39 protein-coding genes, 1 pseudogene and 1 riboswitch are annotated in these 41,556 nt (G+C 60.9%); of the genes and pseudogenes, 9 read left to right on the top strand and 31 right to left on the bottom strand.

Features of this window, described 5'->3' with window-relative positions:
* The 13 genes from murC to HMPREF3104_RS11385 form a co-directional block, all read right to left on the bottom strand.
* Positions 1 to 704, bottom strand: a 704-nt coding sequence (murC, locus tag HMPREF3104_RS12840) for a UDP-N-acetylmuramate--L-alanine ligase (protein WP_246816428.1), incomplete at its 3' end; no start/stop codon positions are given.
* 22 nt (positions 705 to 726) lie between these two features.
* Positions 727 to 1,821, bottom strand: coding sequence for a UDP-N-acetylglucosamine--N-acetylmuramyl-(pentapeptide) pyrophosphoryl-undecaprenol N-acetylglucosamine transferase (locus HMPREF3104_RS11440; protein ID WP_070496016.1), 1,095 nt, complete (start codon positions 1,819 to 1,821; stop codon positions 727 to 729).
* A 21-nt stretch (positions 1,822 to 1,842) separates the two neighbouring features.
* On the bottom strand, positions 1,843 to 3,351 hold the full coding sequence (locus HMPREF3104_RS11435; protein ID WP_083279108.1) for an FtsW/RodA/SpoVE family cell cycle protein: 1,509 nt from the start codon (positions 3,349 to 3,351) through the stop codon (positions 1,843 to 1,845).
* A gap of 40 nt (positions 3,352 to 3,391) precedes the next feature.
* On the bottom strand, positions 3,392 to 4,795 hold the full coding sequence (gene murD, locus HMPREF3104_RS11430) for a UDP-N-acetylmuramoyl-L-alanine--D-glutamate ligase (protein ID WP_083279107.1): 1,404 nt from the start codon (positions 4,793 to 4,795) through the stop codon (positions 3,392 to 3,394).
* A complete protein-coding gene (mraY, locus tag HMPREF3104_RS11425; protein ID WP_070496015.1) occupies positions 4,765 to 5,871 on the bottom strand; it encodes a phospho-N-acetylmuramoyl-pentapeptide-transferase in 1,107 nt (368 codons plus the stop codon). The genes murD and mraY overlap by 31 nt, the downstream gene beginning before the upstream one ends.
* A gap of 15 nt (positions 5,872 to 5,886) precedes the next feature.
* Positions 5,887 to 7,428: a UDP-N-acetylmuramoyl-tripeptide--D-alanyl-D-alanine ligase gene (gene murF, locus HMPREF3104_RS11420; RefSeq protein ID WP_070496013.1), complete on the bottom strand. Its 1,542-nt coding sequence runs from the start codon at positions 7,426 to 7,428 to the stop codon at positions 5,887 to 5,889.
* The gene (locus HMPREF3104_RS11415) at positions 7,429 to 8,952 is read right to left on the bottom strand and encodes a UDP-N-acetylmuramoyl-L-alanyl-D-glutamate--2,6-diaminopimelate ligase (protein WP_070496012.1); all 1,524 of its coding nucleotides are present in this window, start codon (positions 8,950 to 8,952) and stop codon (positions 7,429 to 7,431) included.
* Between the two features lie 15 nt (positions 8,953 to 8,967).
* The gene (locus HMPREF3104_RS11410) at positions 8,968 to 10,899 is read right to left on the bottom strand and encodes a peptidoglycan D,D-transpeptidase FtsI family protein (RefSeq protein WP_083279105.1); all 1,932 of its coding nucleotides are present in this window, start codon (positions 10,897 to 10,899) and stop codon (positions 8,968 to 8,970) included.
* An 81-nt stretch (positions 10,900 to 10,980) separates the two neighbouring features.
* On the bottom strand, positions 10,981 to 11,679 hold the full coding sequence (locus HMPREF3104_RS11405; RefSeq protein WP_052203629.1) for a cell division protein FtsL: 699 nt from the start codon (positions 11,677 to 11,679) through the stop codon (positions 10,981 to 10,983).
* Positions 11,680 to 11,683: 4 nt separating this feature from the next.
* Complete coding sequence (gene rsmH / locus HMPREF3104_RS11400; protein ID WP_070496010.1) at positions 11,684 to 12,697, bottom strand: 16S rRNA (cytosine(1402)-N(4))-methyltransferase RsmH; 1,014 nt, start codon at positions 12,695 to 12,697, stop codon at positions 11,684 to 11,686.
* 195 nt (positions 12,698 to 12,892) lie between these two features.
* Positions 12,893 to 13,327, bottom strand: a complete 435-nt coding sequence (gene mraZ / locus HMPREF3104_RS11395; RefSeq protein WP_052203625.1) for a division/cell wall cluster transcriptional repressor MraZ — start codon at positions 13,325 to 13,327, stop codon at positions 12,893 to 12,895.
* A 710-nt stretch (positions 13,328 to 14,037) separates the two neighbouring features.
* The gene (locus tag HMPREF3104_RS11390; protein WP_070496008.1) at positions 14,038 to 14,433 is read right to left on the bottom strand and encodes a DUF3040 domain-containing protein; all 396 of its coding nucleotides are present in this window, start codon (positions 14,431 to 14,433) and stop codon (positions 14,038 to 14,040) included.
* Between the two features lie 121 nt (positions 14,434 to 14,554).
* Positions 14,555 to 14,992, bottom strand: coding sequence for an SAV_6107 family HEPN domain-containing protein (locus HMPREF3104_RS11385; RefSeq protein ID WP_070496007.1), 438 nt, complete (start codon positions 14,990 to 14,992; stop codon positions 14,555 to 14,557).
* Positions 14,993 to 15,138: 146 nt separating this feature from the next.
* Here HMPREF3104_RS11385 and HMPREF3104_RS11380 point away from each other — a divergent pair, with 146 nt between their 5' ends.
* Both HMPREF3104_RS11380 and HMPREF3104_RS11375 read left to right on the top strand, forming a co-directional pair.
* Complete coding sequence (locus tag HMPREF3104_RS11380; protein ID WP_052203618.1) at positions 15,139 to 15,699, top strand: GNAT family N-acetyltransferase; 561 nt, start codon at positions 15,139 to 15,141, stop codon at positions 15,697 to 15,699.
* An 11-nt stretch (positions 15,700 to 15,710) separates the two neighbouring features.
* Positions 15,711 to 16,814, top strand: a complete 1,104-nt coding sequence (locus HMPREF3104_RS11375; RefSeq protein WP_070496005.1) for a polyprenyl synthetase family protein — start codon at positions 15,711 to 15,713, stop codon at positions 16,812 to 16,814.
* 21 nt (positions 16,815 to 16,835) lie between these two features.
* Here the strand turns inward: HMPREF3104_RS11375 and HMPREF3104_RS11370 are convergent, their stop codons facing one another.
* On the bottom strand, positions 16,836 to 17,240 hold the full coding sequence (locus tag HMPREF3104_RS11370) for an Rv2175c family DNA-binding protein (protein WP_070496003.1): 405 nt from the start codon (positions 17,238 to 17,240) through the stop codon (positions 16,836 to 16,838).
* Between the two features lie 9 nt (positions 17,241 to 17,249).
* Between HMPREF3104_RS11370 and HMPREF3104_RS11365 the strand changes: the two are divergent.
* Positions 17,250 to 18,467 (top strand): annotated as a pseudogene (locus tag HMPREF3104_RS11365) (protein kinase); the annotation flags it as partial.
* A gap of 43 nt (positions 18,468 to 18,510) precedes the next feature.
* Here HMPREF3104_RS11365 and HMPREF3104_RS11360 read toward each other — a convergent pair.
* From HMPREF3104_RS11360 to HMPREF3104_RS11295, 14 genes are all read right to left on the bottom strand, one after another.
* Positions 18,511 to 19,899, bottom strand: a complete 1,389-nt coding sequence (locus HMPREF3104_RS11360) for a class II 3-deoxy-7-phosphoheptulonate synthase (protein ID WP_052203612.1) — start codon at positions 19,897 to 19,899, stop codon at positions 18,511 to 18,513.
* Positions 19,900 to 19,941: 42 nt separating this feature from the next.
* Entirely contained in the window at positions 19,942 to 20,457 is a 516-nt protein-coding gene (locus tag HMPREF3104_RS11355; protein WP_070495999.1) for a polyadenylate-specific 3'-exoribonuclease AS, read from the bottom strand.
* Complete coding sequence (locus HMPREF3104_RS11350) at positions 20,454 to 20,642, bottom strand: hypothetical protein (RefSeq protein WP_052203610.1); 189 nt, start codon at positions 20,640 to 20,642, stop codon at positions 20,454 to 20,456. The genes HMPREF3104_RS11355 and HMPREF3104_RS11350 overlap by 4 nt, the downstream gene beginning before the upstream one ends.
* Positions 20,635 to 21,390, bottom strand: coding sequence for a lysophospholipid acyltransferase family protein (locus HMPREF3104_RS11345; RefSeq protein WP_070495997.1), 756 nt, complete (start codon positions 21,388 to 21,390; stop codon positions 20,635 to 20,637). The genes HMPREF3104_RS11350 and HMPREF3104_RS11345 overlap by 8 nt, the downstream gene beginning before the upstream one ends.
* 13 nt (positions 21,391 to 21,403) lie before the next feature.
* Positions 21,404 to 22,363: an ROK family protein gene (locus HMPREF3104_RS11340; protein WP_052203606.1), complete on the bottom strand. Its 960-nt coding sequence runs from the start codon at positions 22,361 to 22,363 to the stop codon at positions 21,404 to 21,406.
* Positions 22,364 to 22,402: 39 nt separating this feature from the next.
* Complete coding sequence (locus HMPREF3104_RS11335) at positions 22,403 to 23,518, bottom strand: glycosyltransferase family 4 protein (protein ID WP_070495995.1); 1,116 nt, start codon at positions 23,516 to 23,518, stop codon at positions 22,403 to 22,405.
* A gap of 5 nt (positions 23,519 to 23,523) precedes the next feature.
* Entirely contained in the window at positions 23,524 to 24,552 is a 1,029-nt protein-coding gene (locus HMPREF3104_RS11330; RefSeq protein WP_070495993.1) for a C40 family peptidase, read from the bottom strand.
* Between the two features lie 239 nt (positions 24,553 to 24,791).
* Positions 24,792 to 25,469 carry a C40 family peptidase gene (locus tag HMPREF3104_RS11325; RefSeq protein WP_052206317.1) on the bottom strand — a complete coding sequence of 226 codons (678 nt, stop codon included), beginning with the start codon at positions 25,467 to 25,469 and terminating at the stop codon, positions 24,792 to 24,794.
* A 13-nt stretch (positions 25,470 to 25,482) separates the two neighbouring features.
* A riboswitch (cyclic di-AMP (ydaO/yuaA leader) is annotated at positions 25,483 to 25,682 on the bottom strand.
* A gap of 352 nt (positions 25,683 to 26,034) precedes the next feature.
* The gene (locus tag HMPREF3104_RS11320) at positions 26,035 to 27,660 is read right to left on the bottom strand and encodes a cytochrome bc1 complex cytochrome b subunit (protein ID WP_070495991.1); all 1,626 of its coding nucleotides are present in this window, start codon (positions 27,658 to 27,660) and stop codon (positions 26,035 to 26,037) included.
* Complete coding sequence (locus tag HMPREF3104_RS11315) at positions 27,660 to 28,880, bottom strand: cytochrome bc1 complex Rieske iron-sulfur subunit (protein WP_070495989.1); 1,221 nt, start codon at positions 28,878 to 28,880, stop codon at positions 27,660 to 27,662. The genes HMPREF3104_RS11320 and HMPREF3104_RS11315 overlap by 1 nt, the downstream gene beginning before the upstream one ends.
* Positions 28,877 to 29,725, bottom strand: a complete 849-nt coding sequence (locus HMPREF3104_RS11310; RefSeq protein WP_052203600.1) for a cytochrome bc1 complex diheme cytochrome c subunit — start codon at positions 29,723 to 29,725, stop codon at positions 28,877 to 28,879. Before HMPREF3104_RS11310 ends, HMPREF3104_RS11315 begins: the two co-directional genes overlap by 4 nt.
* A gap of 48 nt (positions 29,726 to 29,773) precedes the next feature.
* Positions 29,774 to 30,394, bottom strand: coding sequence for an aa3-type cytochrome oxidase subunit III (locus HMPREF3104_RS11305; protein ID WP_210386508.1), 621 nt, complete (start codon positions 30,392 to 30,394; stop codon positions 29,774 to 29,776).
* A gap of 422 nt (positions 30,395 to 30,816) precedes the next feature.
* The gene (locus tag HMPREF3104_RS11300) at positions 30,817 to 31,248 is read right to left on the bottom strand and encodes an aa3-type cytochrome oxidase subunit IV (RefSeq protein WP_052203599.1); all 432 of its coding nucleotides are present in this window, start codon (positions 31,246 to 31,248) and stop codon (positions 30,817 to 30,819) included.
* 16 nt (positions 31,249 to 31,264) lie between these two features.
* Complete coding sequence (locus HMPREF3104_RS11295) at positions 31,265 to 32,359, bottom strand: aa3-type cytochrome oxidase subunit II (RefSeq protein ID WP_052203597.1); 1,095 nt, start codon at positions 32,357 to 32,359, stop codon at positions 31,265 to 31,267.
* A 395-nt stretch (positions 32,360 to 32,754) separates the two neighbouring features.
* On the opposite strand from HMPREF3104_RS11295, the gene asnB reads away from it, so the two are divergent.
* Entirely contained in the window at positions 32,755 to 34,677 is a 1,923-nt protein-coding gene (gene asnB, locus HMPREF3104_RS11290; RefSeq protein WP_070495987.1) for an asparagine synthase (glutamine-hydrolyzing), read from the top strand.
* Positions 34,678 to 34,690: 13 nt separating this feature from the next.
* Positions 34,691 to 35,683: a S41 family peptidase gene (locus HMPREF3104_RS11285; RefSeq protein WP_210386507.1), complete on the top strand. Its 993-nt coding sequence runs from the start codon at positions 34,691 to 34,693 to the stop codon at positions 35,681 to 35,683.
* Positions 35,684 to 35,759: 76 nt separating this feature from the next.
* Here the strand turns inward: HMPREF3104_RS11285 and HMPREF3104_RS11280 are convergent, their stop codons facing one another.
* Positions 35,760 to 36,104 carry a HesB/IscA family protein gene (locus tag HMPREF3104_RS11280; RefSeq protein WP_052203586.1) on the bottom strand — a complete coding sequence of 115 codons (345 nt, stop codon included), beginning with the start codon at positions 36,102 to 36,104 and terminating at the stop codon, positions 35,760 to 35,762.
* Positions 36,105 to 36,236: 132 nt separating this feature from the next.
* Here HMPREF3104_RS11280 and HMPREF3104_RS11275 point away from each other — a divergent pair, with 132 nt between their 5' ends.
* Together HMPREF3104_RS11275 and HMPREF3104_RS11270 are read left to right on the top strand one after the other, a co-directional pair.
* Positions 36,237 to 36,941 (top strand): DUF3043 domain-containing protein, encoded by a 705-nt coding sequence (locus HMPREF3104_RS11275; RefSeq protein WP_070495985.1) that lies wholly within the window; start codon positions 36,237 to 36,239, stop codon positions 36,939 to 36,941.
* 3 nt (positions 36,942 to 36,944) lie between these two features.
* Entirely contained in the window at positions 36,945 to 37,925 is a 981-nt protein-coding gene (locus tag HMPREF3104_RS11270) for a nicotinate-nucleotide--dimethylbenzimidazole phosphoribosyltransferase (protein ID WP_070495983.1), read from the top strand.
* A 29-nt stretch (positions 37,926 to 37,954) separates the two neighbouring features.
* On the opposite strand, the gene HMPREF3104_RS11265 is transcribed toward HMPREF3104_RS11270, so the two are convergent.
* On the bottom strand, positions 37,955 to 39,055 hold the full coding sequence (locus HMPREF3104_RS11265) for a branched-chain amino acid aminotransferase (protein WP_070495981.1): 1,101 nt from the start codon (positions 39,053 to 39,055) through the stop codon (positions 37,955 to 37,957).
* Between the two features lie 17 nt (positions 39,056 to 39,072).
* On the opposite strand from HMPREF3104_RS11265, the gene HMPREF3104_RS11260 reads away from it, so the two are divergent.
* Positions 39,073 to 40,536: a leucyl aminopeptidase gene (locus HMPREF3104_RS11260; protein WP_070495979.1), complete on the top strand. Its 1,464-nt coding sequence runs from the start codon at positions 39,073 to 39,075 to the stop codon at positions 40,534 to 40,536.
* A 9-nt stretch (positions 40,537 to 40,545) separates the two neighbouring features.
* Here HMPREF3104_RS11260 and HMPREF3104_RS11255 read toward each other — a convergent pair whose 3' ends face one another.
* Positions 40,546 to 40,941: a hypothetical protein gene (locus HMPREF3104_RS11255; RefSeq protein WP_052203575.1), complete on the bottom strand. Its 396-nt coding sequence runs from the start codon at positions 40,939 to 40,941 to the stop codon at positions 40,546 to 40,548.
* A gap of 109 nt (positions 40,942 to 41,050) precedes the next feature.
* Between HMPREF3104_RS11255 and HMPREF3104_RS12835 the strand changes: the two genes are divergently transcribed.
* On the top strand, positions 41,051 to 41,556 hold a 506-nt coding region (locus tag HMPREF3104_RS12835), incomplete at its 3' end, for a biotin/lipoyl-containing protein (protein WP_305763977.1).

Below are 41,556 nucleotides of genomic sequence, written 5' to 3'. Positions count from 1 at the left end.
CGCTTGCCGCAGGCGGCAGCGTTGTCATCATCAAAACACACCACGAGGTGGCCGCCGTCGGTGACGCGGTCCGCAAAGGCATCAAATACCTCAAAGTAGGCCTCGCGGGTACCGAAGTAATCCAGGTGATCCGGCTCAATGTTGGTGATCACGGCAACGTCCGGCTTGTAGCGCAGCAGTGAGGCATCAGACTCATCAGCCTCAGCGACGAAAACCTCTCCCCCGCCGTGATGCGCGTTCGTGCCCGCACGGTTGAGCTGGCCGCCGATGGCAAAAGACGGATCCATGCCAGCTGCCTGCAATGCAACGACCGTCATCGAGGTCGTCGACGTCTTGCCGTGGGTGCCGGCGAGCAGGACTTGGGTGTAGCCCTCCATAAGCTCACCAAGCAGATCCGAGCGGCGAATCACCGGAATGTTCTCCTCGTGTGCGCGCACCAGCTCCGGGTTGTCCTTCGGGATCGCGGCAAAGCTGGTCACCACCACGGTGGGCAGCTGGCCGGAAAGCTCAAGGTTTTCCGGCGCATGGCCCACGGCAACCTTCGCCCCCTGGGAGCGAAGAGCGCGCACCGGGCGCGAATCCTTCACATCAGAGCCGGTAACAACCGCACCGCGGTCAAGCAGGATGTGGGCCACGCCCGACATGCCAGCGCCGCCAATGCCAATGAGGTGGACGCGAGAAAGATCAACTGCGGGTTGCATCATGGTTCCTTAATCTACGTAACTTCTACTTGGCCGACTCAGCGGCCGACTCAGCGGCTCCAGCTATGCGACGCGCAATGTCTTCCGCCACCTCACCCGCACCCGTTTCGGCTAGTGCGCGACGCATCTCCTCCACACGCTCAGGGCTACCAAGGACATCCTTGACTGCCTCGTAGAGGGTGTCGGGGGTGAGCGCGGAATCGTCGATACGCAGCGCGGCACCGGCGGAAACCAAATGGGCGGAGTTGAGCCCCTGCTCACCGTTGCCGTGCGGCAGCGGCACGTAAATGGCGGGCAGGCCAGCGGCGGAGTTCTCTGCCACCGTCATCGCGCCAGAGCGGCATAGCACCGCATCGGCCACCGCGTAGGCGGCTTCCATGTCATCGATATATGGCACAGCTGTGTAGCCGGGGTGGGGTGCGGGGGCGTCGTTTTTGCGTCCATAAGCATGCAGCACCTGGAAGCCTTCACTGGTGAGACGCTCAATCGCACCGGCAAGCGCCGTGTTGATGCTCACCGCACCCTGGGAACCACCCGTAACCAGCAAGGTTGGGCGAGCAGGATCAAGGTCCCACATGCGGTAGCCGCGCTCAGCCTTCGCACCATCCGGGTCCACACCCACGCCCGGACGGACCGGAATACCAACCACGTCACCGGGCATGCCGGAATTAGCAACCGCATTCAGGCCTACGCCGCCAAGGCGCACACCAAGCTTGTTGGCCATGCCTGCAAGCGCGTTGGTTTCCAGCACGAAAAACGGCAAGCCGAGCGACTTCGCCGCCAAGTACGCAGAAGCCGCGACGTATCCGCCAGTGCCGAACACCACCTTCGCGCCAGCATCTTTCAAAGCGCGGCGCGTCTGGTTCACACTCTTTGCAAGCTTCGCGGGCACCCCGAACAGCTTCCACGGCTTGCCGCGCGGAATGGGCACCGGATCAATCAAGCACAGCTCAAAGCCACGAGCCGGCACGATCGTGGTCTCCAAACCCTTTTCCGTGCCCAAAGCGCGAACTTCAGCCCCGTAGGTGTCACGCAGCACCTCCGCCACAGCCAAAGCCGGCTCAATATGGCCTGCAGTGCCACCACCAGCAACAACAACACTCAAAGATGAGAAAGACAACGAAACTCCCCTTTGCTTGCACTAACCGGCGCGGCGGTCTGAATTGAGGGCGCCATGATTACCGTAGGCTCCACGAGAGCGCGTGGCTTCGCGGCGCGGCTGGTCACGGCGCGGCGCACGCGACGCGGTAGGACGCACGGTACGGCCACCAGCGATCGGGGCGCCGAAGCGTGCCTCGCGCTTGTCTGCTTCACGACGCACACGCCCAACCGCACCACGCGCCGGCTTCGACTCCTCACGCAGCTGCGCCAACGTGCGCGGCTCCGGAATTCCCAGCACGCGGTCGAAGGTTGGGCGCCCATGGTTCTGCATCGACGAAATCGCATCCGGCTCATGGCGCGCAATAGACGCCAACACGCCCATACCCGCCAAGGTGATAATCGCGGACGTGCCACCAGCAGACAGCATCGGCAGCTGAATACCGGTCACCGGCAGCAGGCCCACCACGTAACCGATATTGATAAACGCCTGGGAAACAACACCCGCAGTCAGCGCCGCAGCCATCAAGGACTGGAACTGGCTCTGGGCACGACGCGCACAGCGCAAGCCAAAGCATGCAAGCGCAGCGAACAGCCCGATAACCAGGGCGCCGCCCCACAGGCCGAGCTCCTCACCGATAACCGCGAAGATGAAGTCATTGCGTGCCTCTGGCAGGTAGAACCACTTGGCGCGGGATTGGCCGAGTCCGACGCCGAACAATGAGCCGTCTGCAAGCGACAAAAAGCCCTGGTGCGACTGGAAGGCCACACCGCGTGTGTCTTCGAAATGGCCGAAAAGCGCGTCGAAGTACACGTGGAAACGCTGAGAACGGAAACCACCAGAGAAAAATGCGACAGCAGCCACAAAACCAACAACCCCACCAAGCACGCCGATGATTCCCCAGCTCACCCCAGCGAAGAAGAGAATCAACGCAACCACGACTGAAAAGGACAAGGCCATGCCAATATCGCCCTGTGCGGCAATCAAACCAGCACACAGTCCCGCAACCAACACAAACAATGGGAAGCCGCTACCAGCACGCTTCCAGTCGCGCGGATCACGGCCCGCAAGCACCTGGGCACCCCAGATAGCAATGGCGATACGGGCAACCTCAGAAGGCTGGAGACGCAACGGACCAAGCACAATCCACGACTGGGAACCAACCTCTTCGCGGCCTGTACCAATGCCCGGGATCAACACCGCGATCAACAGCAGGACAGAGGCCAGCATGAACCACGAGGAAAACGTTCTCAGCCGCTCCGGGTGCGTCCTCAGCGCCAGCCAAAACACAAACAAACCCGCGCACACCATCGCTCCCTGGCGCACGGCAATCGCCCACGGGTTTTCAGACAAGGCAAAGGACGTGGCCATCGAAGAACTCATGACCATGACCACGCCAAGGCCAGTCAGCACCAGCACCACAGTGCGGATCACCGTGTAATCCAACTGCGGGTACGAATCCATGGATTGACGCATCCGCCGAAGTGCACGGGCAAACCCCGATTCCGGCGGGCGCTTCATCGAGCGTTGGCGGGTTCCAGTGGCCGTCATCGGAAAATAGTGCCCTTTCGCTCGGATAGTTATGTAGTGCCTAGCAGTGTCTCATTGCCGCGGCGGCAAACGCGTTACCACGCGCCGACATTCCGGAATACATATCCAAACTTGCCGCAGCCGGCGCCAAAAGCACCGTGTCGCCCGGTTGGGCTTGGGCGGCCGCAAAATCTGCGACCTGTTCCATAGCAACATCCGGGTCCGTGGAGTCCGTGACAAAGACGGGCACGTCCGGGGCGAGGCGAGAAAGCGCATCACCTAAGATTTCACGGTCCACGCCCATCAGCGCCACCGCGCGCAACTGGTGCGCGTGCGCGGCAATGAGCTCATCAACCGCAGCACCTTTGAGCTGGCCGCCTGCCACCCACACGACGGTGCCCGCGCCAGTCAGCGCAGAATCCGCGGCGTGCGGGTTGGTCGCTTTGGAGTTATCCACCCAGTTCACGCCGTTGGCGCTATGCACAACCGCGCCGCGGTGGCCCTCCACGTGATACTGCGCAAGAGCGCGCTGAATGTGTTCGGGGCGCGCACCTTGGGTCAACGCGACGGCAGAAGCGGCAAGTGCGTCGAGCACGCCGGCCGCGCCGGCAGGCTCGATGCCCTCCGCCGAGGCGACATCCACCGTTTTGCCGTGCAGGTTGGCCACGATCCGGCCACCCGCAACGCCAACCTGGCCAGCCAGCGGATTCCCAAGCGTAAAGCCAATGATGTCATCGCGTCCCGTGCGAGCTACGAGCTCGCGCACATGCTGGTCATCAATGCCAGCTACCGCATGCGTGGCGCGCAACACGCGCGCTTTCGCCTCCGCGTAGTGGGCAAACGAACCGTGCCAATCAATGTGGTCATCCGCTAGGTTCAGCAACACGGCTGCATCCGGCACAAGCTGATCGGACCAGAAAAGCTGGAAGCTGGACAGCTCCGCCACCAACACGTCGACACGCTGCGGCGCATCCAACGCATCTGCCACGGCCACGCCAATGTTGCCGCACGCCACCGCACGCTTGCCGGTGTCCTTGCCGGCTTCTTGCATCATCGCCGCCAACATGCCGGTCGTGGTCGTCTTGCCGTTCGTGCCGGTGACCACCAGCCAGTCCCGAGGCGGGCCGAACACACCGGCGCGGTCAAGCCTGTAGCAGGCTTCTACATCGCCGATGACGGGGAGGGAGGCAAACGCGGCGTCGACAAGCAAGGGCGAATCGGGCCGCCAACCTGGGGACGTGACAACCGCACCGACCTCACCGAAGTGAGCGCGCGCCGCCTCAGTGGTGATGATGCCCTCACCCGTTGCGCGGTCATCCGCAATCAGCACATCCACGCCAATGCCACGAAACAGCGTGGCAATGCCGGTGCCGGACACGCCAGCACCAGCGACAATCACGCCGCGATCAAACGGCGCCGGCACGCTCACGCCACTCACAGCGACACACCAATCTGGAACAGCCATTCTGAGTAAAACACCGCCAGACCAGTAGCCACGGCCATGCCAGAGATCAGCCAGAACCGAATCACCACTGTCGTCTCCGGCCAGCCGCCCTGCTCAAAGTGGTGGTGGAACGGGCTCATACGGAAAACGCGCTTACCGGTGGTCTTAAAGGACGCCACCTGGATAACAACAGACGCAGCCTCAATAACAAACAGCGCGCCGATGATCACCATGAGCAGCTCCGTGCGCGAGGTCACCGACAGTCCGGCAACCAGGCCACCGAGCGCCAGCGAGCCGGTATCGCCCATAAAAATCTTGGCCGGCGCCGCGTTCCACCACAAAAAGCCCATGCAGGCGCCAAACCCGGACACGGCCAGCACAGCCAGCTCCAGCGGGTCACGCACCGAGTAGCAGCCGGCGGTTGCGGCAGCCTCGCAGGAGTTGCGGAACTGCCAGAACGTAACAAACGTGTAGGCCGCCATCACCAGTGCGGTGGTACCAGCGGCCAAACCATCCAGACCGTCCGTCAGGTTCACTGCGTTCGACCAGGCCGCCAGCAGCAAGTAGATGAACACCAAAAACAGGATGATGCCCAGTACTCCCCCGCCCACGGCAATATCGATGGTCTCAACATCTCGGGTCAGGGACAGGAAGGTGGAACCAGGCGTCAGCCCTGCGTCGTTAGGGAAGCGCGTAATGAGCAAGCCGAAACCGATCGCGATGACCAGCTGCGCGACCAGCTTTGCGGTCTTGTTCAAGCCAAGGTTCCGCTTGAAGAAGATCTTGATGCCATCATCAGCAAAGCCCACCAGCCCGAGTGAGAGTGTCAGCCCCAACACAATCAAACCGGAAGCCGTGAAACCGGCATGCCCACCAGCAATTGCATACAGGGCGCTCACCACGTAACCCACGGTGATGCCCAGCAGGATGGCCAGGCCGCCCATGGTGGGTGTGCCGCGCTTCTTGGCGTGCCACTGTGGGCCGTCCTCACGAATCTCCTGGCCCATCTCACGGCGGTGGAAATACCGGATGAGCACTGGGGTGGTGAAAATCGCCACCAGGAAGCTAACAATCCCGGCGATGATGAGTTGGATCATGACTCTCCTCAGTGCCTAACTTTTGTCACTCATAAGGGTATTGCCCGGCATCAGTCGCTCCGCCACTGCCCATAGCCGAAGCGCATTCGAGGCCTTGACCAGCACAACATCGCGGTGGCGCATCTCCGCCCAGCCCTCCACACCGGCGGGTGGTTGAGCTATCAGCTTTTCGACGACCTCCGCCGCCCCATCCGCGTCCGCCACCTGGTGGGTATCAATGCCGTGTTCCACTGCGCGCGTTGCCAGCGCTTCCGTAGCATCGTTGAACCCAACGGTGACCAGGTGCGTGACCCGGTAGCGGGCAAGCTCATCTGCAAGCTCAGCGTGTTCTTCTGTGGAAGAACCGCCCAACTCCGCCATTTCGCCCAGCACCGCGATGGAGCGCACACCGGGACGCGCCGCGGCAGTAAACCCAAGTGCAGCGATGGCCGCGCGCATGGATTCCGGGTTGGCGTTGTACGCGTCATTGATCACGGTCACGCCGTCTGGGCGCGTGCCTACATCCATACGCGCAACGGAAACAGAGTGCGCCTGGCTCAACGCCTCGGCCACCACGGCTGGATCCATGCCGGACTCCACGCCGACTGCGGCGGCGGCAAGGGCGTTGGACACCTGGTGTGCGCCGAACACGTTCAAGCGCACCTGCTGCGGCTCACCTGCAGGAGTATGCAGCGTGAACGTTGCGCGCGCCAGCTCATCCAGCGTGACGCCTGTGGCGTAGTACTGCGCGTTGTTCTTGCCTTCGGCAGAAAACGTGACCACGCGAGCCTGGGTTCGCGTGTGCATCGCGGAAACCAGATCATCGTCCGCGTTGAGCACCGCCACTCCCCCATCTGCGGCTTTTGGCAGTGCCTCCACCAGCTCACCTTTGGCCAGCGCGATGTTTTCCCGCGAGCCGAACTCACCTAAGTGGGCGGAGCCGACGTTGAGCACCACGCCAATCTTCGGCGGAGCGATCTTTGCTAGGTGCGCAATGTGGCCAATGCCGCGCGCGGACATCTCAGCCACCAAAAAGTCTGTATCTTCACTGCAGCGCAGCACCGTGTACGGGTGGCCGATCTCGTTGTTAAAGGATCCCGGCGGGGCGACCGTTTCCCCCGCACGCGACAGCACCGCGGCAATCAGGTCCTTGGTAGAAGTCTTGCCAGCAGAGCCCGTAATGCCCGCAATGGTCAGCCCGTAGTTCGTGCTCAGCTCACGCGCCACATACGCAGCAAGCTTTGTCATGCCTGCCACAACACCTGCGGCGGAACCATCCGGATCATTCACGGCCAAGTCAGAGTTGTCGCCTTTTTTCGGCGGCACCTTGTCCACAATGATCGCAGGTGCTGACACCTCACGCGTAACAAGCGCTGCGGCCGCTCCCTGCTCGATGGCTTTGGGGACGAAATCGTGGCCGTCTACACGCGAGCCCGGCAGTGCAATGAACAACCCACCCGGGGTGATCTTGCGGGAGTCAAACTCCACAAAGCTTGTGACCTGGGTTTTCGGGTCTGCCTCTGGGCTTAAGCAACCGCCGGTGATTTCGGCGATGCGCTCCAGGGTAAGCGGTATCACTTAGTCCATCTCCTCACTGGCGCCCATGCGCGCATGCAGTGCGCGGCGCATTTCCTCACGGTCATCAAAATGGTGGGTGGTCTCTCCGATGATCTGGCCCACCTCGTGGCCTTTACCAACGGCAATGATGGCATCGCCCGGCTTAGCCCACGCGACAAGCTGGTCAATCGCCGCGGCACGACCGGCAACCTCGCGGATCTCCTGGGCGCGTCCGCCTGCCTCGCGCGCGCCCGCCAGCACGGCAGCGCGAATCGCGGCGGGGTCCTCGGTGCGCGGGTTGTCATCAGTAACAATCACCAAGTCCGCCCCCTTGGCAGACTCCGCGCCCATCACCGTGCGTTTCGACGCATCACGGTCACCACCAGCACCCACCACAATTCCTACGCGCCCGCTAACCTGGCCGCGCAGGGTCTCAAGCACTGCGGCAATCGCGGCAGGCTTATGTGCGTAGTCCACCACGGCTACAAACTCCTGGCCGCAGTCAATTGGCTCCATACGCCCAGGCACGCTCGCCCCGGACAGGCCCTGGATGAACGCTTCTGTGTCCACCCCAACTTCCGTTGCCAGTGCCACAGCCAGCGCCGCGTTAGCCACGTTGAACTTGCCCGGCATGGGCAGCATCAGCGTGTGCGGCGCACCGCGTACCTCAAGCGAAATGTGCTGCACGCCGGTGGCATCCACGCTTTCCTGGTGCGCGGACACGTCCACACCGTCCTGGCCGCGGGTACCCACCAGCACAGGATCCTTGGCAATGCCAGCCATCTTCACGCCCCACTGGTCATCAACACAGATCACGGACTTCTCGGCCGCGTAGGGCGATTCGGGATCGAAGAACAGGGCCTTGGCCTCGAAATACTCCTCCATGGTGGAGTGGAAATCCAGGTGGTCCTGGGACAGGTTGGTAAAGCCCGCCACATCAAACTGCGTGCCGCCAACGCGCCCCAGCATCAGCGCGTGGGAGGAGACCTCCATCACCACGTGTGTCACCCCAGCGTCGCGCATCCGCGCAAACAGCTCCTGCAGCTTCGGCGCCTCAGGGGTGGTGAGCTTCGTTGGCACATCTTCGCCTGCAATACGCGTACCGGTCGTACCAATGAGCCCCACCTTGCAGCCGGCCGCAGCCAGCCCGCGCTCCAACATGTAGGTGGTGGTGGTTTTGCCCGAGGTTCCGGTCACCCCGATGAGCTTCATGCTTGTCGACGGCCACCCGTACACCTCAGCAGCCACCTGCCCCAACACAGCGCGAACATTGTCAACGACAAGCACTGGGCGTGGGTCCTTGGTGGAGCGGATGATGGCGAGCCCGTCGGCGTCCGTAAGCAAAGCACTTGCCTTGGAATCTTTGGCGTAGCTCGCGCCGTGTGCCCGGGTGCCGGGAAGTGCCGCGAAGATGCCCCCGGGTTCTACTGCGGAAGAGTCCAGGCTGATAGAGGTCACCGTCATGTCTTCGCTCGGCGCGTTGACAAGTTCAGCGTGAGCCAGCTGGGCAAGATTGCGGATGGTTGCCCCGTTTACTGCGTTCATGGTGTCCTTCCTCTCTTACTGTGCCTGCAGCAGGAATGGCTCTGCGTGTGGGCTAGGCGGAATGTTCTCGCGGTTGAGCAACCAGCTGGCAATCTGTGTAAATACCGGCGCAACCGACTGGCCGCCGGCGCCACCTTCAAGCGGACCACGCTGCGGTTCATCCAACATGACGGCAACCACAAAACGCGGGTCATTTGCCGGAGCGATACCAGCAAACGTAATCCAAAACGCGCTATTGGAATATGCGCCCGTGTCAGGGTTCACCTTCTGCGCCGTGCCGGTCTTACCGGAAAGCTGGTAGCCCTCCAGCCCTGCGTTCTGAGCGGTACCGGACTGCATCCCGGTTGGGTCCGACTGGAACACAGAGCGGAACATATCCACCGTGGTCCGTGCCGTTTCCTCGCTGACCACACGTACACGTTCCGGCTCCGGCTGCGGGATCTCCTCCCCATCCGGGCCAGTGACCTTGGCAATAATGCGCGGCTCAATACGCTCACCGCCGTTCGCCAAAGCCTGGTACACGCCAGCCATTTGCAGCGCGGACCAGCTCATGCCCTGCCCAATTGGCAGGTTGGCAAAGGTGCCGCCCGACCACTGCTCACGCACCGGCAACAGACCATCGGACTCATTTGGCAGCTCAATGCCGGTGGTCTGGCCAATGCCGAAGCGGCGCACATAATCCCAGTAACGGTCCTCGCCCAGGCGCTGTGCAAGCTGCAGCGTGCCCACGTTGGAGGACTTACCAAAGATGCCTGCCGTGGTGTACGGCGCAACGTCGTGGGACCAGGCGTCGTTGACCCGAACACCAGCCATCTCAATAAAGCCCGGCACCTGGTGGACCTCATACGGGTCAGTCAGGCCCTCTTCAATTGCTGCGGCGGCGGTGATCACCTTCGCCACAGAACCCGGCTCAAAGGGGTGCGAAATAGACGTGTTGTCAAAGTCCCGGCCCTCCTTCAGCTGCTTTTCCAAGTTGCCGTTCGGGTCAATGGTGTCCGTGTTAGCCATTGCCAGCACTTCACCCGTGTGCGCGTCCAGCACCACTGCCTGGCCACTCTTGGCCAGCGAGTTCGCTTTCGCCTGCTCAAGCGTCTGCTGGACAAAGGTCTGCAGATCCAAGTCAATGGTCAGCTGGATATCCGCGCCGTCAACCGCCGGCACAACGTCGCGAAGACTGCCCGGAATAGCAAGGCCGTCGGCGGAGACATCCTCGGTAGAACTGCCGTTAATACCGGTCAGGATCGCGTCACTGGAGGCCTCCAAGCCGAACTGGCCGTGGCCGTCCATGCCAACCTTGCCCAAAATGTTTTCACCAATCGCACCATTCGGGTACTGGCGGATGTCCTGGTGGTCTGCCGCCACGCCGTGGAAACTCTTCGCAACCTTTGCGGCCACATCCGGGTCCACGTTGCGCACCAACACCTCGTAGTGGGTATCTGCCTTCAGCTTGTCCAGAATCTCGCGGGCGGAAACGTTGCCCACGGTGCGGTTACCGCCGTCGTCCACGCTTTGATCCGTCTCCGGCTTGCCTTCCGCAATCATGACCGGAATCTCATTGGCCATGGTGCGCAGCACGTCTTCAACGCGGGCATCGATCTGGGCGTCGATGTCTTTTTTAGACAAGCCCTCTACACGCAGCTTCAGCTCCTGCTGCTCCTGGATCTCCTTGCGCAGCATGATCGGCGAAACGGTCAGCGATCGTGCCTGCATGGTATAGGCCAAACGCTTGCCCTCACGGTCAGTGATCTCGCCGCGGCGCGCAACATCGTCGTACTTGCGGGTGCGCTGGTCAGCAGCCTGGACGCGAAGTTCCGGGCCCCACACCACCTGCACCCAAAACAGGCGGCCAACTAAAAGCGCAGCTACAAGGAGAAACGCCACCGCAAGCCCAGAGGCGCGGCGGTTTGTAATGTGGGATTGCCGTACCGGCTGCGGATGTTTGCCCACGCCGAAACCTCACCTACCTCTATCTGCTGCTAGTTCCCATCCATCTTGCACCCTGGCGAGTGCAAGTTGGCGCACCACGCGCTAGAACGCGGCGGGAACGTTCGGCTGGTACGGCGCCAGGTTGGCCAACCCCTCAACGGCGGGAGCTTCACCCACCACGTTGCCGCCCGGGACCTGAGCCAAGTTATCGCCAAGCTCAGCGGTTGCCTTCTCATCACTGCTTGCGCGGTCGGCGCGGGTCGGTGCGCCATTAACGTCAACCAACTTGGCCACAGACTCTGGGTTGAAGTCGCGGCGGTGCTCAATGCGGCCGTCGTCAAGCATGGCGACAATGCCCGGCTGACCAGCAACCAACATGCCCTTCTCTGCCGCGCGCTGAGTGACCTCCGCAGAAGAACGCAGATCCTCCAGATTGCGGTTGAGGGATTCAACCTCATTGGTCAGCTGGCGCTCCTGGGACTGCAGCTGCTGGATGGTAAACGTCTGCGCCGTGGACAGACCAGACAGCAGCATCGCAATGGTCACGCCGATGACAAGTAGCACGACCGTCAAGCCGCCCACCTTGCCTAATGCGGTCTTCTGCTTCGCCGTCGTGGCCACCCTACGGCCACGGACCGACACCACCTGCTGGGAGCCAAGACGCCCACCGCGCGACTTCTGATGCGGCACATGCGGGCGCACATTCGGGCGCAACCCCGGACGGGTGTCAGGCGAGGTACGCGGCGTGCGCGTCGGCGCCGGCGCGTACACAGTTGCAGCTGCGCGGGTTTTCACTGCCATGGTCTCACTGTCCTTCGTTCGGGGTATCGGTCGGGAGCTTCTCAATGCCACGCACTCGCACCGGGGCGGCACGTGGGTTTTCATCAATCTCGGCCTGCGACGCCTTCTCGGCTCCGTGGGTGACAAGCTTGAACTTCGGCGCGGTACCCGGAAGATCCATCGGCAACCCCGGCGGGGTCTTCGACGTGGTCAGCTCCGCAAACGCGGATTTGATGATCTTGTCTTCCAAGCTCTGGTAGCTCATGAACACCACACGGCCGCCAACGCCAAGCAGATCCGTAATCACCGGCACGACGTTCTCCACCGCTTCAAGCTCATGGTTGACCTCAACGCGCAGCGCCTGGAATGTGCGCTTCGCCGGGTGGCCGCCGGTGCGCCTAGACGCGGCCGGGATCGTCGCATACAACAACTCCACTAAGCGCCCACTGCGGCTAAACGGCTCACGCTCGCGCTCCTTGACAATTGCAGACGCGATCTTGCCCGCAAAGCGCTCATCACCATACGTCTTCAAAATGCGTGCAATGTCACCATGCGAGTAGGTGTTGAGCACCTCCGCCGCCGTGATTCCCTGCGTGGGATCCATACGCATGTCCAGCGGAGCGTCCACCTTGTAGGCAAAGCCGCGCTCTTCCTGATCTAGCTGCATCGACGACACACCCAGGTCATAGAGCGCACCGGCCACGCCGACTTCGCGTACGAGATCGAAGGCGTCGCCCTCACCGTCGTCAATCGGCCCAGCGATCTGGTCAAAGCGCGCCTGCAGTGGGGTAAACCGATCACCAAATGGCGCTAGGCGCTTCGTGGCCTGCGCAAGCGCCAACGGATCACGGTCAACGCCAATAACGCGAGCCTGCGGGAACACAGTCAGGAAGTGCTCGGTGTGGCCGCCGGCGCCCAACGTGCCGTCCACAATCACCGCTTGGGAACCGAACTTCTCCACCGCAGGCGCAAGAAGCTCCGCCATGCGATCACGCATAACAGGGACATGACCGTGATTCGCCTCAATTGCGTAATCCATGGGTGCCACCCCTTTGCCCTGCTGCGCGTGTGTAGATGTGTTGAAGAGTTGCCCTTGCGGGGAGCGAGTAGAGCCCTGTCCGGGGCGGCTGCTCTGATGTCGGGGAAGTACACCAGAGGAGCTCACGCCCCGGACAGAGTCCGTACACGCTCTCCGTCAGTAGTCAGTGCCTGCCGTGTTAGGGGTAGTCAGTCCCTAGAGCAGACCGGAGAGAATGTCGTCATCATCCGCCGCCGAGAAAGCGGCTTCAGTTTCTTGTTGGTATGCGGCCCAGGACTCTGCGTCCCAGATCTCCAGAAAATCAACCGAGCCAATGACCACGCACTCCTTAGTCAGGCCTGCGTACTCACGGTGCGCCGGTGACAACGTAATGCGACCAGAACCATCAAGCGTTTGCTCATCCGCACTGGCAGCCAGATTTCGGATGAACGCGCGTGCCTTCGGGTTCGTACGAGAAGCCGCCGCGGCCTTACGGGCACGTTGCGCGAACTCCTCGCGAGGAAAGACCGCTAGCGAGTGGTCCTGCCCCTTGGTCACCATCAACCCGTCCGCCAGCTCCTCACGAAACTTGGCGGGCAGCGTCAGGCGCCCCTTGTCGTCGAGCTTGGGAGTGTAGGTTCCCAGAAACATCCGGCGACCTACCTTTCCTTCACCTTCTGACATTGGCTTATGCAGTTTTCTGTGGCTTCGATTCCCGGTGGCCACGTAGTCAAGGCGACCACCACGATTCTCCGCTGTGCCCCACTTTAACCCACTTTGCCCCACAAACGCCATACCGCGCGGCAAAATAAACGGAAAAATCTCTATTACTGCAGGTTACTGCGGTGGGGGATATACGGGGATTCTACCGCCACATGTGTCACTTTCGTACATTTAGGACACTTTGCTTCACGACGCCCACAGCTCCCCCACCCCTCAAACCGGACAAAACCCACGCTGAATACCCACCATGGGCGCATATCGACCCCAAACAAGACTCCAGTGGGGCGAAGTGGGGGCTTCTAGTGGGGCGAAGTGGGGGGCCCTGGTGGGGGCGTGCGGACATAACAACCCCCGGCTAGTCCAACACGCCTCGCCCAACACGCCTCGCCCAACTTCAACAGATATGCAGGGGAAGATATGCAGGTCTGCAGGTAGCGCCCCATTTTCATTAACGGGCCTCTTATTGAAAAATCCCTTTGACCTGCAGACCTGCATATCTTCCCCTGCATATTTGTCCAGAGATGGCCGCATAGGAGGTCGGCACGGCCAATCGGTCAGCACGCGACACCTTTTGACATACAACCGGGAATGAAAAAACGCCCTCCCAAAAACGGAAGGGCGCATAAGACTGCTACTGACTATGCGTCAGGGTTTTGGAAGCGACGGCGGAAATTCTCTTCCATGTTCACACTGCGCGCAGAGCGGGGACGCTGCCCACCTGCCGCTGGGCGCTGGCCACGAGACGGCGATGCGGGTGCACGAAGTGCCATGACACCACCGGCCATCATGACACCGAAGCCGACCACGCTAATCAGCACGGCCCAAATGGTGAGGGAAGACAAGGCGACGCCGCCAAGCAGCAGCACAATGCCAAGGACCAGCAGCGCGACGCTGCGCAGCGTTAGCTGACCACTTCGCGGCGCATCCGAAAAGCCGGCTTCACGGGCCACGCTGCTAGCAAACCTCGGGTCATCCGCGAGGAGTGACTTCTCAATTTCGCGCAGCATTTGCTGTTCTTGCTCAGATAGAGACACTGGCTATAACTCTTTCACAACTACCGGTGGGCAATGCTAAATCTCTGTTGCTGTAACAACGGCCATCGTAGCCGTTTTGTTCCCGCAGCCACACTAGCTATGCAAAGAGTTCGATAACCAGCTAGGCAGCAGCCAGCGGCGCCTTGCCCGGATGCGTTGCGTAAAGAAACTCTTCCGCATCGCCCAAAAGGTTCAGCACAACCGCCGGATCGGGGTGCAACTCTAAACCGGAGGCGACCCGCCCACGCAGGCGGGAGTAGGCGCTAAAGCGAGCAGCCCACTCCTTACCTTCCGGCCCACACAACGCTAATTTTTCCCACGCGCTAGTTGGCAGACGCTTGCGCTTGCGCAGTACCTCAGAACCGGCGTTGACCGCGCCCGCAATACGCAGTGCTGCACGGTAGGCGTTCTCCATGGCTAAATCGAAGCGGCCAGCTTCAACGTCATCGTGAGCCGCAGCAATCAGGTCTTCGGCGGCATTAAAGAATGCATCCCGGCGCGAAATCCTCGCCGGCGACCCGTAGACCTTGGACGTTGTGGCAGATACAACACTATTCATGGGTGTTTCCCCTATCTTTTCTTCCATTGTTTTCTTTGTTGCCCTAACCCTAAAACGCCCACCCCACACACCCACCCAGCGTATAGCACACCCGTTCGATACCGAATGTGCCACGCGGAAGACCTGTGTCGTGGTTAGGTAGTGGAGTGCCAATCAGCATTCGACGTTTGAGTCCCGGCGAGTTTTCCATCCTCGCGCCCGCCCTTGTGGGGATCTACGTTTCGGCGATGGGCTATGACCCACAGATAAGTAACCAACGCGTGCGCGTCTGGCGCGGCGAGGTCACTGCCCCTGGGTTTACTGCTTTGGCCGCAATCGACGGGGACACGGTGGTGGGCGGCTGCTACGGCTTCCTCGGCAGCCGCGAACGCTGGTGGGACAAGCAGCTGGTACGCGCAATGGAAGATAACGGCGGTATAACCCCACAGCGCCAGGACCTGCTCAACAGCTATTTCGAGGTAGCCGAGATCCACGTCCACCCCTCACAACAGGGCGCCGGCATCGGTGCTGCCATGCTGCGCGAGCTACTGCGCCTTGCCCCGGCAAAGTGGGCAGTACTTTCCACCCCGGAGGTGGACAATGAGGCCAACAACGCGTTCAGCCTGTACCGCAAATTTGGATTTGAAGATGTCGCGCGGGATTTCTACTATCCCGGCGACACCCGCCCTTTTGCCATCCTGGGTAGGCGCTTGCCGCTTGATCTGTAGTCTTAGAGGCTATGCAAGCCCCATCATCCCAACAGATCCCTGATTTCGAGCACATCCCTGAAGCGGTCAACGCGGAACTTGAGCGTTTCTTCCGCCAGCGCGACAGCGATATTGCCAAGCTTGGGGGCCCGGTTACCGCAGCTGTGGGGCACTTGGAGCGATTCGTTCTTGGTGGCGGCAAGCGTATCCGTCCGCTGTTTGGCTGGGCAGGGTTTGTCGGCGGCGGTGGCCTGCAAAACCAGAGTGAGGATCCTGCTGCGGTGCTGCGCGCGGTTACAGCTCTGGAGTTCATCCAGGCCTGCGCCTTGGTGCATGACGACATCATTGATGCCTCCGATACTCGGCGCGGCAACCCCACCGTGCACCGCAGCGTTGAAGCCTCCCACCGCGCGCAGGGTTTTCGCGGAAACGCTGAGGTGTTTGGCACCAACGCCGCTATCTTGATCGGTGATCTGGCTCTAGTGTGGGCTGAAGATATGTGGCGCGGCTCCGGTGTGAGCACCGAAGCCTTGGCCCGTGCTGAGAGCGCGTGGCGTGGTATGCGCACCGAGGTTATCGGCGGGCAGATCCTGGACATCATGCTGGAGGCCGAGGGCAGCGAGTCTGTGGAAATGGCTGATCGCGTGAACCGCTTCAAAACTGCCGCGTACACCATTGAACGTCCCCTGCATCTCGGGGCGGCGCTCGCGGGTGCTTCCGAGGAAGTCATCGAGGCGTTCCGCGGCTACGGCGAGGACATCGGCATCGCTTTCCAGCTGCGCGATGATCTGCTTGGTGTCTTCGGTGACTCCGCGGTGACCGGCAAGCCTGCTGGTGATGACATCCGGGAGGGCAAGCGCACCGTGCTGTACGCAAGTGCGCTTTCGCTTCTGGACGCGGCGTCAAGCCCCCACGCCGCCACTCTTCGCGACGGCATCGGCGTCGCCTCCGACCCCGAGCACCTGCAGGAACTGGCGCGCATTATTGAGCAAAGCGGTGCCGTCGACACGGTAGAAGAGCGCATTGAGGCGCTTACCACCTCAGGGTTGGCAAAGCTTGATGCAGCTGACCTACCCGAAAACGTGCGGGAAAACCTACGCGCACTGGCTATCAAGGCCACCGCGCGGCACAACTAGAACCTACGTAGAACGCCACACTTAGAACGCCATGGCCTGCGCGCGGCGAATCACTTCGCGCGCACCGTGGCCATGCAACGCGTCTACTGGGCGCCCCGGCAGGGACGCATCGGGCGTGAACAAAAAGTGGAGGATTTCTTCGGGGTTAAAGCCGCCGTCTGCAAGCACGGTGATCGCACCCGCTACAAACTTGGATAGCTCGCCCTCGTCCAGAAGCGCGGCGGGAATGTAGCGCACACCGTCTTTGCGGTAGGCCACAAGCTTGCCTGCGGCTACAAGGTCGTGGACCTTGGTTACCGGTACGCCGAGGGTTTCGGCAACGTCGGGGTATGCGAGCAGTTCTTCGTCTGCAAGCAAAGCGTCAAGGGTCTGTGGCTGCTGTGGCTGTTGCTGTGGTGTATTCACGGTGTGTAAGTGTAATGCCATACTGGTTGCATGCAGTTGGCAGTTGGGGACTATTTAGATAACCGCTATGTCATTGACCGTGCGATTGCACGCGGCGGCATGGCTACCGTCTACCGCTGCGTGGATACTCGCTTAGGCCGCGAGGTCGCGGCGAAGGTAATGCATGAGCAGTACGTGCACGATCCGGTGTTTGCGGAGCGGTTTCGCCGCGAGGCACGCGCTATGGCACAGCTGAGTCACCCGAACCTGGTCAACGTGTACGACTTTTCCTCTGAGGGCGACGCGATCTTTTTGATCATGGAGCTGATCACTGGCGGGACGCTGCGTGAGTTGCTAGATGAACGCGGTCCGATGCCTGCGCATGCTGCAGCGGCTGTGATGCGCGGGATGCTCACCGGTCTTTCGGTTGCACACCGCAAGGGGTTGATTCACCGCGACATTAAGCCGGATAACGTGCTGATTGATGCGGATCACCGCGTAAAGCTGGCGGATTTCGGGCTAGTGCGTGCTGCTGCCGATGCCACGCATTCCACGGATCAGATTGTGGGCACGGTCAGCTACCTTTCCCCCGAGCAGGTAGACGGCTCCCCCATGACACAGTCCTCTGACGTTTACGCCGCCGGCATCGTGCTCTTTGAGCTGCTTACCGGCCGCACGCCATTTTCTGGTGAGACTCCCCTCGCCCACGCCTATGCGCGCCTGCGTGAGGACGTCCCGCCGCCTTCAGCCTGGATGCCTGGGGTGCCCATGCTTTTCGACGAGCTCGTGGCCACCGCAACCGCCCGCCACCCCGAAGATCGCTTCCGCGATGCAGCGGAGTTTTTGGGAGCGCTTGAAGATGTTGCGGATGCACTGGCGCTACCGGACTACACAGTGCCGGTACCTCGCAACGCCGCGGCGAACCGTGCGGCAGCGCACCCGACAGTCTTTGGGGTCGGCGCTCCACGTGCGCGCGACGAGCGCCTCTTCCCGGAAGCGCCGTCGGCCACACGCTACGAGCCAGCCGTGCCCGCACCCGCTCCGGCACCCGCCCCCGAGCGTGCGCCCCTGCCAGCGCCCGCACCCGAGCACGTTGCGGCCCCTGCCCCGCAGCCGCAGCGCACGCCGGCGCCGCGCCCCCGCGCGGTGAGTAACCGCGGCGGGTTCGCTATCACGCTGTTTGTGGGCTTTGCCATTGCCGCCACCGCCGCCGTGTTGGTTGGCGGCTGGTGGTTCGGCTCGGGCATGTACGGGATGTTCCCGCCGATTTTTGTGACCGGCCAGTAGCCGGCCAGTAGCCGTCAGTAGCCTGCTAGTAACGCAGCATCTCCGCGACCAAGAAGGCCAGCTCCAAGGCCTGCTCGGTGTTCAGACGCGGGTCGACCGCGGACTCGTAGCGGCCCGGCAGGTCCACGTCGGTGATGTCCTGGGCGCCGCCGAGGCACTCGGTGACGTTCTCGCCGGTGGCCTCCACGTGGATGCCGCCCGGGTGGGTGCCCAACTCACGGTGGACCTCGAAGAAGCCCTGGACCTCATCGATGATCTTGTCAAAGTGGCGGGTCTTGTAACCGTTGGATGCGGTCACGGTGTTGCCGTGCATCGGGTCACACTGCCAAACCACCTTGTGGCCAGATGCTTCCACTGCCTTGACAATGCCCGGCAGCACGTTGCGCACGTTGTCGTGGCCCATACGGGTGATCATGGTGAGTCGGCCCGGCTCACGGTTCGGGTCCAGCTTGTCCGCGTACGCCACTGCCTCATCCGGCGTGATCGACGGGCCAAGCTTGATGCCAACCGGGTTTTCAATCAGGGCGGCGAAGTTCACGTGGAAATCATCAATGCCGCGGGTACGCTCGCCGATCCACAGCTGGTGCGCGGACAGGTCGTAGAGCTTGGTTTCGCCCTTGTCGTTTTCCGCGATGCGCAGCATTGCACGCTCGTAGTCCACCAAAAGTGCCTCGTGGGAGGCGTAGAACTCAGAGCGGCGCAGGTTATCGTCGTTCACACCACAGGCGTCCATAAACGCCAAGGAGCGCGAAATCTCACGGGCCAGCGCCTCGTAGCGAGCACCCGCGGCAGATTTGCGCACGAACTCACGGTTCCAGTCATTGATGTGGTGCAGATCCGCCGTGCCGGAAGACACCAACGCACGCACCAGGTTCATCGCTGCAGAGGAGTTCGCGTACGCGCGCACCATACGGGCCGGATCGTGGCGGCGTGCCTCCTCAGTCGGCTCCACACCATTAACAATGTCGCCGCGGTAGTTCAGCAGGCCGTTTTCGTCGTAATCAGAGGAACGCGGCTTGGCGTACTGTCCGGCGATACGGCCAAGCTTGATCACCGGCATCGACGCACCGTACGTCAGCACCGCCGCCATCTGCAGCAGGGTGCGGATGTTGGCGCGAATGTGCGGCTCAGTGTTGGACTCAAAGGTCTCTGCGCAGTCGCCTCCTTGGAGGAGGAATGCTTTGCCCAACGCAACGTCTGCAAGCTGAGCCTTCAGCTTGTTCACCTCTGGGGCAAGCACAACCGGCGGCACAGACTCCAGAATCTTGCGCACATAGTCCGCCTGATTCGGATCCCACGACGGCTGCTGCTTCGCGTCGAGGGAAAGCACGTCGAGCCATCGCTGGTTCAGATCTCCCGGCAGCGGGGGCAGATCGGGCAGCACATCCTTGGGAATATCGATAGTCCAACTCACGCTAATAGTTGTACCACGCCCACACGTTCAATGTGTGAAATATCAGTTCCGCAATGTGGACACCTTGCCGTCGCGAGTCAACGGCAACGCTTCCGCACACGCTTTGTACTTGCGCAAGTTGTGCCGCGCGTCCACCAACGCGTTGTGGTTTCCGTCAGGCAGCTTCGGCAAACGAGGACGCCCTGCCATCAGCCAGTACTGCTTCAACTCACGCGTGTAGCGCGGCAGCTGCCTGGGCAAACCACGCATGTCACCCCACAGTTGCGCAAGCACGACATGGTCGTAGGCACCCACCCATGCCCACAGTTCCGGCTCCCCACGCGCGGTCAGGAACGCAAACAGCTCATCACGGATGGTCTCCAACGGCTTCCACACGTCTGCACCAGCCTCGGGCAGCTTGTCCAGCACGTTGTCACGCACCCAACTATTGGCTTTCGCCGGATCAAACTCAGTGGATACGGCGTAATATTCGCGCCCATCCTCGGCCACAACGCCAATGGAGATCAGCTCGATCGTGGAGCCGTCTTCGATAAATTCAGTGTCGTAAAAGTACTTCACGCTTTGGGCTTCTTGCTTGTCGACGCCGCGTTGTCCCCCACCCGCGGCCAAAACATAATCACCGCCACTGTCAAAACAGCAATCGGCGCGAGCACCGTGTTGTGAAACTCAAGAGTGTCTGCAATCAGGTACGCAATCACCGTCACCACCACAAGGACGATACGTACAACCAGATCTTTATCCATGCCACGACTCCAAAGCACCACCCGGCTGCGCACCTTCCGGATAGTTTCCTGTTGCTTCTAATTCTTTCTTCACGTCAGATGCGTAAATGTCCACATACGGGTTTTCAGAAAGCGCAGCCAGCTTCTGCATGCAGTAATCCGTAAACGGACGCATGACCTCGCGCGATTCTGGGTCAAACCCGTTCTCATGTGCCCACGCGTGCGGGTCAATCGGCTCACTCAGTTTGATGTGCACCTTCACCGGGCGCAGCATCCACGAGCCGATTGGGTTGGCCTCCCGCGCGCCAAACATGGCCACGAGGACAATCGGTGCGCCACTGGCCATAGCAATGCGAGCCACACCAGTACGCCCCTTGTACACACGCCCATCGGGTGAGCGAGTGCCCTCCGGGTAGATACCAAAGACGTCACCACGCTCCAGCACCTTTGTGGCAGCTTCCTGCAGCGCATCGCCAGCATCTTTGCTTCCACGGTCAACCGGAATCTGGCCCACCGCACTAAAGAAGAACTTTTGCAGCCTGCCTTTGATGCCCGGCGCGGTGAAGTACTCATTCTTCGCCGGGAATTGGATCTGACGCGGCATCATCAGCGGCAGGTAGAACGAGTCCATCACGGACTGGTGGTTAGACACCAAGATCACCGGGCCGGTGTCTGGGACGTGCTCCTTGCCCTCAATCGTCGGGCGGTTATACACCCGCAGAGGAAGTCCGAAGATTACCTTGAAAAACGAGTACCACCGGTTTTTCATATGCAGGATCCTTCTAGTTCGTCTTCACGCGGGCCAAATCAGCTACGCCGATCATACCCGCCTGGGGGCCCAGCTTTGCCTGCAGTACCTCAGGCACTGGGCGGTAGCCCGCGCCGACCATGGTTTCTCTCATCTCTGTGCAGGCGGTGTCCAGGAACAGATCCGCATCCGCGCTTACTCCACCGCCCAGCACAATCAGGGAAGGATCGAGCACGTCAGCGACAATGGAAAGCCCGCGCCCCAGCCAAATGCCGAAGCTTTCCAGCGCTGCCAACCCCAACGGGTCACCCGCTCGCGCGGCATCCATGACGTCGTGGCCCGTGGCCCGCTTGTCCACTACCTTGCGGTACAGCCCACAGTCAGTGAACTCACCCTGAGTGGCGCGCTCCACCGCGCAATCTACTAACGACGTGCCAGAGGCATATCGCTCCAAACATCCCTTCTTCCCACACGAGCACACACGCCCACCGGGCACGACGGTGAGGTGTCCAAACTCCGGTGCAGTACCAAACGCGCCGCGGTAGATCTCGCCTTTGTGCATCAAGGTTGCGCCGATACCCGTACCGACGGCGAAAAACACCCACGTCTCAGCATCTTTCGCCACACCGAAGCGGTACTCACCCCAGGCGGCGGCGTTCGCGTCGTGTTCAAGGCGCACCGGCAGACCAATGGCGGCTTCCAACTCTTTGCGCACCGGCGCATCATTACGCCACGCCAAGTGCGGAGCGAACCGCACGACCTCGCACTCTGGGTCTAAAAAGCCGGCAATTGCCACGCCCACCGCACTGATGTTGTGCTCAGCGCGCAGCTGTTCCACCATGTCCACGATCGCCTTGGTCAGGCCCGCACCGGTATCCGGCGTAGCACCAGAGCGCACCGCGATCACGCTGCCGCCAGCATCCACCACAGCCGCGCGAGTGTTCGTTCCGCCGATATCAAACCCGACAGTCAGCGGCGAAGAAGTTGCAACCATAGGTGCCAATCGTAGACTCCCCCGCTCTCAATACCCGTTTCAACTACCCAGCACGTCCACCAAAACGTCGCCCAATGCCTGCCAAGCGAAACGTTCGGTGACAAATTGGCGGCCGAAGGGCAGCCCGTTGGCGTCGATAAGCAACCTGCTCACAGCAGCAATGAGTGCATCCGTGTCGCGGCCGGGAACCACAATGCCAGAATCCGCTGCAACCGTCTCGGGCGCGCCACCGGAATCCCCCGCCACCACGGGTACGCCGCACGCCTGGGCCTCCAGATAGACAATGCCAAGGCCCTCAACATCCAAACCGCCGAAACGCGTGCGTGCCGGCATGGCAAACACATCTGCGGCGGCAACGATGTCGCGCAGCATGTCACGCTCCACCGCACCAGTAAAATGCACCCCCTCGGTGGCCATGGATTCCAGACGAGCGCGATACGGTCCCTCCCCCACGATCACCAGCTGCGTGCCGGGTACCTGCTGCCGGATCTCCGGCAGGGCACGGATCAGCTGGTCCTGGCCCTTCCGGCGCACAAGGCGCGAAGCACACACCACCAACGGCGCATCCCCAATACCCAAAACCTTTCGAGTTTCGGCGCGTTTTTCGGCGCTTGCAGGGCGGAAATACTGCGTATCTACCCCCGAAGGCAACGCCACGTAGCGCGGCTGATTACCAAACACCGGCCGCAAACGCCCGTAGGTATAGGTGGAAATGTAGGTGATGACGTCGGCGTGGCGCCCGATGGCTTGAAGCGCCTGGCGGGCGCCTGGCAGCATCGACCAGCCCACCTCATGCCCATGCGTAGTGGCGACGACGCGCTTCGCACCCGCCTGCTTCGCTGCCTTGCCCATCAACCCAAGCGGGGCTGCAGCGCCGAACCAGACGGTGTCAATGTTGTGCGCACGAATCAGCTCTTGCATCCGGCGCGTCGTCGCCGGCGTAGGCAACATCACCCGACGCGGCCAACGGACCACCTGAAAGGGCTGCACTGCGTCGAACGCCTCGGTGCCTTCATTGCCTTCCGGCGTGGAGGCAAACACCACGATCTTCTCAGCACCACAGCGCGCGATGTACTCATTGACGTAATCACGCAGGTAGGACTGAATCCCGCCAACAGTGGGCGGGAAATCATTGGTGACAAGCAGCACCGACATAGTGGCTAGTAGCGCACCGCACCAGAGATAGGCATGGAGTCATACGGCACCACCTGGACAGGAATGCCGTAATCAGAGGAATGCACAATCATTCCATTGCCTATGTACATGCCAACGTGCGTTGTCCCCGGAAAGTAGCCAATAATGTCGCCCGGCTGCAGGTGGCTAAGCGGCACCGGGGTTCCTCCCGCAAGCTGCGCCTGCGAGGTACGCGGGATACCAATGCCATTTTGTGCGTAGGCGTACACCATGAGCCCAGAGCAGTCGAACGCGTACGGGCCGGTCGCTCCCCACCCATAAGGCTTGCCCAACTGCCCCATCGCAGAGGCGACCACCCCGCTCGTTGCGCCCGGAAGAGACAGGCCAAGCAAGTCAACAGGGCCGTCCTTAGCAATCCAGCGGGAACGCTCCTCAGGCGTCAGGTTATCCACGCGGTGCTCAATCTCACGCACACGCTCTTCCAAATCCTCGTGCTCACGCTCGAGCTCATCACGCTTCCGGTGCAGCTCCTCGCGCTCCCGCTGCGCTTCATCCATCGCGCGGGTCACAGCATCCGAGCGCTCTGACGCAAAACGCGTTGCCTCATTGAGCCCATCAAGCGTGCGCCCAGCGCTGCGAGTCAACGCCCCCAAGTACGCGGCCCGGTCAATCGCCGCCTGCGGGCTACCGGACTCAAGCGTGTTCAGCAGCAACTCCTGCTGATTGTTGCGGTAGCGCGACTGCGCAATCCCATTGACTTGCCCCTGATAACCCGCGCGCGCCCCGCTCGCCCGCTCAACATCTACACGTGCAGCATCAGCATCAGCGTGCAGCTTGTCAATGTGCTGCTCCTTAGCCGCAATCTCGTCTTCGAGCGCCTTGATCTCTTCCGACTTCGCGGTCGTATCGTGGGAAACCTGCTCAAGCGCCTCAATCAGGTCATCGATCTCGTCTGCACCCGCCTGCACCGGCACGACTATCGACGCAAGCAGCGCGCCCGCCAGGACCCCAGGAACATACGACTGCCTAGACCTACGCTTTGAGTGCTTCCCCACGCCTGAAAACCTCTTCTCAATCCCACAGCGCTATATAAAACCGTTATCACTATAGCGGCGCACGCCACGCCTTCCAAGCCCTTTGCCACACTTTCCGCGGCGCGGAAAAACGGGTGTGTAGTGCAGGTATGCAGAGTTACGGATGTGGCTGGAGGGAAGGATGTGGGCGGGGACGTTGTGGCGTCGAAAAGCAAAAAGCCCGGCCCCTTCAGACAGGGAACCGGGCGAAGAAGCTCGCTTTAGTGGAAGCGGAATGCCGAGTGGATCGGCATCAGGTTCAGGCTGCGGTAGCCAACCGGAATGCCGGAGTTCAGCGCGTCGATGATCTGGCCATTGCCAGCGTAGATAGCAACGTGGGACGCACCGCCGTAGTAAGCGACAATGTCACCCGGCTGCAGCTGATCCAGCGGCACACGCTGGCCAGCGGAAGCCTGAGCCTGAGAGGTACGCGGGATGTTGATGCCAGCCTGGGAGTAAACCCAGGAGGTGAAGCCAGAGCAGTCGAACGCTGCCGGGCCAGCCGCGCCGTAGACGTACGGTGCGCCAACCTTCGCACGGGCGATGTCAACGATCTGCTGGCCCTTGTTCACGGCCGGAGCAGGCTCAGCAGCCGGCAGCGGCAGCGCGTCAGCCACAGCAGCGACGTTTGCAGCCGGCGCCGCCGGAGCAAACTGAGACTGCACAGCCTCAATAGCGTTGTTCAGCTCAGGAACGGCGTTAACAGCCGGCACGTTACGAGCCGCATCAACAGCAGCCTGGACGTTGTCTGCAAGGCCCGGGATGGCATCGAAGTTCGGCAGACCAACCTCGGTTGCGCCCGCAGTCGGTGCGATCAGCGTTGCGCCAGCAACTGCTGCGGTAGCTGCGGCCACTGCACGGGTTGCAGTGTTGGTCTCCTGGCGACGGTGTTTAGCCACGAAAGTGTTCTCCATATCATCTCAGTGCCTACCGGGTTAGCTGTCGGGTTGGGCTTGAGAGCCAGCCCTGGCTCGCTCCGTAGCGCTTGTCGCGCTATCCTTGCGGCCATTCACCCCAGGGGGTGGATCCATTTGGATCCTGTTGTGGGCCCCCGGCTTCCACATCCTGGCCACCCTTTGTGACCATGCCGTGGAATTCGGCTTATATGTTGTTTTCGTACCTTGCGTCAACGTATGTCGTCGCAATGTCTCGGTTAGATTACGAAACGGCAACGACAATGTCCACCCACCGCGCCGTTACAGATTCGTTATTTGTAAAAATTGCCCCAATTCGGGGGCACCAGTGCTGGAGAGTCGGCGGAACCATCACCTATTTCGAGCATCACGAAAGGTCCGTGACCTGCATGTTTTGGAAGCGGGCGCGTGAGTAGACAGGTACCGGGATGTGAGTTGTCTGACCGTTCGAAGCTCCGATGTGAATTGCGCTACGTAACCGGTTTGTTACATAACAAAACCCCCTCCCTTGGGAGGGGGTTTCACGCGTAAGCGACCGCAGGCTTAAGCGTTAGTCACGCGGGGTGGCGTCACGATCAGCGAGGTGCTTGGTCTCCTCAAGCTGACGCAGCGTCTCAACCTCTTCGTGGTGGTATTCGGCAGCCTTCTCGCGGACCTTCTCGGTGACACCGATCGGAGCCGGCTTGAACTTACCGATGGTCTCGGAGTCAGCGAAGCCAAGCTGGTTGAGCTGCTTCGGCACACGTGCACCGCCGTACTCAAGCGGAATCGGGTGGCCGTGCTCATCAACCGGGCCGAGCGGCTGGTGGATCTCAACGAAGGCACCGTTCGGCAGCTTCTTGATGATACCGGTCTCAATACCGTGCTCCAGAACCTCACGGTCGGAGCGCTGCAGACCAACACAGATGCGGTAGGTGATCCAGTAGGCAATCGGCGGCAGAATGATCAGGCCGATGCGACCGAACCAGGTCATCGCGTTCAGGGAGATCTGGAAGAAGTGTGCAACGTGGTCGTTACCACCAGAGACGGTCAGGATCATGAAGAAGACGATCCCCATGACGCCCAGGCCGGTACGTGCCGGAACGTCGCGCGGACGCTGCAGCAGGTTGTGGTGCGCGTCATCACCAGTGACCTTCTTCTCAATGAACGGGTATGCAATCAGCAGACCAACCATCACACCACACATTAGGGCAACCCAGAAGGCACCCGGGATGGTGTAGTTGCCGAGGTAGAGCTCCCAGGCCGGCATAACACGAGCAGCACCGTCAGTCCACAGCATGTACACGTCAGGCTGGGAACCAGCAGACACCTGCGACGGGTTGTACGGGCCGATGTTCCAGATGCCGTTAATGGTGGTCAGACCAGCCATTGCAGCGAGCACTGCGAAGACGATCATCATGAAACCAATTGCCTTGACGGCGAAGACCGGCATGATGCGGATACCCACAACGTTGTTCTCCGTGCGGCCAGGGCCCGGGAACTGCGTGTGCTTCTGGAACCAGACGAGCAGCAGGTGAGCTGCGATCAGAGCCAGGATCAGGCCCGGCAGGATCAGCACGTGCAGGATGTAGAAGCGGTCCAGCATCAGGTCGGACGGGAAGTCACCACCGAAGATGGCCCAGTGGGTCCAGGTACCAATGATCGGCACGGACAGGATGATCGCGGACATAATGCGCAGGCCCACACCGGAGAGCAGGTCGTCCGGCAGGGAGTAGCCCATGAAGCCTTCGATCATGCCGAGCAGGATCAGGGTGACACCGATGAGCCAGTTAGCCTCACGCGGGCGACGGAACGCGCCGGTGAAGAAGATACGCATCATGTGGGCGAACATCGACATCATGAACATCAGTGCAGCCCAGTGGTGCATCTGGCGGACAAACAGGCCGCCGCGCACGTCAAAGGAAATATCAAGTGCCGTTGCGTAGGCGCGAGACATCTCGACACCGTTGAGCGGCAGGTACGCACCGTCATAAATGACCTTGGTAATGGACGGGTCAAAGAACAGTGCCAGGTAAATACCAGTCAGCAGAAGGATGATGAAGCTGTACAGCGCCATCTCACCGAGCATGAAGGACCAGTGGCTCGGGAACACCTTGTTGAGCTGAGCGCGGAGGAAGCCAGCGCCGGAGAGGCGCGAATCAGCGTTGTCCGCGGCTTTAGCGAGTTTTGTAGTCATTAGGACTTACGCTCCCAGAATGCCGGGCCAACGGGCTCGATGAAGTTGCCGTTGGCGATGAGGTAACCTTCTTCGTCAATTGTCACAGGCAGCTGCGGCAGCGCACGAGCAGCCGGGCCGAAGATCGGCTTAGCGTACTGCAGCGCGTCGAACTGCGACTGGTGACACGGGCAAAGGATGCGGTTCGTCTGCGCCTCGTACAGCGAGGTCGGGCAGCCGATGTGGGTGCAGATCTTCGAGTAGGCGTAGTAATCGCCGTAGTGGAAGTCTTCCTGCCCCTCACGCTCCACAACCTTCTTCGCATCTGCGGAACGCAGGCGAATCAGCATGACCGCGTTACGCGGACCGTGGATGGAGTGCATGTGGTTTTCGTACACATCGCGCTCCGGGTTGTACTGCGCACCGTCGTTCACATCTTCCTCGTACAGCGGGAAGACGGTCTCCATAGCTGCAGCAGCCAGGTCCTCCGGGCGCATACGCACCAGGCGGGAAACGCCGGCAGTGGTGAAGTGCTCCCCTGCCACGCCGGAGTGCTTTTCAGCAATCGCACCGGTGTCGCGGCCCAGGTAGATCTTCACGCCCTGCTCGTGCAGGGTCCAGCCGTGCGTCCACAGGGTGCCGTCACCGTGGTAGCCAAGAGCGTGACGCTCACGCCACGGGTTCTTGATCATGCCACCCATCGGGGCGATAACCACGAGGCCGGCAAGAACACCAGCGGTGCCGAGCAGGCCCTTGAGGGCCTTGCGACGACCCAAGGTGGAGGTCTCCCACGCATCGTTCAGCAGAGCGGTGGTCGTGCGGCGGTCCAGCTCAGAGGAGCGGCCGTCATGACGACGCTGTACCGAAATCTCTTCCGGAATGAACTTCTTGACGTACTGGATGATGGCGAAGCCAAGCGCAGCAAACGTCAAACCTGCAGTCAGACCCAGCAGCGGGGTGTACAGGGTGAACGTCAACAGACCTTCATCACCGTGGAACTTCGGCTCCCACGGCCAGAACAGGTACACACCCAAGAACGCAATTGCCGAGAGTACGGAGACAACCAACCATGCGGTGATGCCGGCAGCTGCCGACTTCTCGCGCGGGTCGCCCTCTACCGGGTAACGCTCCTTGCGGTAGGCCACCGTAACGTCATCGAGCTCGGTACCCAGAGCAGCGAGCTCGGCATTGCTCATGCGGTCGAGCTCTTCAGTCGTGTAGTTCTTCTTCACATCACTCATGAGCGAGATCCAATCCAAATAGCACCGGCAGCCACGAGGGTCACGCCGATAATCCACATCGCCATACCTTCAGACACTGGGCCTAAGCCACCGAGGCCGTAGCCACCCGGGCTCGGAGTCTCCTTGGAGGACTTGATGAAGGCAATGATGTCCTTCTTCTCATCAGCGCTGAGCTGACGATCAGAGAACTTCGGCATGTTCTGCGGGCCAGTCAGCATCGCCTGGTAGATCTCCTGCTCATTCGCAGGATCCAGGACCGGTGCGTACTTACCGGAGGACAGTGCGCCGCCACGGCCGGTGAAGCTGTGGCAGGAAGCGCAGTTCAGGCGGAACAGCTCGCCACCACGGGCGACGTCCTCTGCCTTCATCTGTCCATCAAAGTTCTTGCCACGGAGCTCCTCCATGGCGAGCGTGCCGTCCGGGTTGTACACCAGCTCCGGGCCGCCACCGTTGGCAGCAACGTATGCAGCCAAAGCGAGTGCCTGGGACTCGGTGTAGCGCGGACGCTTGCGCTCCGCCTGTGCGTCGTTGGACATCATCGGCATACGGCCAGAGTTGACCTGGAAGTACACGGCGCCTTCGCCGGTACCAATCAGGGACGGACCGCGGCCCTCAACGCCCTGCAGGTTCGCGCCGTGGCAGGTAATACAGGCCACGTCGTAGAGATCCTTGCCCTCTTGAATCATTGCCTGCTCATCACGCTGGGCAGTTGCAACCTGCGCGTTCGGCGCAAGCGCGGATGCAAGGAAACCCGCGCCGGTCAAACCCAACGTAAGCGCTGCAGCACCAGCGACGGTGCGCTGCGTCTTGCGACGGCTACGCGTCTTCTTAGGTGTGTTTTCCATCTTGTTCCCTTAAAAGAAATGCTTTGAGAAGTACGTCAGTTCGCCTGACTACTGGACCAGGTACAGCGTGATGAACACGCCAACCCAGATCACGTCAACGAAGTGCCAGTAGTAGGACGTTGCCATTGCGGCGGTTGCCTGTGCAGGGGTGAACTTAGACTTCGAAACGCGCATCATCACAACGATGAAGGCGAGGATGCCTGCCGTCACGTGAGCCATGTGGAAGCCGGTGATGATGTAAATCATCGAGCCATACACACTGGACTGAATGGTCACACCCGCGTGAATCATCTCCGTCCACTCAATACCGACGAGGACGAGGAACACGAAGCCGAGCGCGATGGTGACGCCGAACCACTTGCGCAGCCCGAATACGTCACCCCTTTCAGCAGCGAAGACACCCAGCTGAGACGTCACCGACGAGGTCAGCAGAACGACGGTAATAATTCCGCCGAACGCCACGTTCAGGTGCGCCGTCTGGTTGCCCCAATCGCCAGCCGTCAAGCCGTTAGCTCGAGACACGAAGTACATCGAGAACAGGCCAGCGAAGAACATTAATTCTTGGGCGAGGAACGCAATCGTGCCGACGCTGACCATATTGGGACGGTTCAGCGCTGCGACGCGATCATGCGGTGTCGCCATACCTTGGTTAGAAATTGCGGTCGTCACGCATGTGATTATCCCCTGAAAGAGCCGTAAAGTCACCTCGATTACCCCCGAAATTTTTCTGAACGTAGGACCACAACCTGCTCTTTTTGGTCATAAAGGTGTTGCAGAAAAAGTTTTTTCAAAAGTCGGGAACTATTTAGGCCCGATATCCGACTGTTATCCATGCAGGTCATCCGCAAAGGCCGAGAAAATCAGGCCGAAATGGACGCATGTTGCCCCTCTCCGGGGCGTGCCCAACACCGCGTTTGATACTTACGGAATAGTTCCCAATTGTGTTTAACGTCACACCATCTGCTCCCCCACCTTTAAGGGTCCACCTTTCGGATGACCCCCGTATCTCACAGACAAAGCAAAACCCCGCCGGCTCCGAAGTGCTATCGGAGCGGGCGGGGTATTCCCAGTCGGTGAAGGCTATGCCGACATTAGTGCTTCTCGCGCGGAATGCCGTACTGCAGGTTCAGCTGGGTGGTAGCCCAGATCAGGAACACTGCACCGAAGGCGATCAGCCACAACTGGTAGAAGGCGATGCCCAGGCCCAGGAAGAAGATCGCACCAGCCATGGCGAGCGGCCAGATGGAGCTCGGAGAGAAGAAGCCCAGCACGCCAGCGCCGTCCTCAATCTCAGCCTCTTCCCAGTCCTCCGGGACGATGTCCATGCGACGCTCAGTGAAGTCGAGGTACACCGCAAGCATGAAGCACAGTGCGGTAGCCAGTACCAGTGCGACAGAACCAACCCACTCGGTGCCGAACAGCCACGCGTCCTCACCAATCCAGGCAGTGGAAATGATGTAGAACACCGCCATCAGGGCCAAGAAGGTGCCGATTGCGTAGAAAACTCTTGCGCCAGTTCCCATTTTTTACACCTCTCTCTTAAACGTTCGCGTTCGGGTCTTGGTAGTTGATGCCGTCGCGGGAACCGGTACGGTCACTCACAAACGGGCGGGTGGAGGTTGCGTACGGTGCCTCACCGATAGCGCGCAGCGCATCAGAGTTCGGTGCCTGCGGGTTAGCAGTACGGAATGCAACGTAGTCGCGGAACTTCTCCGGGCTCACAGCGCGAACCTCGAAGTTCATCATTGCGTGGTAGGTACCGCACATCTCAGCACAGCGGCCAACGAATGCGCCCTCGCGGTCGATCTGCTCGATCTGGAAAGCACGCTGCTGCTGGTTGGACTCCGGGTGAGCGTAAGCGTCACGCTTGAACAGGAACTCCGGTACCCAGAACGCGTGGTTCACATCGCCAGAAGCGAGGCGGAACTCAATCGCGGTCTCCGTCGGCAGAACGAGAACCGGAACTTCCTCGGTGGAACCGATGGTCTCGATCTCATTGAAGTTCAGGTAGGAGATATCACCCGTGGAGGTGCCGTGAATCGGGTTCGCGTTGCGGGTGCCCTCCGGGTCAAACTTCGTTGCATCTGCGAGCGCCTGACGCTCCTCATCAACACCGTCGTACGCCTGGCCGTCTGCGGTGAACTCACCGTCAATTGCTGCGTAGCCAAACTTCCAGTTCCACTGGTAGCCGGTGACGTCAACCGTAACCTTGGGATCCTTGTTCAACGCCGTAGCATGCGTCTGCGACTGCACGGTGAAGAAGAACAGCACCATGACGATGATGATCGGCACGATGGTGAGAATCAGCTCAAGCGGAACGTTGTACTGCAGCTGCTTCGGGAACTCCGGAGCACCCTGCTTCTCGCGCTTCTTGTTGTTCCAAGCAAAAATCGCGGTGAGGAACAGACCCCACATGATGATGCCGATGATCCAAGCGGCAACCCAGGTCCATACCCAGAAGTTGTACATCTGAGCACCCTCAGGGGTAACCGGGTCCGGCCAGCCCATGTCCATGAGTCGATTGACCGCGTCCGGCGCTGCTACGTCACAGCCAGTGAGCGTCAGCCCACCGAGCAGGAGCGAAGCCGCGATGCCAGCCTTCTTGGCAAAGCTGCGGTTCGTGTGCTTTTCCACGTGTGTTTGCCTTCCTGTCCACACTTCATGTTCATGCTCTGGCCGCTTCGTTCACGGTTCTTCGCAGCTTTCGCGAAAAAGTGCACGAAACTGCCAGAACATTCCTACCCAGTCAGAATAGTTCAAATGAATTCCGGTGTTGGAATTCCAAGCGCTTCACTTCGCTTCCTCGCTCGGGGGTGGCCCGTCAACCGGAGAAACCCCCGCTTGTTGGGGTACGTGCTGGGCTTTTGGCGTGGCGTCGATAAGCAAAAGCTCTTCCTTCGTCCAAAAGTTGGCCCCCTTTCGGGGCACGGCAAAAGATGGACCGGCGCGGTTGCCAGATGTTGGGTGCTCGTCTCTATTGTGGAGGGAAGCAACACGCGCACCTTATATATAGGAGAGGTTTCCAAATTATGTGCGGTCTTCTAGCAATGCTCACGGCCAACGGCGCAGGCGCCTCCTTTGTTGAGCCTGTTGAGCGGGCGCTTCCCTGCATGTACCACCGCGGCCCTGACGCCGCCGGCACGTGGAACGACGCGGACGCGGTTTTCGGTTTCAACCGCCTCGCCATCATTGACATCGAGCATTCCCACCAGCCACTGCGGTGGGGACCTGAGGACAACCCGCAGCGTTACGCCCTGACGTTTAACGGTGAGATCTACAACTACATCGAACTGCGCGAAGAGCTGCAGAAAGAGGGTTTCAGCTTTGCGACGGAAGGCGACGGCGAACCCATCGTTGTTGGCTTCCATCACTGGGGCGAGAAGGTAGTCGAGCACCTGCGCGGCATGTTCGCCTTTGTTATTTGGGACACGGAGACAAAGACGATGTTTGCCGCCCGTGACCAGTTCGGTATCAAGCCGTTGTACTACGCAACAACCGAGACGGGCACTGTTTTTGCTTCTGAGAAGAAGTCCATCCTGGAGATGGCGCCTGAGCTGGGCCTGTCGCTGGATCTGGATCGCCGCGCAATCGAGCACTACGTGGACCTGCAGTACGTCCCGGAACCGGAGAGCTTGCACACCGGGATCCGTCGCGTGGAGTCCGGCTGCACGGTGACGCTGACCCCGGGCGGGACGGTTAAGTCCAAGCGCTACTTCAAGCCCCACTTCTCCCCCACTCCTGTGGTGAAGGGCAAGGAGCAGGACCTCTACGACCGTATCGCTGCCGCGCTTGAATACTCTGTGGCGAAGCACATGCGCGCTGACGTCACCGTGGGCTCTTTCCTCTCCGGCGGCATTGACTCCACCGCCATTGCCGCGCTGGCCAAGCGCCACAACCCGGACCTGTTGACGTTTACCACCGGCTTTGAGCGCGAGGGATACTCCGAGGTGGACGTTGCCGCCGAATCTGCTGCTGCGATCGGCGTGGAGCACATTGTCAAGATTGTCTCGCCCGAGGAATACGCCGACGCGATTCCGAAGATCATGTGGTACCTGGATGATCCTGTGGCTGACCCCTCGCTGGTGCCGCTGTTCTTCGTGGCCCAAGAGGCACGCAAGCATGTCAAGGTAGTGCTCTCCGGCGAGGGAGCGGACGAACTGTTTGGCGGCTACACCATTTATAAGGAGCCGCTGTCGCTTGCGCCGTTTGAGAAGCTGCCGGCTGCGTTGAACCGTGGGCTGAACCGTCTTTCGCGCGTTTTGCCGGATGGAGTCAAGGGCAAGAGCTTGCTTGAGCGCGGCACGACCCCGATGGAAGAGCGGTACTACGGCAACGCTCGCTCCTTTAACTTCGAGCAGCTCCAGCGCGTGCTGCCGTGGGCGAAGCGCGAGTGGGACCACCGCGAGGTCACCGCACCGATCTACGCCACCTCCACCGAGATGGATCCGGTTGCGCGCATGCAGAACCTCGATCTGTTCACCTGGATGCGTGGCGACATCCTAGTCAAGGCTGACAAGATGAACATGGCCAACTCGCTTGAGCTTCGCGTTCCGTTCCTGGACAAGGAAGTCTTCGAGGTTGCGCAGACCATCCCGTTTGACCAGAAGATTGCCGGCGGCACCACCAAGTACGCGTTGCGCAAGGCGATGGAGCAGATCGTGCCGCCGCACGTGCTGCACCGCAAGAAGCTGGGCTTCCCGGTACCAATGCGCCACTGGTTGGCCGGCGATGAGCTCTTTGGTTGGGCCCAAGACACCATCCGCGAGTCCCAGACCGACGACATCTTTGCCAAGGATCAGGTCCTGGAGATGCTCAAGGAGCACCGTGATGGTGTCTCTGACCACTCGCGTCGCTTGTGGACGGTCCTTGCGTTTATGATCTGGCACGGCATTTTTGTCGAGCATCGCATTGATCCGGGCATCGAGCACAAGGAATACCCGATTCAGCTTTAAGGAGGACCTGCTCATGTGGACCAAGAAACGGGTACTGACTACCATCGTCGCGATGCTCAGTGCGCTGCTCCTCGCAGTCGGCGTCGTGGCGTTCGTCTACGGTCCGACGCTCACCGCGATGCTCACGGGCACCGCTCGTTTCGCGGGGACGCAAACACCAAAGCGGTACAGCGCAACGGTGCTCGCACTCGCTGAGCAAGGCATCTACGCAGACTCAAAGGAGTTCGAGGAGGCGAAGGCCCGCGCAAAGGAGGCTGCAAAACAGGCTGATACGCTTCACGACGTTTACCCCGCCCTCGAGGACGCAATCAAAGCAGCTGGCGGCAAGCACTCCCGTCTGATTGAACCTGGTAACCCTAACCTCGGCTGGACTATGGAAGAGAAGTCGGAAGCCGTAGTCAGCGTCGAAGGCGGTGTTGCGGTGGCAACCGTGCCTTGCGTCGACCGGCACGCGGATGTGCAGGGCTACGCAGACACGCTCGCAACAGGTCTTGCTTCGGCACGTGATGCCGGGGCATGCGGGGCGGTCGTTGACCTGCGTGGCAACGAGGGGGGCGACATGGGTCCGATGGTCGCAGGCCTCTCCTCACTGTTGCCGGACGGCACGGTGCTCGAATTCGTCTCTCGGACGAACACTACCCAGGTCACGGTTGAGGGGAACTCGGTGACCGGCGGCGGCACCCCGATCACGACTTCTGGCGGGAAGTGGGATGCGCCGGTGGCCGTCTTAGTCGATGGCGACACTGCTTCGTCGGGCGAGGCCACGATGCTGTCGTTCCGGGGGCTTGAACACTCCCAAAGCTTCGGATCCCCTACTGCGGGCTATGCGTCGGCAAACATGGTGTTCGACTTCCCAGACGGCAGCCTGCTGATGCTGACTTTCGCGAAGGACAAGGCGCGCACTGGTGAGGAGTTCGCCGAAGATCCGGTGCAGCCCGACGTCGAAACGGAGACGCCTCTCGAAGAGGCCAAACATTGGCTTTCGACCGAGCACGGTTGCAACTAGTCCACGCAGACGAAACACCCCGCGCTCCCCTTAATCATGAGGTGGGCGCGGGGTGTTGGCGTCGAAAAGCTACTGCTTAGTTAAAGCTGTCGCCGCAAGCGCAGGCGGAGCCAGCGTTCGGGTTATCAATGGTGAAACCCTGCTGCTCAATGGTGTCAGCAAAGTCGATGGTTGCGCCGGTCAGGTACGGCACGCTCATCTTGTCCACCACGAGGCGGACACCGCCAACCTCGTCGATCTTGTCACCGTCAAGCTCACGGTCATCAAAGTAAAGCTGGTAGCGCAAGCCTGCGCAGCCACCCGGCTGCACGGCAATACGCAGGGAAAGGTCGGTGCGACCTTCCTGGTCTAGCAGCGCCTTTGCCTTTGCGGCAGCTGCCTCGGTCAGGGTTACGCCTGTTGCGGAAGTAGGTGCAGTCATTGTTTTCTCCTCACGTTCTTGGTGGAGTTTGCGCCCAGCGTACTCCAACTACGCCTTGCAACGTCACGCACACCCTACCTATTCCTGCATCCCGCCTTTGGACTATGGGGGTGGCCTTGTAGCCTAGGACTCGTGAAACTTCCCTGGCAGAAATCTGAAACGGCAGCAGATGCCGAAACGTTGAGCACCGACACCTCCGCAGAAACCGCCGCGGCGGCTGAGCCTGAACCGCAGTACCCGAAGGGCTACACCCCGCCGAAGGGTAAGCCGACGCCGAAGCGTCATGACCAGGAGGTCAAGCGCGGCGTGGTGCGCGATCCGAATGCGGCGACGCCGGCGCAGCAGGCGCAGCGTCGTAAAGAGTTAAAGCAGTCCATGAGCAAGGAAGAGTGGAAGGCGTACAAGCAGCAGGAGCGCGAGGAGCGCCGCAAGGCATCGCGCGAGATGCAGCAGCGCATTGACGCAGGTGATGATCGCTACCTCATGGAGCGTGACCGCGGTGAGGTCCGCCGCTACGTGCGCGACTGGGTGGATTCGCGCCGCCTGTTTAATAACTACGCCATGCCGTTTGCCATGGTCCTGCTCGCGGTGATGTTTATTGGCACGTTCTTGCCGCGTCTGGCTGCTGCGCTGAGTATTGTGACGTTTATTTTTGTGGTCACGATCTTCTTGGAGGCGTTCATCGTTGGCAAGCGTGTGAACAGTGATGTTCGCAAAAAGTTCCCGGGCACTACGGACACTGGTTTTGCGCTGGGTATGTATGCGTGGACGCGTGCGTCGCAAATGCGCAGCTGGCGTTCCCCGAAGCCGCAGGTTGCGTTGGGTCAAAAGGTCTAAGCCGTGGCTGTGCAATTCCCGCCAGTTGAGGCGCCGAATGCGTCCCGAAAGCAGACGATTCTGGACAGCCTGCAGGTGTCGGTGCCCGGCCGCTCCCTGGGGCGTTTAGCGCAGATCGGTGCGTGGGCTGCGGCGGTGCAGGGTGCGGATGTTCCGCAGCCGTTTACGCGTGCGCGTGCGGTGGTTGTTGCTGGCAATCATGGGATTGCGCGTCGTGGCGTCTCGGCGTGGGTTGAGGATGCCGCGCAGCAGCAGGTGCAGCAGATCGCTGCAGGTGGCGGGCCAGCTAATGCGGCTGCCAGGCTTGCCGGTGGGAGCATCAGGCTTGTCGACGTTTACGTGAACCACCCCACCCGCCCCATCGACACCGAACCCGCCATGACGCTTCAGGCGTGCACGGAGGCCTTCGAGCACGGCATTGCTATTGCTGACCAGGAGATTGATGCCGGCGCGGACCTGATCATCTCGGGTGATTGCGGGGTTGGAAACACCACGGTGGCCGCAGCACTGTTCGGGGTGTTCACACGCACGGAACCGGTGAAGGCGATCGGCCGGGGTTCCGGAATCAATGATGAGGTGTGGAAGGTCAAAGTCACCGCGATTAGGGACGCAATGTTTCGAGTGCGATCCTTCCGCGATGATGAAGAGCGCGTGATCGCAGAGATTGGCGGGCCAGATTTCGCCTGTTTGGTGGGACTGATTGCGCAGTCGGCGGCACGCCGTACCCCCGTGGTTATTGACGGCGCGTATACCGCCGTTGCCGCCTACGTGGCTGAGCGCATGGCGCCAGGCACGAAGCGCTGGCTGATTGCCAGCCAGCTCACGGCTGAGCCTTGCCACGTGACCTGCCTGGAAGCGCTCGAACTTGAGCCGGTGTTGGCGTTGGACTGCACCGTCGGCCAGGCAGCCGGCGGGTTGGCGGCGTTGCCAACAATCAACCTCGCCGCCGAGCTAGTCGCTGACGCCCTGGCGGACGCCACCTAACCCGGGTTTAAACCGGGCCTAACCCCGGTTTAAACCAGGCGGTAGTTCCAGCCGTGGGTGTCTTCCACGGTGCCGTTTTGGATACCGCGCAGGCGCTCACGCAGCTGCAAGGTGATTGGGCCTGCCTCGTTGTTGTTAATGGTGAACTCACCATCGGCAGACAGCACGCGGCCCACAGGCGTGATCACAGCGGCGGTACCGCAAGCCAGCGTCTCGGTGATCTGGCCGGACTCGGCGCCGTTGCGCCAGTCGTCGACAGTAATCTTGCGCTCCTCCGGCGCATAGCCCAAGTCCTCCGCAACCTGCAGCAGGGACTTGCGGGTAATGCCTGCCAAAAGGGAGCCGGACAGCGCAGGCGTAATCAGCTTGGCGTTATCGCCGGAGCCTTCGACGAACATGAGGTTCATGCCGCCCATTTCCTCGATGTACTTACGCTCGATTGCGTCCAGCCACACAACCTGGTCGCAGCCCTTCTCCTCTGCCTCAGCCTGAGCCAGCAGGGATGCGGCGTAGTTGCCGGCAAACTTTGCGTCACCGGTACCACCAGGTGCTGCGCGGACGTACTCCTTGGAAATCCACACGCTGACCGGCTTGATGCCGCCGGAGAAGTACGCACCGGCAGGTGAGGCAATGAGGTAGAAGGTGTACGAGCTACTCGGCTTAACCCCCAGGGTTGCCTCCGTAGAAATCATGAAGGGGCGCAGATACAGCGCTGCCTCGCCGCCGGCTGCCGGGACCCAGTCCTGGTCCACGGTCACCAGCTGCTTGATCGCTTCGATGAATGTCTCTTCCGGCAGCTCCGGCATGGCCAAGCGGTGTGCGGAGTGCTGGAAACGGGCAGCGTTTTGCTCCGGGCGGAACGTGGTGATGGAGCCATCTTCATGGCGGTATGCCTTCAGGCCCTCGAAGATGGCTTGACCGTAGTGCAGCACGCTGGTTGCCGGGTCCAGAGAAATTGGGCCGTAGGGGCGCACGCGTGCGTCGTGCCAGCCGTCCTCTTCCGTCCACTCGATGGAAACCATGTGGTCAGTGAACGTTTTGCCGAAGGCTGGGTTTTCCAGGATCGCCTGACGCTCGGCGTCGCTCACGGGATTGTCGGTTTTGGTAATGCTGAATTCGATCGAAGACATGACCTAACCTTACTCCTATGAAGTTGAACAATTTCAGCGCCCGCGGCACGACCGTGGCGCTTCGCACTGCTGACACTGCCCCTACTACTGCTGCACGCATCGTCCCTATTGCCAACGGCGATGATGGCCTTGAGCTTCCGGTGACGTCTCTTGCACCGGAAGGCTTGCTCGACGCACTGTCCGCTCTCGGCGCCAAGGGTGGCGCTGGCGAGACGCTTCGCCTGCTTATCGACGGCACCGTGTACCTCACCACCGGCCTCGGCAACGCCGACGACATCGATGATGAGGCGGTACGCCGCGCCTACGGTGTCGCAGCCCGCGCGCTTGGCGATATCAAGGAAGCCGCCGCATCCTGTGAGTTTGGCACCCAGGCCGTGGTTGAGGGCCTGCTTCTGGGCAGCTACAAGTACGCAGGCTTCAAGTCTGAGAACGACAGCTCCCCTGCCACCGTGACTGTGGTTGGCGCTGACCAGGAGGAGTTTGAGCGCGCGGTAGCCGTGGCCGATTCCGTGAACTTCTCCCGTGACCTGGTCAACACCCCGGCCGCGTTCCTCTACCCGGAGGCCTACGCCGGCATTGTCAAGGACCTCGCCGAAGAGTGGAAGGACGAGGTTGATCTGACAGTTGAGGTCATCTCGGGCGACCAGTTGACCCAGCAGGGCTTCGGCGGCATCGTGGCAGTTGGCAAGGGCTCCAAGAACGGCCCGCAGCTGGTACACGTGTCTTACAACGGTGGCGGCGACAAGCACATCGCCCTGGTTGGCAAGGGCATCACGTTTGATACCGGCGGGATCTCCCTGAAGCCTTCCGCGAATATGGAAGACATGATTTCGGACATGGGCGGTTCGGCCGCGCAGTTGGGTGCGATCGTTGCCGCAGCAAAGCTGAAGCTACCTGTGCGAGTCGAAGCGTGGCTGCCTATGGCTGAAAACATGCCGTCGGGCAACGCAACCCGCCCGGGCGATGTGATCACCCACTACGGTGGCAAGACCTCCGAGGTGCTCAACACCGACGCTGAGGGCCGCCTCGTGCTTGCCGACGCTATTGCGCGCGCATGCGAGGACAACCCGAACTACCTGATTGAGGCCGCAACCCTGACCGGCGCACAGCTTGTCGCACTCGGCGCACGCACCACCGCCGTGATCGGTTCCGACGAGTTCCGCGACACCGTCGCCGAAATTGGCCGCGGCGTCGGCGAGCCGGCTTGGGCAATGCCGCTGCTTGAAGAGCAGGAAGAGGAACTGAAGTCCCCTGTTGCTGACATGCGCAATGTACACAACAAGCGCACCGGCGGCACCAGCTTCGCAGGCCTCTACCTGTCCAAGTTCGTGCCGGAGGACGTTGAGTGGGTCCACCTGGACATCGCTGGCCCGGCATGGAACGGCGGCTCCCCCTACGGCTACGTGCCTGCACGCGCAACCGGCGCGCCGGTACGCACCATCGTGGAGACGATCAGCCGCATTGCTGCTGACCAGGTCTAGTCTCTGGGTCTAGCTGTAAGGATTCTCGCCGCGCTCAAACTTAGCGCGGCGTTCCTTTTGCTCCGCACGCTTGCGCAAAATGCGCTCCTGCTCGATTTTCTTGCGCATGCGGTCGGGGTAGCCGGTCTCCTCAACGTCGTAAAGCGAGATGCCCAGCATGCGGGCAACCTCATCAATGCCCTTCGGCCCACCGATTCGGCGGCGGGTGTAGTTGCCCTTTTCATCCACCAACACCACGGACATTTCATTAACCATGGTTTCCGGCTCAACAAAACCCTCAACAAAGGTGCGCCCCTGGACCCAATCACGCAAATATGCAGCGTCGTCAGGGCGGATCGTCTCCCCCGGAGCACGGGGTGGGGCGAACTGAGAATGGCGTTTGCCTCTGCCGAAAAGGTTGAACACGTCGAAACATCCTAGTTCAGGGGGTGCAAATAGCAACGCGCCGAGGCGATAGCGGGTAGTCTGTGAGACCGTATAACTTCCACAAAGATTATGAGGAGACGTTGCAACCATGGCGCACTCAGTAGAGATGCCCGAGCTGGGCGAGTCTGTAACCGAAGGCACGATTACGACCTGGCTGAAGGAAGTCGGCGACACCGTCGAGGTAGATGAGCCGTTGCTGGAGGTTTCCACCGACAAGGTTGACACGGAAATCCCCTCCCCCGTCGCCGGCGTGATCCTGGAGATCAAGGCTGAAGAAGACGACACCGTTGAGGTGGGCGACGTGATTGTCATCATCGGCGAGGAGGGTGAAGCAGCTGATGCTTCCTCCGACAAGACTGAAGAAGCTGAGGCTGAAGCTGAGGAGGCTCCGGCCGAGGAAGCTTCCGAGGAGAAGGAAGAGGCACCGAAGAAGTCTGGCGGTGCTTCCGGTTCCGCAACCGACGTTGCTATGCCGGAGCTGGGCGAGTCCGTAACCGAGGGCACGATTACCACCTGGCTGAAGGAAGTCGGCGACACCGTTGAGGTGGACGAGCCGCTGCTGGAGGTCTCCACCGACAAGGTTGACACCGAGAT

Source organism: Corynebacterium sp. HMSC30G07 (genome assembly GCF_001806945.1).
Lineage (GTDB): Bacteria > Actinomycetota > Actinomycetes > Mycobacteriales > Mycobacteriaceae > Corynebacterium > Corynebacterium riegelii.
The sequence above is the reverse complement of the archived record's forward strand: the minus strand, read 5'-3'. Positions and strand labels throughout refer to the sequence as shown.

Excerpts from the sequence above, each read along its gene's own strand:
- HMPREF3104_RS11435 (WP_083279108.1), bottom strand. The coding sequence starts at position 3,351 with ATGACGGCCACTGGAACCCGCCAACGCTCGATGAAGCGCCCGCCGGAA.
- murD (WP_083279107.1), bottom strand. The coding sequence starts at position 4,795 with ATGGCTGTTCCAGATTGGTGTGTCGCTGTGAGTGGCGTGAGCGTGCCG.
- mraY (WP_070496015.1), bottom strand. The coding sequence starts at position 5,871 with ATGATCCAACTCATCATCGCCGGGATTGTTAGCTTCCTGGTGGCGATT.
- HMPREF3104_RS11415 (WP_070496012.1), bottom strand. The coding sequence starts at position 8,952 with ATGAACGCAGTAAACGGGGCAACCATCCGCAATCTTGCCCAGCTGGCT.
- HMPREF3104_RS11405 (WP_052203629.1), bottom strand. The coding sequence starts at position 11,679 with ATGGCAGTGAAAACCCGCGCAGCTGCAACTGTGTACGCGCCGGCGCCG.
- rsmH (WP_070496010.1), bottom strand. The coding sequence starts at position 12,697 with ATGGATTACGCAATTGAGGCGAATCACGGTCATGTCCCTGTTATGCGT.
- mraZ (WP_052203625.1), bottom strand. The coding sequence starts at position 13,327 with ATGTTTCTGGGAACCTACACTCCCAAGCTCGACGACAAGGGGCGCCTG.
- HMPREF3104_RS11385 (WP_070496007.1), bottom strand. The coding sequence starts at position 14,992 with ATGAATAGTGTTGTATCTGCCACAACGTCCAAGGTCTACGGGTCGCCG.
- HMPREF3104_RS11375 (WP_070496005.1), top strand. The coding sequence starts at position 15,711 with ATGCAAGCCCCATCATCCCAACAGATCCCTGATTTCGAGCACATCCCT.
- HMPREF3104_RS11370 (WP_070496003.1), bottom strand. The coding sequence starts at position 17,240 with ATGGCATTACACTTACACACCGTGAATACACCACAGCAACAGCCACAG.
- HMPREF3104_RS11350 (WP_052203610.1), bottom strand. The coding sequence starts at position 20,642 with ATGGATAAAGATCTGGTTGTACGTATCGTCCTTGTGGTGGTGACGGTG.
- HMPREF3104_RS11345 (WP_070495997.1), bottom strand. The coding sequence starts at position 21,390 with ATGAAAAACCGGTGGTACTCGTTTTTCAAGGTAATCTTCGGACTTCCT.
- HMPREF3104_RS11340 (WP_052203606.1), bottom strand. The coding sequence starts at position 22,363 with ATGGTTGCAACTTCTTCGCCGCTGACTGTCGGGTTTGATATCGGCGGA.
- HMPREF3104_RS11335 (WP_070495995.1), bottom strand. The coding sequence starts at position 23,518 with ATGTCGGTGCTGCTTGTCACCAATGATTTCCCGCCCACTGTTGGCGGG.
- HMPREF3104_RS11320 (WP_070495991.1), bottom strand. The coding sequence starts at position 27,660 with ATGACTACAAAACTCGCTAAAGCCGCGGACAACGCTGATTCGCGCCTC.
- HMPREF3104_RS11315 (WP_070495989.1), bottom strand. The coding sequence starts at position 28,880 with ATGAGTGATGTGAAGAAGAACTACACGACTGAAGAGCTCGACCGCATG.
- HMPREF3104_RS11310 (WP_052203600.1), bottom strand. The coding sequence starts at position 29,725 with ATGGAAAACACACCTAAGAAGACGCGTAGCCGTCGCAAGACGCAGCGC.
- HMPREF3104_RS11300 (WP_052203599.1), bottom strand. The coding sequence starts at position 31,248 with ATGGGAACTGGCGCAAGAGTTTTCTACGCAATCGGCACCTTCTTGGCC.
- asnB (WP_070495987.1), top strand. The coding sequence starts at position 32,755 with ATGTGCGGTCTTCTAGCAATGCTCACGGCCAACGGCGCAGGCGCCTCC.
- HMPREF3104_RS11285 (WP_210386507.1), top strand. The coding sequence starts at position 34,691 with ATGTGGACCAAGAAACGGGTACTGACTACCATCGTCGCGATGCTCAGT.
- HMPREF3104_RS11280 (WP_052203586.1), bottom strand. The coding sequence starts at position 36,104 with ATGACTGCACCTACTTCCGCAACAGGCGTAACCCTGACCGAGGCAGCT.
- HMPREF3104_RS11265 (WP_070495981.1), bottom strand. The coding sequence starts at position 39,055 with ATGTCTTCGATCGAATTCAGCATTACCAAAACCGACAATCCCGTGAGC.
- HMPREF3104_RS11260 (WP_070495979.1), top strand. The coding sequence starts at position 39,073 with ATGAAGTTGAACAATTTCAGCGCCCGCGGCACGACCGTGGCGCTTCGC.